The following is a 57,164-nucleotide window of genomic DNA, read 5'->3' as shown; positions in this document are numbered from 1 at the left end:
AAAGCTTTGATTCAACCCAGCGAATTCTGGACATACAACCCACTGATTTACACCAACGCTGTGCAGTGATGCTGGGTTCGGCCAATGAAGTACAACGAGTCAGTGATTATCACAAAGAATGACATTGATTGGCTTCACGATTAACTACCAAACCTAGCAACCACAATTAGTTGCCAAACTTGGCGAATTCACGCTCAGCATCGGCTTTGCGCTTGTATTCGCGTTGTTTGGCATCAATTTCTGCAAGCAAGTAATAGTTGTCTTTCGCGTAACGCTTGGCAATTTCAGCCTGTTCAATCGCGGGCAAATAGGCTTGGCGTGCATTGTAGGACTGAGCCAAGGCCATGTGATGTTCCGCTGGTTTTCTCAAGGCCAAGGCACTTTGGGCTAGCAAATCAAACACCTCCGGTACCGAGCGATAGGCCTGGGAAAGCTCTTTCAGGTATGCATCTGACTCGGCAAATAACCCCAAACGCTGCAGGCCCTCGGCATACATCAGACGGACTGACATTTCACTTTTAAATTCATTTCGCAAGGCTGTCAGTTGCCCAAGCGTGGCCTTTTCCTGCGCATTCAAGGCCGAGCGGTCACGTACAGGACGCCGGTCCATGGGTGCCGAGGCCAAGGGCAAGCTTACATCCATAGCCATTCGCATGCGTTGACTTTGAAGCAGCAAGGGAACCTCGGTTTTCTTGACCACAGATTGCCCAGATTTGAACAACTCGATGGCCTTTTCACTGGCTGCCAGGGCCTCCTGCTTACGCCCCATCGAATTCAACACGAGTGAGCGACCATAAGTTAAAGCAACTGGATCTTTGATGCCCTCTTGCTCGTTGGGTGATTCGAAAGTTCGCAAACGATCAGCCAACTGCTGATTACTTCGTTCTGCAAACACGATGGACTTCACCCGTATAAGCTCAAATTCCAGGCTTGACTGGTTTTGATTTCGATTTGAGCTGCTTTCCAGGCCAGCCCGGTTACGAATATCAGCAATTCGCTCGGTGGTTAGCGGATGAGTGCGCAAATAAGAAGGCGCATTGTTTTCGTATAGACGGGATGCTGTTTGCAAACGCCCAAAAAAATCAACCATGCCCTGGGTATCAAAACCCGCTTGCTGAAGGGTTAAAAATCCAACCCGATCTGCTTCCCGCTCCGCGTCACGAGAAAAAGACAATTGCTGATCGATGGAGTAGCCTGCACCGGCCGCCATGAGGCCGGAAGCCGCCTGGGGATTAGAACCAGCAACCAGTAATGCTGCAATCATGGCGGCAGTGGCCACAAGGCTGGTTTGCTTTTGCTGCCCAAACCGGCGGGCAATGTGGCGTTGGGTTACGTGCCCCACTTCGTGAGCCAACACAGAGGCCAATTCAGATTCTGTTTGAGAGGCTGCGATTAGTCCAGTATGCACACCAATATAGCCGCCGGGCATGGCAAATGCATTCACTGATTTGTCGGTGACCAGAAAAAACTCAAAATTGGACGGAGATTCCGATGCAGCTTGAACAATCTTGTTGCCCAATCGACTGATGTAAGCCGTGATCTCAAGATCAGTGTTTACCGCTCCAAAAGCCCGGTAATCCTTCATGATTAACGCGCCCAACCGGCGCTCGTCCTGAACAGAAAGCTCAGCCCCGCCGGCATCACCCAGGCTAGGCAAGTTATTCAAGCCGTCCGCATGCGCGATCGGCGACAACATGGAAGACAGCAGCAGGGTACTGCACAGCACACTCGCAACACTTTTCCTAAAATCAAGACGCATCATGGGCTTTTTACGGTGGTAGTGTGGGTATGATAGCGCGATGAAAAACAAGTTCAATCAACTTCCGGTTTGCAGCAAGGTTTCCTTGGGTAAATTTAGGTAAACGCCTTGAAGTTGATTGATTAGTCAGCAGGGGATTACAACAATGAACGGACTTACGCACTTTGACCAGGAAGGCAATGCACACATGGTCGATGTGGGCGGGAAAAGTGAAACCGAACGCAAAGCGGTGGCCACTGGCACCATACAGCTGGGGAACGAGGCCTACCAGGTTTTAAAGGCCGGAACGGCCAAAAAAGGCGATGTATTGGGAGTAGCAAGGATCGCAGCCATTCAAGGTGCAAAACGTACGTCTGATCTTATTCCTCTTTGTCACCCGCTACCCCTGACAAGGTTGGCAGTTGAATTTGAACTGAACGATGAACTCTGCGAGGTTCATTGCACCTGCACCGCACAAACCGTGGGCAAAACCGGCGTGGAAATGGAAGCCCTGACCGGTGTTCAGGTAGGGCTTCTCACCATTTACGACATGCTGAAAGCGATCGACAAAGGCATGGTGATGACTCAAACCAAACTCGTTGAAAAACGCGGTGGCAAGAGTGATTTCACTCGGTAAACTTTAGTTAACGTTGTTGTTACGACAGGCCGCGGGAAGATAGCGCCGGAACTCCGGAGTAACGTTGGTCACGCAACGCCATTCACCCACTGGCTGCAACGGGTCTGTGTGCCTTGCACCACCCGTGAAGGGAATAAGCGCAATGAAATTGTTGGCAACGATACCGGCAGCGACCGTGTTGGCTTGAAAAGTAACCTGAATTCTACCGTTTGCCCCCACAAGCAATTGACGTGCGTACTGACTTTGCGCAGCCACGTTGGACTGACACCCCGCATCACCAGCGTTGGCTGGCCATGCGTTTGTTGTGGCTGTGTATTCAATAATACCTGCCTTGCAAGACTGGGCAATATTCATTAACTCGGTAACCTTTGCACGGTTCAAGTAATCTTGAAACGCAGGGATGGCAATGGCCGACAGCACGCCAATAATTGCAATGCCAATCATCAGCTCGATCAGGGTGAAGCCCTTAGAAACCTGACTTCGGGTAAAAGCTCTGGGATTATTCATCGTCGCATTCCTCGCATCGAAAAGTGGTGTTGAGAAACCATTCTTCGGTGTTCGGCCTGCGTGAAGTACCCCCGCTAGGGTTAAAAAGAAAAACCCCACCATTCTGAGTGAATGGTGGGGTTTTTATGGACCGCGACGAATTACGCCCCGATCGCCTTCTTCAGCAATTGGCCCATCACGGACGGGTCTTTGGTCACGGTAATACCGCACTCTTCCATAATGGCCAGCTTCTCCTGAGCTGTACCTTTACCGCCAGAGATGATGGCGCCAGCATGGCCCATGCGCTTTCCGGGGGGGGCTGTCACACCAGCAATGAAACCAACCACGGGCTTCTTCATGTTGTCTTTCACCCACAAGGCTGCCTCTTCCTCGTCGCTGCCACCAATTTCACCAATCATGACCACTGCATCGGTGTCGGGATCATCATTGAACATTCGCATCACGTCGATGTGCTTCAATCCATTCACTGGATCGCCACCAATGCCCACCGCAGTAGACTGCCCCAAGCCCAACTCACTCAACTGACCCACTGCTTCATAGGTCAGGGTACCGGACCGAGATACAACACCGATACGGCCCTTTTTGTGAATATGACCGGGCATGATTCCGATCTTGATTTCATCGGGTGTAATGACGCCTGGGCAATTTGGCCCCACAACGATGGTTTTACGTCCTTCCCTACGCATGCGATCACGCACTTCGATCATGTCACGAACGGGAATGCCTTCGGTGATACAAATCACCAAATCCAGATCAGCCTCAACGGCTTCCCAGATGGCAGCCGCAGCGAAGGGAGGCGGAACGTAAATGACAGATGCGTTGGCACCAGTCTGTTTTTTGGCATCGGCCACGGTGCCATAAATGGGCACACCCTCGAAATCTTCGCCAGCTTTTTTGGGGTTCACACCCGCAACAAAACAGTTCTTGCCGTTGGCGTATTCACGGCACATACGCGTGTGGAACTGACCAGTTTTACCAGTAATACCTTGGGTAATTACCTTGGTGTCTTTGTTAATGAGAATAGACATTGTGAAAATCCTTTTTCGTGTTGAATGGCTGTCAAATGTGGAGCACCAGGCGATTAAGCGCCTTTCGTCGCAGCCACCACTTTTTGTGCAGCCTCGCCCATGGTGTTCGCTGCAATAATTGGCAAACCAGATTCAGCCAAAATTTTCTTGCCCAAGTCTTCGTTAGTACCTTTCATGCGCACAACCAAGGGAACCGACAAACCCACCGCTTTCGATGCAGCAACCACGCCATCTGCAATCACGTCGCAACGCATGATGCCGCCGAAGATATTTACCAAAATGGCTTTCAGGTTGGGGTTTTTCAACATAATTTTGAAAGCTTCAGTCACTTTCTCAGTGGTGGCACCGCCGCCCACATCCAGGAAGTTGGCAGGCTCGCCACCAAACAACTTGATGGTGTCCATGGTGGCCATGGCCAAACCAGCACCGTTCACCAGGCAACCAATATTTCCATCCAGACTGATATAGCTCAGATCGAACTTGCTGGCTTCAATTTCAGCAGGGTCTTCTTCGGCCAGATCGCGCAAGGCGACGATTTCGGGATGACGATGCAAGGCATTGGAATCGAAGTTCAGCTTCGCATCCAGTGCGATGATGTCGCCAGAGCCAGTCAGGATCAGTGGGTTGATTTCGGCCAGGCTGGCGTCAGTTTCCCAAAATGCCTTGTACAAACCCTGAAATGCCACTCGCGCTTTGGCAACGGAACCTGCTGGGATACCAATTTTTACCGCCAGATCGTCCGCTTCGGCGTCGGTTAGGCCTGCAACCGGATCTACGTACACCTTGTGAATCAATTCAGGCGTGTGTTCCGCCACCTCTTCAATTTCCATGCCGCCTTCACTAGATGCCATGACGCAAACACGCTGCGTAACACGGTCAACCACCATGCCAACGTAGTATTCTTTTTTGATGTCGGCACCCTCTTCAACCAGCAAGCGGCTGACTTTCTGGCCTTCTGGGCCTGTTTGATGGGTGATCAACTGCATGCCCAGAATTTGGCTAGCATACGTTTTTACATCGTCCATGCTCTTTGCCACTTTCACGCCACCGCCTTTGCCGCGACCACCTGCGTGAATTTGCGCCTTCACCACCCAAACCGGGCCGCCCAGTTTTTCTGCGGCAGCAATCGCCTCGTCGATTGAAAAACAGGGATAGCCGGTAGGAACAGCTACACCATACTTCTTCAGAATTTCCTTGCCTTGATACTCGTGAATCTTCATTTGAATTCCTTGCTGGGAAAGTTAATGCAAATCGGCTAGGCGCAACAAGGCGACCAAACTGACAACATTGTAAAGTGGAGAGTGTTTTTTTCGCGTGACAGCGCAAGCGGGTTCTCGGACGTAAAGCCGAGGCAAGGATGAGGCATGCCGGGCATGCTATGAAGGTTTTTATCCATCTCTTTCTTTGCTTCTTGTGTCGTTGAATAACGCTTCGTTATTTAACTAGACTATCACTTCTATGGAAACACATAAGCCGGAGTGGATCATATCACGCATTGGATTTGAACTCAGCTAGAATGCGCCGCCAGGCGCGTTCAATGTTGCCAAATTCAAACCCACGGGCTGAAAGAGCCCGATAAACCTTGGATTTTAAAACCAACAATTGAGCTTGATCAACAGCAGACTCCACGCCTAAAACGCTCTCCAGGCTTGAAAACTGCCTGCGCTTGATCCAGTCGAAGGCCCGGTCTTCTTCAGTACTCAAAATTTGGGGTTCTGAATCATCGTTCGAAAGCGATTTAACGCCTGCCAAACCGTGTTGCCCCAACTCAGCGGCAATCGCACGGTCCCCAAATGTGGGCGCACGCCTGCGAAACAGACTTAGTTTGAAACGCTCATCGGATTGAAATTGATGTGAAGTTGCCCATTCAATGGCGTCCTCTACCTCAGTGGGTTCATAACCACGCTGCAGTAACTTGGCGCGAAGTTCAGTTTGACTGTGTTCCCTGCGGGCCAGGAGTGCCACAACTTTCGATTTTGCGGACGCCACAGGTTTGCTCGAACCTGTGGCACTTCCAAATGAACGCCTGTTTGACTTACCTGGCAACTTATTCGGCGTCTTCGACTTCATTCTTTTTCTTGGTCACCGGCGCTGCGGCTGCTTCTTCAAGCAAGCGCACCCCCAGCTTTTCGCGGATCTTATTCTCGATTTCAGCCGCCATCACTGGGTTGGCTTTCAAAAAGTCGCGGGCGTTGTCTTTGCCTTGACCGATTTTTTCACCGTTGTAGGAATACCAGGCACCCGCTTTGTCGACAAATCCGTGCAACACGCCCAGGTCAACAACTTCACCTTCTCGTGACGTTCCCTGACCGTAAAGAATATCGAACTCCGCCTGTTTGAAGGGAGGACTCACCTTGTTTTTTACGACCTTGACCCGGGTTTCGCTGCCAATTACTTCCTCACCCTTTTTGATAGAGCCGATTCGACGAATATCCAGGCGAACAGAGGAATAAAACTTCAGGGCATTACCGCCAGTCGTAGTCTCGGGGCTGCCGAACATGACGCCAATTTTCATTCGAATTTGGTTAATGAAAATAACCAGACAATTGGTACGCTTGATGTTCGCAGTTAATTTACGCAAGGCTTGGCTCATTAGTCGGGCTTGAAGACCTGGCAAGGAGTCGCCCATGTCGCCTTCGATTTCAGCCTTGGGTGTCAGCGCTGCCACGGAGTCAACAATCACCAAATCAACTGAGCCTGACCGAACCAGGGCATCCACGATCTCGAGTGCCTGTTCACCTGTGTCAGGCTGGGAAATCAACAAATCGGGCAAATTAACGCCCAATTTGGCGGCGTATTGAACATCGAGCGCGTGTTCAGCATCGATAAAAGCACAGGTGCCGCCCAGTTTTTGCATTTCAGCAATGACTTGCAAGGTCAATGTGGTTTTACCGGAGGATTCAGGGCCGTAGATTTCTACAACCCGACCGCGTGGAAGACCGCCGATGCCCAAAGCAATGTCGAGCCCCAAGGAACCGGTGGATACAGACTGGATGTCGTCGATGATCTCGTTTTCACCAAAACGCATGATACTGCCCTTGCCAAACTGCTTTTCAATTTGGCTAAGCGCAGCGGCCAAGGCTTTGACTTTTTCCGAGGATTGGTTTTTGGTTCTGAGATCTTCCATGGTCTGCCTTCAACTGAATTGGGTTTCGATTTCCGAATTATTGCACAGTTTTTACTGTAAATCTATACAGCCTTTTTGAGTGATACTTTTGACAGAATGGTTAACCCGGCTTGTACCGCCTGTTGACGAACGGCGTCGCGATCACCTTCAAAAACATGGTGAAAAGCCTCGATCGACTTGTGTCGAACCGCCAAACCAAACCACACAGTGCCAACTGGCTTACCCGCCGAGCCACCTCCAGGGCCGGCGATACCAGACACTGACAAACAACAGTCCACACCCAAGGCAATCATTCCGCCATTGGCCATTTCTTTGACACATTCTTCACTGACTGCGCCGTGTTGTTCCAAAGTCGACTCACGCACATAGACCGACTTCATTTTTACTTTGTTTGAATAGGTGATCAACCCGCCCTCAAACCAGTCACTGGAGCCCGGAAGGCTGGTCAATGCTGAACCAAGCCCACCCCCAGTGCAGGATTCGACTACACCGAGCTTGCCAGCCGATGCATTGAATGTGTCCGCAATTTGCAGCAAGAGTGCTTGGTCAAGAGTGGTCAAAGTTGAATTCACTTCAAAAAGTACAAATATACGGCCAGCATTAACAAAGTCATGAAAGCCGCGACGATGTCATCGAACATTACACCAAAACCATTTTTCCAATGTCGATCGAACCAGCGAATGGGCGGAGGTTTCACCATATCAAAAAATCTGAACAGTGCCACGCAGGCCAATTGCTCCGTGGGGCTGGAAAAATGATTAGAAGCCACAAACAACACCAGCCAGATCGCAACGATTTCATCCCAGACGATACCCCCGTGATCGATAATTCCCAATGCTTTTCCTGTGATTTGGCAAGCCCAGGCACCTGCGATGAAGGCACCACCAATTACCCAAGCCCATTGACCAGCAGCCAAGTAGGGGTCCAGCCACACATACAAAAGCCAACCCATCAATGTGCCAAAGGTTCCGGGCAAAACCCACGCCAAACCACTACCAAACCCCAATGCCAACAAGTGCGCCGGATGGGCCAGCATAAACCGCCAGTCAGGTCGAGAACGGTGGATTGAGCTCAATTCTGGGTCTCGGCAAAATGGTTGTAAGAACGGGCAGATACTCGAGTACGATCCGCGTTTGGCGATTGAAGCCAAATGCCGCTTCCGGGCTCAATGAAACCCACACAATGCAGACCTCCCCCAAAGGATTGTATTGCATCGTGGTAGTTCGGGTGGGCTGTCCAACACAATTCAAAATCATCGCCACCCTTCAGAGTTTGAGTCACCAAAATTTTCAACAATTCAGCCGCATCGGCACGTTGGCAGATCTCTGGCCAACGTTCTCGCCACAATGATTCTAGGGACGACTGGACGAGTACCGCAGACACGTCGCTTGCTTTGGAAATATGGGCCAAATCGCCACTCAAACCATCGGACAGATCAAGGCACGCGCTGGCAAATCCATGTAGTCGTACCCCAAGCTCAAGGCGTGGAAGCGGCGTGCCAAGCTGAATTACTGCGCTCTGGCGGAGATGTTCCGGCATGGCATCCAGCAGAACCTGAACCTGATGCAATTCGCTACCCTGACAACATTCCGCCAAGCGGTCTCGTCTTTGGTATTCAAGCAAAAGCCCCAAACGGGCGAGCCCTGGTGTGCCACTCAGCCAGACTTCTTCGCCGATTTTTGCGTGCGCCCGGTTGAATCCACGGTGTGTAATCGGGGCCTGTCCAAACACGGTGATTGACAGAGTTTTCGATGGATTGGGGCCAGCTGAAGTGGTATCACCACCTACCAATGGGCAGTTAAACCGGGTAGCAACATCAAGCAAACCAGCAGAAAAATCGGCAAGCCAACTTTCATTGATTTCGGGCAAACTCAAATTCAGCGTAAAACCAAGAGGACTCGCCCCGCTGGCAGCGAGATCGGAGAGGTTACAGGCTAAGGCTTTCCAACCAGTCGCATGAGGCGAGTCATCTGAAAAAAAATGAACACCCTCCACTAAGGTGTCGGTGGAAGTGTATAGATGGTGGCCAGGTAAAAGTTGGAGGGTGGCACAGTCGTCTCCGATACCAACCAGCACCGTGTTGGCATTGGCCCGTGCAAGCCTGCCAAAAGGAGTTTTGAAATAGCGATGAATTAGGTCGAATTCCAAAACGCCTCTTGAATATTAGCTAGACTGACTGTTCGCCTGCGCCTTGATTTCGGAATCGCGCGCCTGGGCGGCTACCTTGTCGAGCACGCCATTAACGAACTTGAATGCGTCAGTGCCCCCGAAAGTTTTGGTCAACTCAACAGCCTCGTTGATCACCACTCGATAGGGAATTTCAGCGTGCGTATTCATTTCATGACTGGCCAGTACAAGCACGGCTTTCTCCACCGGGCTGAGCTCGCCCCATGGGCGATCAATGAACGGCTGAATTTGATGCATCAAGTCTTCCAAGTGGTGCACCGAACCGTGCAACAGCGACTCGTAATGCTCGCGATCGGCCTTGTCAAAACCAGGCGCATCACGAATGTGCGCATCGACTTCACCGACTTCTGTGGGATTTAAAAACCATTGATACAAGCCCTGCAAAGCCAACTCACGCGATCGTCGACGAGCGTTGCGCGTGTGGCCTTGCCTCTTGCCCGAATCAGGCTTGCTGGCTTCACTCATCGTCTTCTTCCTCGTCATCAACGCCGGGCAGGTTGTCGTCCAGCGTCATCATTAAATTGCCCATTTCCACGGCGCAGCGGGCGGCATCAACCCCCTTGTCTTCAATTCGCTCGATCGCCTGATCCTCGGTGTAGGTTGTCAACACCATGTTCACCACGGGAACATCGTGCGCCAAGGCCACGCTTGAAATGCCGCGGGCACTTTCCCCACATACGATTTCAAAATGATAGGTGTCACCCTTGATTACGGCACCCAAGGCAATCAAAGCATCAAACTCACCAGAAAACGCCAGACGCTGCAATGCGATTGGAATTTCCATTGCGCCGGGCACGGTGATGTGCAAGATATCTTCGTTCAGCACACCCAAGCGCAGCAATTCGCTGCAACAGGCGGCCCAAAGACCATTGGTAATTTCTTCGTTGAAGCGGGCCTGAACCACACCCACGCGAATGCCATCGCCATTCAAATTAGCAGGCACACTTCCTGGACTGTTGCTCATTTCGTTTCTCCGTTGACATAACCTGACACTTCCAAATCAAACCCGGTCATGCTTGGCATTTTCCGTGGTCGGGACAGCAATTTCATTTTGTTGACACCCAGATCACGCAGAATTTGCGCTCCGATACCGTAAGTGCGCAAGTCAGGGTTTGATCCTGCTCCTTTTCGCGCGGTTATGCCGCGCTGCTCGATGTCATCCAGCGAGGCAAACTGCCCCAACAAGCGATCAGAAGACACATCGCAGTTCAGAAGCACAATTACACCTGCCCCCTCTTCCACCACTTTCTTCATGGCCGCTGGGATGGAGAAGGAGTGTTCGGACAAATTCACTTCAAGAAAATCGATCAACGAAGTAGGTTCGTGCACACGCACCAAAGCCTCGGTGTCTGGATTCAGTTGACCATACACCAACGCAAAGTGTGCGCTGCCTGTAGGTTTGTCACGGAAGGAAATACACTTGAATTGACCCTGTACTGTGTCAATAACACGTTCGTGCATACGCTCGATCAGCGACTCTTTGGTACTGCGGTACTGAATGAGGTCCGCAATGGTGCCAATCTTCAGGTTGTGTTCTTTGGCGAATTCCACCAGATCGGGCAAACGGGCCATGGTGCCGTCGTCTTTCATGATCTCGCAAATAACCGAGGCCGGGCTAAGGCCAGCCATGGCAGCCAGGTCGCAACCCGCTTCAGTGTGCCCGGCGCGCATGAGGACTCCGCCATTCACTGCCGTCAGAGGAAAAATATGACCGGGCTGTACCAAGTCTTCTGGCTTGGAGTTCTTGTTAACCGCCACACGAATGGTGTGGGAGCGATCTGCTGCAGATATGCCAGTCGACACACCTTCTGCGGCTTCGATGGAGACCGTGAAATTGGTACCGTGAGAGGAGCCATTGGCTGCCACCATGGGGCGCAAGCCCAGCTCGCGACAACGAGCTTCGGTCAATGTCAGACAAATGAGGCCACGGCCATACTTGGCCATGAAATTGATGGCCTCTGGCGTAACAAAGTCGGCGGCCAACACAAGGTCTCCCTCGTTTTCACGGTCTTCCTCGTCGACGAGAATAACCATGCGGCCTGCACGCATTTCTTCAACGATTTCGTTGACTGGACTAATTGACATGGCTTTTAAATTTTACAGATTGATTGAATGGGCTCTATTGTAAGCCCTCAGGCGCCATTCACGCACGCACAGCAGTAGAAGGACCACTCCCCAAATTGAAAACCACAGGCGATCGCCCCACTTTGCGAAAAAGGTTTGACCCAACCGGCCTTCGACTTGCCCCGACCACACCAAGGCCTGCCCGGGCTCAACGCGCTGGGTCCACTGGCCGTGCTCGTTCACAATACCGGACACTCCCGTATTGGTGACACGCAAGCCAGGCTTGCGGTGTTCAGCCGACCGGGTGCGGCCCATTTGAGCATGCTGATCAAGAGCCCAGGACTGACCAAACCAGGCAAGATTGCTCAAATTCACAAACATGGACGGTTCTTGGGTGGAATTGGCGACCAATCCTGCAAACTCACCACTAAAAATATCTTCGTAACACACTGTGGAAGCCAAGGCATTGCCGCGGACCATGAAAGGCTTTAGAGGACCTGACCCGGAGGTGAACTCGCCCATGGGCATATTCAACATGGCCACAAACCATTTGAAGCCAAGTGGAATAAATTCACCGAATGGCACCAAATGCCTTTTGTCATGGCGTGTTTCTGGCACCTCAAGCGCTTCCAAGGCCTCGTTACCTTGAAACATGACAATGGAATTGAAATATTGAGAACCCTCTTGAATGGCCGACCCCATGATCACGGCAGTTTCGCCCGGCGTTGCAAAGTCGCGAAATGTGGTTCTCCATTCAACCGGGGTGTCGGTCCACACCAATGGATTCACCGTTTCGGGAAACACAAGCAAACCGCCCCCCTGCTGGGACAGCTGTTGCTTGGCCACATCGCCCAAGGCGAAGGCTTTTTGCATGTTCGAGACAATCAGATCAGGATCAAACTTGATGCTTTGATCGACATTGGTTTGCACCCCGACCACGGTCAGAGGACTTGCACTTCGGGTTTTCACAGGTACCTGCACCAGCACCAGCAAGCCACCCAACACAGCAGCAGCTGCAAACACCTTGCTGGGTCGGCGATTCATTACAAAAGACAGAACAAGATGAGCAAACAGCATCAATACAAACAAACTGCCGTAGCTGCCTAACCAAGGCAACAAGTTGGTAAATGGGGAATCGACCAAAGCGTCGCCTAGTCCCAGCCAGGCAAAACCGGTCATGAATGTGCCACGAGCCCATTCAAAAAACGTCCAAAGGGCAGCCCAAAGCAATGCGTTAAATGTTGTGCCAAGTAGCGACTGCTCGCGCAGAACCGAAAAACGACAGTAAATCCACAAGGCCAAGGCAGGAAAAAGTGCCAAATAAAGCGTAAAGGCGGCAATGGCCGCCCAAGCCAGCATGGAAGGCAAACCACCATAGGTGTGCAGGCTAATGTGCAACCATGAAACACCAAAGCCGTAGGCCGACCAACCAAATGCCAGGCCGGTCAGCCAAGGGCGGCTGGTTTTCCGGGCCACAAAAGGCAACACTGCGAGCAGCACCAAGCCAAGCCACCACAGGGAAAGTGGGGCGAATGACAACACCCAAGGCGCCCCCAAAAACGCGCCTGCCAAAAAGGAGTACATCAAGTGGGCCTGTCGTAGTCGGAGTTCTCGGTGAATGAATTGGTATTGGTGTTATCGGGTGCAGGTTCAATTTTCTGAACCCGAAGCAGGTGCACTTGCCGAGCGTCTGCACGCAATACTTCAAAGCGAAAAGGTGGCAATTCAACCACATCGCCACGCGCGGGCAGGCGCGCCAGTTGGTCGGTCAGCAATCCGCCCAAGGTATCTGCATGCTCATTTGAAAACTCGGTTCCAAATGTTTCATTGAACTGTTCAATCGTGGTTAACGCTTTGACGCGATATAGGCCCAACTGATCTCCGCCGAGGCTCACGATATTGTCGGCTTCTTCATCAAAGTCATACTCGTCTTCAATGTCGCCCACAATTTGCTCAAGCACGTCTTCGATGGTCAGCAAGCCAGCTACTCCACCATATTCATCAACCACAAGGGCGATGTGATTTCGGTTCAGGCGAAAATCATGCAGCAATACATTCAAGCGTTTGCTTTCAGGAATAAAGACCGCCGGGCGCAACATGTCTCGTAAATTGACTTCTGAGTCGGCATGTATGCGAAGCAGGTCCTTGGCCAGCAAGACACCGATTACGTTGTCACGTTCGCCCTCGTACACCGGGAAACGTGAATGCGCCTTTTCAACTGCAAAAGCCACAATTTGGTCGATAGAATCTTCAGCGTTGATCGCATCCATCTGCGCCCGGGGCACCATGATGTCTCCCGCAGACAGGTCGCTAACCTGCATGACACCCTCAATCATTGAGAGCGCATCAGCGTCCAGTAGATTTCTTTCATGGGCCTGTTGTAGCACTTCCAACAGTTGCTCCCTGTCCTCAGGCTCGCGAAGCAACAACGAAGACAAACGTTCTAGCAGGCCCCGTTCTTTTTTACTGGGGACCTGCGACGGACTCGGTTCTGACATACGGGAGGATAAACCTCTGCAAACAATAACGGCTCAAGGATAACCGAAAAAAATGACGGATATCAGGCAGCCGTGATCGGCACCTGTCCGCGCAAGGAATTGGGATAAGCCTCCACAATGTCTAATTCAACGATTTGCCCCACCATGCGAGCATTTCCTGCAAAGTTAACCACCCGGTTGTTCTCGGTCCGCCCTGCCAACTCGGCGGGGTCTTTTCTGGATGGACCTTCAACCAACACCTTTTGACGTGTACCCACCATGGACTTGCTGATGCTGGTGGCGTGGTCTTGAATTGTTTTTTGGAGGCGCGCCAAACGCTTGAGTTTGGTCACTTGGTCAACACCGTCCTCAAGATCCGCCGCAGGCGTTCCGGGGCGTGGGCTGTATACGAAGGAAAACGAAGTGTCGAAACCCACGGCATTGATCAGGTCCATGGTTTTCTCGAAATCGGCCTCGGATTCACCTGGGAATCCCACGATGAAATCAGAAGACATTGAAATATTTGGGCGAATTTCACGCAGTTTGCGAATGATCGACTTGTATTCCAGTGCGGTATATCCGCGCTTCATTGCTGAAAGTATTCGGTCCGAACCCGCCTGAACAGGCAAATGTAGATGATCCACCAGTTTGGGCAACCTGGCATATGCCTGAATAAGGCGCGGACCAAACTCCTTGGGGTGCGAGGTGGTAAAGCGAATCCGCTCAATACCTGGCACTTCCGAGACATATTCAAGCAACAGCGCAAAATCTGCAATTTCGCTGGTATCGCCCATCTTCCCGCGATAGGCATTCACGTTTTGCCCCAGCAAATTGATTTCCCGCACACCCTGGTCTGCGAGATCAGCGATTTCTACCAGAACATCATCAAACGGACGGGAAATTTCCTCACCGCGCGTGTAGGGCACCACACAGAAACTGCAATACTTGCTGCAACCTTCCATGATGGATACAAATGCAGTGGCACCAGTGTTCTTGGCCAAGGGTAAATTATCGAACTTTTCAATTTCAGGAAAAGAAATGTCCACTTGGGGCCGGTGTGTGTCTCGGCGCTGCTTGATCAGTTGCGGCAATCGGTGCAGCGTTTGAGGACCAAACACCACATCCACATACGGGGCACGGTCAACAATCGCCTTGCCTTCCTGGCTGGCCACGCAACCGCCCACGCCAATAATCAGGTTGGGGTTGGATTTTTTCAGGTGTTTGACACGACCCAAATCGCTAAACACTTTTTCCTGTGCTTTTTCACGCACCGAACAAGTGTTGAACAAAATAATATCTGCGTCATCCGGGGTGTCTGTTCGCTCCAGACCGTCTGAGCTACCCAGTACATCGGCCATTTTGTCGGAGTCGTACTCATTCATCTGGCAGCCAAAGGTTTTGATGAAGAGCTTTTTCTTGGTAGTCATGGTTTGCCTAAAAGGTGCCACCATGAAGCAGACCCGTTTCAGAACTGAAACAGGAGCCAACACGGGGACGTTGTAATTCGTTGCGCGTTGATGCGGATTTTACTTGCATCCCTTGTTAAAATGAAGACTTCGTTGAAAAAACACAGGATTGGTGCGTAGTAATGCCAAATCAACCTCCTCGCTTTTCTGGCCTGCCTGGCTTTCCAAACCTGCCCAAGCTGCCTTCTCTGGACGCCGTAATTGGTGAAGTCGACAAGGCATTGAAAACACTGGCTGCAACGCCCGTGGCGCAGCGGCCTAACCCTGCCGGGCAAAATTTACCCGCGGAACAACTAAGCGACTCGGAGAAAGAACAGGTGATTGGCCTGATGCGAGTCAACCACGTGGGGGAAATTTGCGCGCAGGCGCTTTATCAAGCCCAGGCACTGGCCAGCAAAGACCCCGAAAAGAAGGCGTTGTTTGACCAAGCCGCCAAAGAAGAGGCCGACCACCTGGCCTGGACCCAAGAGCGACTCGACCAACTGGGTGCTCGCCCCAGCCTGTTAAATCCATTCTGGTATGGGGGCGCATTCGCTTTGGGTTTTGTTGCGGGCACCTTGGGCGACAAGGTTAGCCTCGGATTCATGGCGGAAACAGAGAAGCAGGTTGAAAAGCACCTGAACGACCACTTGGGCAAGCTGCCTGCTGGCGATCAACAGTCCAGGGCGATTCTGGAACAAATGCGCCAAGACGAGATTGAGCACGGACAAACGGCGATCGACCAGGGAGCCAACAACCTGCCCATGCCCGTGAAACTGGCCATGACCGCCATGTCGAAGGTCATGACCACACTTGCACAGAAAATTTAATCTTCAATAATTTCGTGGGTGAACACCAACTCAGCCGTTTTGCCCAGCATGGCAGACGCTGAGCAGTATTTCTCATGAGACAACTTAATGGCTCGGTCGACGAGATTGGGCTTTAATCCCCGGCCAATCACCTGAAAGTGGAAGTTGATTTTGGTGAAAACCTTCGGGGCTTCTTCAGCACGCTCCGCACTCATTTTGACCTTGCAGTCGCGAATATCCTGACCGCTTTTGCGCAGAATCAACACCACGTCATAGGCCGTACATGCGCCAGTGCCTGCCAACACGACCTCCATTGGACGCGGAGCCAGGTTATTACCACCACCGTCTGGGGCACCATCCATACACAACATATGCCCACTGCCTGTTGTGGCCACAAATGACATACCGGGCAACCCGGACCAGCTAACTTCGGCTTCCATAAAGCTCCTTATTTATGATTAATCACTCATTATGCATTGCACAATATTTACTGAAAAGAAGTTGAAAAACTGCTCTATTTTATAAAACTGAGTTAACAAATAACCAGTCAGTCACTAGCAATATTTTCAACCAATTGTTTTTATTGGATTTTTTTAATCCACTTTTGAAATATGGAATAAGTTGCTTATTTCGGACAACAAAAACAGACTCTTGCGCCGCAGCAGAAAAATCTCTAGAATTCAAATTGTAGTCACTTGAATGAACCACGAACCAAAAATCGCAGAGCTTCTTTCAAGTGCAAAGTTGTCTCCTCCACCCTCCTCCTTTGGTGGATTAAACCCAAGCACCTCACAGTGCTTGGGTTTTTTTTATGCAACATCCAAAAAAGTTTAACCGAAAGCAAAAAACTTTGCTAAAATCGCGGGTTACCTGTTGGGAGAGCCCCTCGGCTACAGACCTGCATAGTAATTGTGGGCTGTATGTACAAGTGGGGAGACAGGTAAAAAGCACTTTTTTATCTTTAAGGAAAAATCATGAAAACCTACTCAGCGAAACCCGGTGAGGTTAAACAAGAGTGGTTTGTGATCGACGGCACCGACAAGGTGTTGGGACGTGTAGCCAGTGAAGTTGCACGCCGCCTCCGTGGTAAACACAAACCTGAATTCACACCGCACATCGACACAGGCGACTTCATTGTTGTTGTAAATGCCGGTAAATTGCGCGTTACAGGTACGAAAGGCCTGAACAAGAAGTATTTCCGCCACTCTGGTTACCCCGGCGGTATTTACGAAACGAACTTTGACAAGATGCAAGAACGCTTCCCTGGCCGCGCGCTGGAGAAAGCTGTGAAAGGCATGTTGCCAAAAGGTCCTCTGGGCTACGCGATGATCAAGAAATTGAAGATCTACGCTGAAGCAGAGCACCCGCATTCCGCACAACAACCCAAGCCACTTGAAATCTGAGGTGAACCATGATTGGTGAATACAATTACGGAACCGGTCGCCGCAAAAGCTCAGTGGCCCGTGTTTTTATCAAGAAAGGTACTGGCCAGTTCATCGTGAACGGCAAGCCTTTGACTGAATACTTCGCTCGCGAAACAGGCCAGATGGTTGCACGTCAACCTTTGGTACTGACCGAGAACGTAGAAACTTTTGACATCAAGGTAAACGTACGCGGCGGCGGCGAAACTGGCCAGGCTGGCGCAGTCCGTCACGGCTTGACCCGTGCCTTGATCGACTTCGACGCAGAACTGAAGCCAACCCTGTCCAAAGCAGGCTTGGTGACACGTGATGCACGTGAAGTTGAACGTAAGAAAGTGGGTCTGCGTGGCGCCCGTCGCCGCAAGCAGTTCTCCAAGCGATAAACCAGCGCCAAGCTGTCATATCGTTTACACCCAGCAGCCCTCCCAGCTGGGTTACAATCGAAAGCCGCACAAATGTGCGGCTTTTTTTCTTTTCAGCACAAGGATTAGTCATGATCAAGGTAGGCATTGTCGGCGGAACCGGTTACACAGGGTCTGAACTTCTTCGCCTGTTGGCCCTGCACCCGCAGGCAGAACTGAAAGCAATCACATCACGTGGCGAAGTTGGCCAGCCAGTAGCAGACATGTTCCCGGCTCTGCGCAAACGCGTGAATATCGCTTTCACCGAACCTACCTTCGAATCCCTGAAAGAATGCGATGTGGTGTTTTTTGCCACCCCTCATGGTGTAGCCATGGCCCAGTCCGCTGAACTGGTGAATGCGGGCATAAGGGTGATTGATTTAGGCGCAGACTTCCGCCTGAAAGACACCGCCGAATTCGAAAAATGGTATGGCATGCCACATTCAGAGCCCGAGCTACTAGGAAATGCCTGCTATGGCTTGGTTGAGTCAGCACGCACCGAACTGAAAAAAGCGAAGTTGGTGGGTTTGGCCGGTTGCTACCCCACGGCTGTGCAATTGGCGCTAAAACCCTTGATCAGCGGTGCAAATCCGTTAATTGACGAGAGCAGCATTGTGGCGGACTGCAAATCGGGGGTCTCCGGCGCGGGTCGCAAGGCGGCAGTCGGCTCCCTGTTTTCAGAGGCGGCCGAAAGTTTCAAAGCCTATGGTGTGAGCGGCCATCGCCACTTGCCAGAAATTGAACAAGGTCTTGAGTTGATCTCGGGGCGCAAAACCCAAATTACCTTCACACCTCACCTGGTACCCATGGTTCGTGGCATTTTGGCGACCACTTATGTCAGGTTGAACGAGCTGGGTAAGAACACCGACATTCAGGCCTTGTATGAACAACACTACGCCAACGAATATTTCGTCGATGTGATGCCCAAAGGTTCACTGCCTGAGACCAAATCTGTGCGGGGCTCCAACTTTGTACGAATTGCACTGCATCGCCCACAGGGCCGCGACACACTGGTGATAGTTTCGGTGATCGACAACCTGGTGAAGGGAGCCGCAGGGCAAGCTGTACAAGCCATGAATGTGATGTTCGACCTGCCGGAGCACATGGGGCTGGAGCAGTTGCCACTGGCACCTTAATTACAAGGATTTTGCGGTTTGAACCCCAAAAAAACTCACCATTCACGCCGAACTCTATTGCCGGGGGTGCAACGCTCATCTCGATTTGCGTTTGCCTATGGCCTGCTGCTTGGCTTGTCAATTCTGGGTGCCTGTGCGGCCTATGCCATGTGGGGCCCTGAAGACAACGCCATTCAAAAGCTGTTTTCCACCCAGGAGATTGAGGTTCTAAACGACCAGTTGACCGAACTTCAAACCAAAACCGTTGAGCTTCAAGATGAAATCTCCCGCACCAATGAATTGGTGAAGCTCGACAAAGAAGCGCGCAGCAAACTTAACCTGCTGATCACCAACCTGGAATCAGAGAATGCAAAACTGAAGGAAGACCTGGCATTTTTCGAAGGATTTATTCCAGGCAGCCTGCAGGGTGCTATTTCATTAAAGCGACTGCAAGTGAACAAAGACACTGTTCCGGATCAATACCGCTACAAAGCACTCGTGATTCAAGGTAGCCAACGCCCCGAAGTGACACTGAATGTGCAGGTTTTGATTAAAGTGTTGAACAAAGGGGAATCCAGTGTCATAGTTTTACCGAACGCTGAATCGTCCGAAGACCCCCAGTTCAAAATCAAACTGACCCGTTTTTCCAGGGTGTCGGGCATGTTTTCCCTTCCCGAGGGCAGCAGGTTGCAAAGCGTCGAAATGAGAATTCTGGAGGCCGGCGCTATTCGCGCTCAGTCCACCATCAAACTTTGAAGGGGTTTTAAACGCATGTTCTCTAAAAAAAATACCAAGCGGCTGCTGCCAATCCAAAGTCTGGTTGGTGTGGACATGATTCTAAGAGGCGACTTGCGCTTCAAAGGCGGCCTGCGCATTGATGGCGAAGTAGACGGTAACGTGATTGCAGACGAAAGCGCACAATCGCTGCTGGTGATTTCAGAAACCGGCAAGGTACGTGGCAGCGTGCGTGTTGGGCATGTTGTGGTCAGCGGCTTGATTGAAGGTCCGATTGAAGCCAACCAGCTTCTGGAGCTACACCCTTCCGCAAATGTCTCGGGTGACGTAAGATATAGGGCATTGGAGATGCATCCAGGTGCGGTCGTAGACGGTACCTTGCACCATGAGAGCGAAGAAGTCGTGCCAGGCAAGCTGGCTTTGGCTTCCAGCAAGTAATTCCAGCAAAAAGGCAGGACAAGATGGACGTAACTACAGAACAACCCAGTGTATTGGTTTTCACTGATTCAGCCGCAGCCAAAGTGCGCGACCTGATCAATGAAGAAGGCAACCCCAACCTGAAACTGCGCGTATTCGTGCAAGGTGGTGGCTGCTCTGGCTTCCAGTACGGCTTCACTTTCGATGAAGATGTGAATGAAGACGACACGGCGCTGGACAAAGGTGGCGTGACTTTGCTGATCGATTCCATGAGCTACCAGTACCTGACTGGTGCCGAAATTGATTACAAAGAAGACATCAACGGTGCGCAGTTTGTGATCAAGAACCCAAACGCGACAACCACTTGCGGTTGTGGCTCATCGTTCTCTGTCTAAAACAGGCACGGTATAAACAAAACCCACCTTCGGGTGGGTTTTTTATTGGCTCAACAATTACACACAATTGTCCCCACTACTTCTTTTTCCCGACTTTGCAATTATCGCGCTGGGCTACTTACTGCGCCGCTTCTGGATGGCACCTGCCGCTTGGGTCACCATAGAGAAACTGGTTTACTTTGTGCTGTTTCCCTGTCTACTTTTTTTCTCAGTAGTCTCAAGCAATTTTGATGTGAACACCGTTGGAGCCTTCGCCTTGGGTGGGCCTGCGGTGATCTTCACGGCATTTGTGCTGGGGTGGCTCGGTTTGCTGGTCAGCAATATGGGACGCGTGGACTTTGCTTCTGGCCTGCAAACCGCTTACCGGTTTAACTCCTACATTGGCCTGGCATTGGCCAGTCGCTTGGGCGGCCAATCGGCTGTTGCCAACATCGCTATTTTGCTGGCGCTGGGAGTGCCGCTGTGCAATGTGTTGGCAGTAGGCACAATGAGCAAAGGCGGCCGATTGGGCGCGTTTGTAGACATTCTGAAAAACCCATTGATTATCGGAACCTGCCTGGGGATTGCAGCGAAGTTGATGGATGTACAGGTGCCTGAACCAGTCATGCTGACACTGGAACGTTTGGCGCAAGCAGCGGTGTCGCTGGGCCTGCTTGCTGTGGGAGCAGGCTTGGTATTCTCTGGTTTGAAAGGTAATTGGCCAGTGTCAATTTGGTGGTTGTTTGTGAAACTGTTGGTGTCACCTTTGGTGGCTGTTCTGTACGCACACTTCACGGGGCTTGCGCAAGAACAGACCATGGTGCTGCTGGTGTTTTCAGCAATTCCATCTGCGTCGAGTGCCTATATTCTGGCAGCGCGTATGGGCGGAAATGCACCACTTGTGGCGTGCCTTATTTCCATGTCAACGGTGGGAGCCGCTGTAACCTTGCCTTTGGTGTTTGCGATGGCACAGCGTTTTCCCTTGTAATAACGCTCGTTTATTTGGCCCACTCGGCTTGGGTTCCGACCTCTGCGGCTTTGTTAATAGCTCAATCGGCTTGGGTGCCGGTTTAAGCCAACTTGGCAGTGAGCCGTCAAGGCAGCAAAGCCTCAATCTGCTTTTGAATCCAGGGCTTCACCGATTCAAGCCAATTCGCTTGCAATGGGTCAACCACCTCTTTGTTCGCAGTCGAGCGCAGCCAGGTAATTTGCCGCTTGGCCAATTGGCGAGTGGCAGCAACGCCGCGGTCTATCATTTGCTGCCGTGTGCACTGGCCGTGCAAATGTTCCCACACTTGCCGATAGCCCACACAGCGCATGGAAGGCATGCTTTCGTCCAACACGTACTTGTGGCGAAGCTCGATGACCTCCTCAACCAGACCTTGGGCCAGCATGTTCTGAAAACGCGACTCAATTCGCTTGTGTAACACAGCCCGGTCAGAGGGCTCTATGGCCAAGGTAGGAATTTGCAAATCTGCCTGCTGATCCCGCAAATGAAAATTAGACAGCGGTTGACCGGTAATTAGAAAAACCTCAAGTGCGCGCTGCAACCGCTGGGAGTCATTGGGTTTTAAGCGCTGGGCGGTAACCGGGTCTACCTCGGCCAGCCGGGCGTGAATTGCGGGCCACCCCTGCTCTGCAGCCTGTTGTTCAATTGTTTGGCGAATTTCAGGATTGGCAGCGGGAAGATCGTCCATGCCACTGACCAGCGTTTTGTAGTACATCATGGTGCCCCCCAAAATCACAGGTACTTTGCCTCGCGCCCGGATATCCTCAATCAACCTGTGGCATTGAATCACAAATTCAGCGGCGCTGAACGCGTCGCTGGGTGTGATGATGTCAATCAAATGATGAGGCACCGAAGCCAGTTCTTGAGGGGTTGGCTTGGCAGTGCCGATATTCATGTCCAGAAACACCAGTGCTGAGTCCAGACTAATAATTTCGATGGGGAATCCTTGATCAGCCATCCACAGCCCCAAAGCTGATTTGCCCGAGGCCGTAGGACCTAGCACAGCCAAGGCTGGAATAGAACCGATGCTGGAGTTGACCACCCTGCCCCCTTACTGGCCGCGCAAAAACCATTTGTCCATTTCAGACAAACTGAAATGGCGCCATGTGGGCCTACCGTGGTTGCATTGGTCCGACCGCTCTGTACGTTCCATTGAACGCAACAGTGCATTCATTTCCGGCACAGTGAGTTTTCTGTTTGCACGCACTGCGGTGTGGCAGGCCAACCCAGCGAGCCATTCGTTGCGCTGGCGCTCGAGCACATGGGCCACACCGTATTGGTGCAAATCTTCAAGCCACTGTTGAAGTAATGCGGACAGGTCTTGCCCCGCCAACATGGTGGGCACGGCACGTACTGCGATTTCCTGGGTGGAAATCAGGCTCAATCGAAAACCCAACTTTTCCCAAAGATGCTGACCGTGGTCTACTTCACTGGCCAGGCGTGGATCGATTTGTACCAACAGGGGTACCAGCAACTCTTGGGATGAAATAGTTTGCTGATTGTCCAGTGCATTCTTGAATTGTTCGTACAGCACCCGCTCATGGGCGGCATGCATGTCAACCACCACCATGCCATCAGGGCGCAAAGCGAGTATGTAAATACCGTGCACCTGCGCAATGGCCTGTCCCAGATATTCTGCTTCATCGGCCGCCTGGCTGGGTTGCGTATTACCCGGCATTTTCGGTTGCGCAGTGATGTTGGCAGGTCGTGGTGCTGACTGTGCCGGCGCCAAAGGTCGGTAGGCTTGAATGTAATCTGCAAGCTCCTCGCGCAGAAAAGGAAGTGCGGCACTTTTTGCCTGAACCTGAATCGCAGGCGAGGAATCACTGGATGCCCGCCATACATTGCCACTTCCACTGGTTGTGGCAGACGGTGTCGCGATGACGGGTGCTGAAACACCAACACTTGAGGGGGAATCGCTGAGCGGAACTACGGCTCGGGAAGGCGCCAGGCAGGCCTGAATAGATTGACGTACCCATTGATGTACAGCCCGCGCATTTCTGAACCGCACCTCGGTTTTTGCGGGGTGCACATTCACATCTACCTCGTTGGCCGGCAAATTCAGAAACAACACAAATGCCGGAAACTTGTCGCCATGGAGTACATCTTCGTAAGCGGACCGCACAGCATGGCCGATCAGTTTGTCTTTTACAAAGCGGCCATTGACGTAGAAAAACTGCATGTCGCCTTTGCCGCGAGCGGCATCGGGCAAACCCACAGCACCATGCAATTGCATGTCAGCAGTTTGAACATCAATCGGCTTAGAGGCACCATTGGCCATGGTTTCGAGAATGCTGAACACTCGAGCGCTCCAGCTACTTTCCTGAAAACGGCTTTGTAATTTGCCATCGCGATACACCAGCCAAGTAACCGAAGGGTTGGCCAAAGCCATGCGTTTGACCACATCCAGACACTGAAAAAACTCAGTTTGCTCGGTTTTCAGAAATTTTCGACGTGCTGGTGTGCTGAAGTAAAGCGATTGCACATCCACTGTAGTACCCGGGCTTGCTGGTGAAGGCTCTACAAGCCACCGCCCGCTCTGATTGCTGATGCTGTATGCGCTTTCCTGACCTTTGGGGTAACTGCTCAGCGTAAATTGACTGACTGAAGCGATGGAGGCCAAGGCCTCACCGCGAAAGCCCAGACTCAGCACACTTTCAAGCTCGCTTAGCGATTGAATTTTTGAGGTGGCGTGGCGTGTAACTGCCAACTCGAGTTCGTCTTTGGGTATGCCTTTGCCGTTGTCTTGAATACAAATTCGTTGAATACCGCCGCCATCAATTCGTACCGTAATTTCAGACGCGCCGGCGTCCAAAGCGTTTTCAAGCAGTTCTTTGACAACCGAAGCAGGACGATCAACCACTTCACCAGCGGCAATTTGGCTGATCAACACATCGGGCAACAGGGATATCGGGCGGTGGCTCATCCGCCCATTATAAGTGGCAGCACACCCGGTTTAAGTCAGAGGAGTGCGGGCAACAGGGGGGTTCTTGGCAAAGTAATTGGCAATACCTTTGGCAATTGCTTCCGCCAGTTCTTGCTGATGGGCCGGATTGGCCAGTTTTTTCTCCTCATCCGGATTACTGATGAAGGCGGTTTCGATCAGAATGGATGGAATATCGGGCGCTTTCAGCACGGCGAAACCAGCCTGCTCTACACGCGGCTTGTGCAGGCGGTTTACCTTGCCCAAATTGCCGAGTACCGCGTCGCCCAGCTTCAAGCTGTCGTTGATTTGGGCAGTGGTGGATAAATCGAGCAGAACACGGGCCAGTTGCGAATCGGTGCCTTTAATGTTCACACCACCGATCAAATCAGAGGCATTTTCCTTGTTGGCAATCCATTTTGCTGCAGTGCTTGAGGCACCACGCTCGGACAAAACATAGACCGACGATCCGCCCGCGGTGGGTCGAATAAAGGCATCCGCATGCACAGACACAAACAGATCGGCATTTACACTTCTCGCCTTCTGAACCCGGGTATTCAAGGGTACAAAAAAGTCGCCATTGCGGGTCAACATGGCCCGCATGCCGGGCATTTTGTCGATTTCTGCCTTTAGTTTTTTACTAATCGCCAACACCACATTTTTTTCATAGGTGCCACCTTTGCCCACGGCGCCTGGGTCTTCACCGCCATGGCCCGGGTCAATTGCAACCGTGATGATTCGCCGCAGTTCTGGTACTGACTTCTTTTCAACTGGTGCATTTGGCTGAGCCTTGGCCATTTCTGTTTTGCCGGTGCCTTTTTCTGGCGCCACACCTTCCAGCTTTAAAGTACCGTTGGTTTCTGACTCGGCCAAACGCAGAGCACGGGAAATTTCGTCCTCCCGCATGGCGGGATCTTCAGCCTTTTGCAGCAGAGCCAGCAAGGGATCAGCCGGATTCTTGGGGTAAAAATCAACGACAAATCGATTCTTGTACTCGGCAATTGGATCAATCGTGAAAATCTCGGGCTTGACTTCAGCCTTTAGATCGAACACCAACCGCACCGTGTTCGCATCGTATTGCCCAACACGAATTTGTTGAACGTAGGGATCGTCCGGATGCAGGCGGCTGGTCAGGTCTTTGAGGGTGTTGTCGAGTCGCATGTCAAGCAAATCGATGACCATGCGCCAAGGATTTTCAATCAGGAAGTGTTTGTACTTGATGGCCCCGGCGTGCTCAAGCGTAACCCGGGTGTATTCATCAGCAGGCCACAGGCGCACATCGACAAACTTCACCTGGTCAGCCGCAAATGCACCCACCGGGATCAGTTTCAGAAGCATTCCTGCTCCAACGGTTTTCAACAAATCGCGACGCGAATTCATAGGCTATTGTTGTTCGTTCAGTTTTTCTACCAAATGCTGCCCGCTTACCGACAGGGCTTTCACCTCGATGCCTCGCCCAGTTGTTTCATGGCTCGGCAGCTGGTGATAACTCAGATAAATTTCGAGATCAGCGGGTGGAAGCAGGCCGCCCGCTTTTTCCGGCCATTCGACCAAGCAAATGGCAGTTTCCTCAAAATAATCACGAAATCCAGATTCTTCCCATTCATTCTGATCGAAGAATCGATAAAAATCAAAGTGATACACAGAATAATTCGAGAAATTGTAAGGTTCTACCAACGCATAGCTTGGACTTTTAACTGCACCCTGCACGCCCAAAGCCCGCAAAAACGCACGCACCAATGCTGTTTTACCTGCGCCCAAAGGGCCGGAAAGGTAGATGCGAAGCGGTGCTTGCGCAAGTTTGGCCAGCTTTTCCCCTACACTGTGGGTTGCGGCGTCATCGGGTAAATGGCAGGTATAAGTTTTCATGCAGGCTCATCAAGAACAAGAGAACTGGGCATTGTTACAACGTGTGGCCAAAGCGCAGGGGTTGGGCTGCATGGGTGTCAGCGACACCCACTTGCAAGCCTGTGAACCACATTTGCAAGCTTGGCTTAATCAGGGCATGCACGGCGAGATGGCCTACATGGAGCGCCACGGACTGAAACGCCTGAATACAGACACCCTGTTTCCCGGTGCGATTCGAATCGTATCACTGCGCGTGCCGTATGTGCCTGAAACAACGCTGAACCAGCCCGATGCGGCGACATTCACCGAGAAAACCCTGAGTGAAATCGAGGCCCGTGACACACCGTATGTCAGTTTGTATGCCCGGGGACGCGATTACCACAAAGTGATACGCCAGCGCCTCAAACGATTTGCAGATGCAGTGAATTCAGAGGTGGCCGGATTCGGATTTCGTGTAGCAGTGGACAGTGCTCCCACAGCCGAAGTGGAGATTGCCCGCAAGGCGGGTTTGGGCTGGCGTGGTAAACACACCTTGTTGATTCATCCCGATGAGGGTTCGCTGTTTTTTCTGGGTGAAGTGTTTACGAACATGCCCCTGCCCCTGAGCGGCGAATTTGGAAAAAATCACTGCGGTACCTGCAACAGTTGCATGACAGCCTGCCCCACCCAGGCCATTGTGAAACCCTATCAAGTTGATGCACGACTGTGCATCTCGTACCTGACCATTGAACACGACAGCGAGATACCCCTGGAACTGCGCCCGCTCGTGGGCACCCGAATTTATGGTTGTGACGACTGCCAATTGGCATGCCCATGGAACAAGTTCGCCAAGCCTGCGCAGTATGCCGACTTCAACCCACGCGCCGAGTTTGAAAAACCCGACTGGTTCGACATGATGCGCTGGACTGAGGATGAATTTTTAAAGCGGACCGAAGGCAGCGCCATCCGCCGTATTGGCTACAAGCGGTTTAGAAGAAATTTGGCAGTGGCTGCGGGTAATAGCGTTGGAGTGATGGGCATTCGAGAAGCGCTTCTCGGCATGCGGAAAACAGCCGATGCATTCCTGATGGAGCACATCGACTGGGCTTTATCCAGACTTGATTAATCTCAAAAAGTCAGTGCGCTGGCCGAACAATGGTATGCGCTTCACCTTCTACACGCGGCCGAACCACACCCACCTGGTAAACCTTCTCGCCCGCTGCGCTTAACAAATCCATGGCAGCCTTGGCCTGTTCAGCAGGCAAAACCACAATCATGCCGATACCGCAGTTGAACACGCGATTCATTTCATCAAACGGCACCTGACCGTTTTCCTGTAGCCATTTGAACAGTTCTGTTTCTGGCCATGTGCCACGGTTCAGTTCGGCCACCAGGTTATCGGGCAACACACGTGGAATATTTTCAACCAAGCCACCGCCCGTGATGTGTGCCAAGGCGTGCACGGAGACCTTCTTGATTAGTTCCAAAACTGGCTTCACGTACATGCGCGTGGGTGCCATGATGGCTTCACGCAGGGGCATACCATCGCAAAGCTGATTCAAGTCAGGCTGGGCACGTTCCAGAATTTTTCGCACCAGTGAAAATCCGTTGGAGTGAATACCGTTTGAAGCCAGACCCAAAATGACGTCGCCGGCCTTCACTTTACTGGCATCCAGAATTTCAGACTTTTCAACAATACCCACGGCGAAACCAGCCAGATCGTATTCGCCATCGGGGTACATGCCGGGCATTTCGGCGGTTTCACCACCGATCAGCGCGCAACCGGCCTGTTCGCATCCGTATGCAATGCCGCCCACCACACTCGCTGCTGTTTTTACGTCGAGTTTGCCGCAGGCAAAGTAATCAAGAAAATAAAGGGGCTCGGCACCTTGGACCAAGATATCGTTGGCACTCATGGCCACCAGGTCAATACCCACTGTGTTGTGAATGTTCCACTCAAAGGCAAGGCGCAACTTGGTACCTACGCCGTCGGTGCCTGAAACCAGCACGGGCTCTTTGTAGCCTTTAGGCACTTCGAACATGGCACCAAAACCACCAATACCAGCCAGCACGCCTGGGCGCATGGTGCGTTTGGCCAAGGGTTTGATTGCGTCAACCAGATCATCACCGGCTTGCATGTCAACGCCGGCGTCTTTGTAGGTCAAGGGAGAATTCATTAAAATTCGGTCCGAAAAATTGTGGAGCTGGGTTGCTTGCTTCAGGTTTGTGGCCGCAAGCGCGAGTCGGTGTATTTTAACCGAGACGGGGCGTAAAAAGTGTTATTCGAGGGTATTATTGGGGGCTGCTCGATTCCCCCCGCTTTGGCAATGCCCATGCAACAGTTGCTTCTCGATGTGTTCACGCCCCCCAGGCCGACACTGTCCAACTTTCTGATTGGGCAGAATGGGCAGCTTGTGCATGAATTGCGGGAACTGATTAACATGAAGGGAACCAGTCCGTTCGTTTACATCTACGGACCTTCAGGTTGCGGCAAAAGTCATTTGTTGCGGGGCGTGGCCGGCCAATTGGGCGTGAATGTGCTGGAAGGTGGTAATCGTTTTGTTTTCAGGCCCACTGAACAAGCCTTGGTCATTGACAACATCGACCGCCTGACCCCGTATTCGCAAGTGCAATTGTTCAATGCTTTCAATTCAAGCATGGCCGAGAACAAACCCGGTAAAATTGTGTTGGCGGGTGAGCTCCCTACCATCGAGCTGAAGTTGCGAGACGATTTGCGCACACGCATCGAAGCTGGTTTGTGTCTGCGCGTACAACCCTTGAGCGATCAGGAAAAACATGAAGCACTGCAAGCTACGGCTCAATCGCGAGGTTTGCAACTGAGCGAGGAAGTCATTGAGTACGCACTTCGCTATTTTCAGCGTGACATGGGTTCGCTAATGGCGGTGATGGACGGGCTGGATCGCTTTTCCCTTGAACAACAAAAACCAGTGAGCGTGAATTTACTGCGCCATTGGATGAAACGACGAGAAAGTCTGGTAATTCGAGAATATGAAACTCGCACTGTTTGACCTGGACAACACCCTGTTGCCCATTGACTCCGACCATGGATGGTCGCAATTCCTGATCAACAAAGGCGTTTTGGACCGGGCCGAGTTTGAAGCGAGAAACGATCAGTTTTTTGCAGACTACAAGGCTGGCACGCTGAACATCGACGAGTTTCTGGATTTTCAGTTGCGCCCGCTGCGCGACAACAAACGGACACAACTGGCAATTTGGCACAATCAGTTCATGGCGGAGGTGATTCGACCCAACATGAAACCAAGCGCCATTGCGCTGGTAAAACATCATCAGGCCGACAATGCAGTGTGCGTTATCATTACTGCCACCAACAGCTTTATTACCCAACCCATTGCACAGGCGTTTGGTATTGAGGCCCTGATTGCAACCGAACCTGAACTGGTCAATGGCGAATACACGGGCAAGGTCACTGGTGTGCCCAGTTTCAGGGAAGGCAAGGTGACCAGGCTAAACGACTGGCTAGCGGCGAAAAACTGGACTCTGAGCAGTTTCGAGAGCAGTCACTTTTACAGCGACTCCATCAACGACCTGCCTCTTCTGGAATGCGTCAGCCACCCGGTTGCCGCAAACCCCGACCACAAACTGGCTGAAATTGCACAAACACGCGGCTGGCCCGTACTTGAGTTGTTCAAATGATCAAGAAACTGTTTAAACGGATGTTTTCCAAGCCGGCTACGCTAGGGCGTGAAACCCCGGGACCAGCAGCCCACTTGAACATGGGAACACCCAAGAAAGTGAAAGCCAGCTACGGCGTACACAAACCCAAAGTATGGGGTGTGGCCGAGCATAAAATTGATCGCCGCCTGGTTAGCCACAATGCGATCCGCGTGTGCGAAACCTTGCAAAGCAAGGGTTACAAAGCCTTTGTTGTAGGTGGCGCTGTGCGTGATCTGCTTTTGGGCATGCGCCCAAAAGACTTCGACGTGGCCACTGACGCAAGCCCTGAACAAACCCAACGGCTGTTTCGCCGCGCACGGGTTATTGGCAGGCGATTTCAAATTGTGCATGTGATGTTTGGCCCTGAAACCATCGAAACGTCGACCTTCCGAGCCTTGGCCAGTGCCAGCAACGAAAAAGATGAACATGGCAGGGTGCTGCGCGACAATGAATTCGGGCGGCAAGACGAAGATGCGTCGCGACGGGACTTTACCGTGAACGCCATGTACTACGACCCCAGCACAGAAACCGTGTGGGACTACCACCACGGCATGGAAGACCTGCGTGCACGAGTGCTGCGTATGATTGGGGAGCCCAGCCTGCGCTACCGCGAAGACCCCGTGCGTATGCTGCGTGTAGTGCGTTTTGCGGCGAAACTCAATTTCGAAATTGAACCCGCCACCTACGCGCCGATTGCGGAGTTGTCTGACTTGCTGCGCAATGTACCCGCCTCGCGCCTGTTTGATGAGATGCTGAAACTGCTGATGAGCGGCTCTGCCATGGCCTGCCTGAAAGGTTTAAGGAAGGCGGGTTTGCATCACGGTGTATTTCCCCTGCTCGATGCAATTCTGGAACATGAACGGGGTGAACCCTTTTTGACGGAGGCTTTGGCCCGCACCGACAAACGTGTCAAAGAAGGCAAGCCACTTAGCCCCGGTTTTCTGTTTGCCTGCCTGTTGTGGCATTTGGTGCTGGAAAACTGGGAGAAAAAACTTGAACAGGGGGAACTGAAATTCCCGGCCCTTTTCGCTGCAATGGACGATGTGCTGGCCGAACAGGCCGAGCGTACAGCTATTCCCCGTCGCCTGACTGGTGACATGCGTGAAATTTGGGCATTTCAACCGCGTTTCGAAAAACGCGCAGGCAAAGCACCGTTTCGCATGCTGGAGCAGCAAAAATTCCGGGCGTCACTGGACTTCTATGAATTGCGTGCAATGGTGGGCGACATAGACGCCGATGTTGAATTGGCTGAATGGTGGCGGGAGTTTAGCGATGGCGATGTGAATAACCGCCAGAATATGCTGGACGCGCTGCGTGGAACACCCGCGGGTACTGATGGAGCAGCCAAGAAAAAACGACGTCGCAGAAAACCCAAATCAGGCACAAGTGCACAAGGTGCAAGCCCTGCGGGACAGGAGCAACAAGGCGAGTGAGCGCCGAGGTGAGTCTTCAATTGAACCCTACGCTGAGCCACACCCTGTGCTACCTGGGTTTGGGTGGCAACTTGGGGCATCCCATGGCCTTGTTCGATGAAGTAATTGACTATTTCCGAGCCCATTCTTGCGCCAAGGCGGTGCGGGAATCTCTGCGATTTGAGAGCGCCCCGGTGGATGCCACAGGCCCGAACTACGTGAACTCCGTGCTGGAATTGATGTGGCAAGGCAATGCCGAACAACTATTACATACATGTATGGCCATTGAGTCACAATTGGGGCGGGTTCGTACCACGCGCAATGCCCCACGCCCCATCGACGTGGATGTGCTCTTGTTTGGCCAGCAAACCGTTAATACCTCACAACTTAAAGTGCCTCACCCCCGCATGCACTTGCGGCGTTTTGTGCTGGATCCGTTGCTGCAGTTAAACCCGGAAATCGAGATTCCCGGCCTGGGCCCGGCGAAAAATCATTTGCCGGGCACGCTGGATCAGATCGTCAAGGCAATTTGAACTTTTTTTCCAATACCAGCTTCACCCCTGCGCTACACTGAGGCCGCGCGCAAGCCACCCACCGGAGAGTAAAACTTGTTGTCAGAAAAGTATCGCCACATCGTGATTGAAGGCCCAATTGGCGTGGGGAAAACCTCGCTGGCCCGACTGATCGCCCAGCGATTTCAGGCAGAGCTGTTGCTCGAGAAGCCTGAAGACAATCCGTTTCTTGAGAAGTTTTATCAAGAACCTGCACGTTATGCCCTGCCCACCCAATTATTTTTTTTGTTTCAGCGCATTGGGCAACTGAGGGATTTAACCCAGCGGGACTTTTTCGAAAACATGGTGGTCAGTGACTTTCTGCTGGAAAAAGACCGAATGTTTGCCAGCCTGACGCTGGACGAAGAAGAACTGAAGCTTTACCAGCAAATTTACCAGCACCAAAGCCCTCAAACCAGCGTGCCTGATTTGGTCATTTACCTGCAAGCCTCGCCACAGGCACTGATTGAACGGGTGCAAAAACGCGCAACGCCCTATGAGGTGAACATTACCGAGGCGTACCTGTCTCAGTTAAGCGATGCGTATAGCCGGTTTTTTTACCACTACGACGACGCACCCTTGTTGATTGTGAACACCGAGCATTTAAACCCGGTTGACCATTCCGAAGACTTTGATTTGTTGCTGAATCAGATTGACGGAATGAAAGGTCGACGCGAGTTTTTCAATTGGTCTGAGTAACACACACCCTACACGAGAGCACACCATGAGCGCACAACCCCAAGCCGCTGCCAGCAGCACACGCAAGGCTGTTACCTTGCCCGCTCTGCTTGAGATGAAAAAAAATCAGGAAAAAATTGCCATGTTGACCTGCTACGACGCTTGCTTTGCCAGCGTACTCGATGCAAGTGGCGTGGATATTCTGCTGATTGGCGACTCGTTGGGCATGGTACTGGCCGGAATGCCCAGTACCCTGCCTGTGACCATGGAAATGATGGAATACCACACACGCTGTGTAGCCGCTGGCAACAAGAATGCATTTGTGGTGGCAGACATGCCCTTTGGCAGCTACCAGGAAAGCGCAGAGCAGGCCTACCGCAATGCCGCGAAGCTGATGGCAGCGGGCGCGAATATGGTGAAACTGGAGGGCACAGCATGGTTGGCCCCAACGGTTGAATACTTGACCACAAGAGACATTCCTGTGTGTGCACACCTGGGGTTGACACCGCAATCGGTCAGTGCACTGGGGGGTTATCGCGTGCAGGGCCGTGACGCAAAAGCCGCAAAGACACTGAAAACCAACGCCAAGGCAATGCAAGAGGCTGGCGCACAAATGGTGCTGTTTGAACTGATTCCGGGCAAACTTGCAGCGGATATTTCGAAAAGCCTGACTGTGCCAACCATCGGCATTGGTGCCGGGGTTGATTGTGACGGACAAGTTTTGGTGCTACACGACATGTTGAATGTTTTTCCGGGCAAAAAACCGAAGTTTGTGCGCAATTTCATGGATAATCAGCCCTCGATTCAAGCTGCCGTGCAGGCCTATGTGTCTGCAGTGAAAGACAAATCCTTTCCTACAGCAGAACACACATTCTGAGTATTTGATGAGACAGATTTCTTCAATTTCCGAGCTGCGCGATCAACTGCGTGGTCAAAACCGGGTGGCTTTTGTACCCACAATGGGCAATTTGCATGAGGGCCACATGTCCCTGATGCGCATTGCCGCCAAACACGGTGACCCCGTGGTAGCGAGCGTGTTTGTGAACCGTTTGCAGTTTGGCCCGAATGAAGATTTCGACAAATACCCGCGCACCATGCAAGAGGACGCAGAAAAACTGGAAAGAGAACAGGTGTATGTGATGTTCGCACCCACCGAGCGTGACCTGTACCCCGAACCCCAGGATTACCGCGTAAAACCGCCCGATGACCTGGGCGGCACGCTGGAAGGGGAATTTCGCCCAGGCTTTTTTGAAGGTGTCAGCACTGTAGTCACCAAGCTGTTTAATTGCGTACAACCCAAAGTGGCGGTATTTGGCAAGAAGGACTACCAGCAACTGATGATTATTCGGCGCTTGGTCGCCCAACTGGCCATGCCCATTGAAATTATTGCGGCTCCAACCGTGCGGGCCGAGGACGGCTTGGCGCTTTCGTCACGCAACCGTTACCTGAACGAGCAAGACCGTGCCGAAGCACCGTTTTTGTATCAACTTTTGAATGATCTCTCGAATCAGGTAAAATCGGGTCGCCCGAATTTGGACCAGTTGGTACAATTGGAGCGCAATTGCGCCGACATGCTGGCAAGCCGTGGCTGGAAGCCCGATTATTTTGAGGTACGCAGGCAATCAGACCTGCAGCGCCCCACCGATGAAAACCTGTCCGATCAAACGCCGCTGGTTATTCTTGCAGCGGCCAAGCTGGGTCAAACCCGCCTGATCGACAATCTGGAGATTGACTAATGCATCGTGAGATGTTGCTCGGAAAAATTCACCGAGCCAAAGTAACCCACTGCGAACTGCACTACGAAGGTTCTTGCGCGATTGATGAAAATCTTCTCGAAGCGTCGGGCATTATTGAATTTCAGCGCATCGACATTTACGTGATCGACAATGGCGAGCGTTTTTCAACTTATGCCATCAAGGGTGAGCGCGGAAGCGGCATGATTTCACTGAATGGTGCGGCTGCACGCCGTGCTCAAAAGGGTGACTTGGTGATTATTGCGGCCTATGGCACGCTGGATGACCAAGAATGCAAAACATTCCAGCCCAAGCTGGTGTTTGTGGACGACAACAATGTGATTGCCGAGCAGCGCGGGCACATTCCAACCCAACAAATGTAATTAAGCCAAGCCAGCGTTTAACCCAGGCAGGCAAATCAGGCGGAAGCGCGTTTCAAGCGGTCGTTGACCGCTTCCCATTCCTGATTTTGCCCTGGCCTTTCGAACAACAATTGTTTGCAGGCCAATTCGTCAGCCTGTCTCAATGTCGCGTACAGTGCTTTGGCTACCTCTGCTGGTTTGTCACTCAAAGCTTCAACCAACACTTCCCCGAACTTTTCTCGCAGTGCGTCGGCTTGCGCCAAGAATTCATCGGTCCAGCCCACACACAAGGTTTTATTCTGCAACTGCAGAGCAGCCAATTCACTGGCCTGCAATACCCAAACTTTGGCATCCGGGCTGTAGTGCTTTTCAAGCGCCCCTGAAACCCGTGGGTTGGCATGTGGGGTTTTCGAAACCTCAACATGACTTTTCACGGGTACGCCCAGCACCGCCTCTATTTGTGCAGCAGTAATGGCACCCGGCCGAAGTATGGCGGGTTGCTCTTCAAGCAGTGAGACGATGGTGGATTCAATGCCCACTTCGGGCATATCGCCATCAAGAATGAACGGAATTCGATCGCCAAGCTCGGCAAGTACATGGCTTGCGCGTGTGGGGCTGACTTTGCCAAACCGGTTGGCGGAAGGCGCAGCCACTGGCACCCCAGTGGCCTTTAACAGCTTGATTGCAACCGGGTGGGAGGGGCAACGAATACCCACAGAATTCTGCCCGCCAGTCACTTCAAATGGCATGCGCTCACCTTTGGGGACCACCAAGGTAAGTGGACCAGGCCAAAAGGCATTCATCAACTTTTGCATGGTGGGGGTAAGCTCAGCCACCCAGCCGACCAAATTTGCGCCGGGAGCCACATGGGCTATCAGCGGGTGTTCAGTAGGCCGGCCCTTGGCTTTGAATATACCTTGAATGGCATCAAGCCTGGAAACGGCGGCGCCCAGGCCAAACACGGTCTCTGTTGGAAAAGCGACCAAGTGTCCGTTCTGAAGTGCTTGGGCACAACGCTGAATATTCGCATCACTGGCGGCCAACAGTTCGGCATGCATGTGAGGCATGCCGGAATCAGTCGTCGTCATCGCCAATGCCCAGAATATCCCGAACTTCTTGGGCAACCGCCAGGGCACGGTCAAGGGTTTCGGCAATCACCGTGATGTGGCCCATCTTGCGCCCAACCCTAGCCTGCTCTTTGCCATACAGGTGAAGTTTCACCTCGGGAATAGCCAATACTTTTTCCCAGGCAGGTTCGCGCGTGCTGCCGTCTTCGCCGTACCAAAGGTCACCCAACAAATTCACCATCACAGCCGGGCTGTGCTGGCGAGTGTCGCCCAAGGGCAAACCGGCAAGCACACGGGCCTGTTGTTCGAATTGACAGGTGACACAAGCGTCAATGGAGTAATGACCACTGTTGTGGGGGCGCGGTGCAATTTCATTGACCACCAGGCCCAGATCATCGACAACAAAAAACTCGACACACAGCACCCCCACGTAATCAAGGGCGCCGGCGATGGAAATGGCGTTGGCGCGGGCTTGAGCAGCCATGGCATCATCAATGCGGGCAGGCACAATGGTGGTGGCCAGAATACCTTTGCGGTGGTGATTTTCAGCCACAGGAAAGGTGGCACATTCACCTTTGTGGTCACGCGCCACAATCACCGACATTTCCTTTTGCAGGTTGAGACGCTTTTCAAGCACACATTCCACTTCATTCAGATCGGCGAACGCCTTGCGTACCTCATCCAGCGTTTTCACACGAACCTGGCCCTTGCCGTCATAACCCAAACGGGCTGTTTTTACGATACCTGGCAGCAAATGCTCAAGATCATCGGTGATGTCAGTTGTGCTGCGTAGGGCCGCATGAGGTGCAACAGGCACGCCACAACCTGTGATGTAGGCTTTTTCTTCAATGCGGTTTTGCGCCACACCCACCGAGAAGGCCGACGGGCTGACTGGAATGCTTTTGGAAAGTGTATCCAGCGCCAAAGCAGGTACGTTTTCGAATTCGGTGGTGACACCCACGCAACGTTGGGCCAGGCGCGCCAGGCCTTGATCGTCCATGTAATCGGCAAGCACCTGGTCGTCAGCGACTGAACCAGCAGGGCCGTTGGCGACCGGGTCGAGCACCAGCACTCGATAACCCATGCTTTGTGCGGCCATGCAGAACATGCGGCCCAATTGGCCACCGCCCAACAGACCCAGCCACTGGCCGGGTTTGGCTGTTTTGAATTCGATCTTGCTCATGTGTTTGGCTTAAAAATCAACGCAAAGGGGGCAGTTCCATTTCACGGGCCACATTGGACTGGCTCACGCGAAAATCCTGCAATTTCTGGTTTAGTTCAGTGTTGGTCAAGGCCAAAATGGCAACGGCACCCAGAGCGGCATTGGCTGCACCCGCCTCGCCAATGGCAAAGGTGTGCACCGGAATTCCCTTGGGCATTTGAACAATGGACAACAGGGAATCTTCTCCGCGCAGGTACTTGGAAGGTACAGGTACGCCCATGACCGGAACAATGGTTTTCGCTGCCAGCATGCCGGGCAGATGCGCCGCACCGCCAGCACCGGCAATGATCACCTGAATGCCACGGGTGGCCGCAGTTTCTGCGTAGGCAAACATTTCATCAGGCATTCGGTGCGCGGAAACCACACGGGCTTCATAGTCCACGCCAAAGTCGCGCAATACCTGCACGGCGTTTTTCATCACTTCCCAATCGGAAGACGAACCCATGACCACGCCCACTTTGGGATGGTCAGAGGTGTGCAGGTGTGTGGCTTCGTTCATGTGCTTATCCAATCCAAAGGCGGCCAGTCAAAATTTCATAGGCTTGACGATATTTGGCCGCTGTTTTGTCGATGATGTCTTGTGGCAGTGTAGGCGCTGGTGCCTTTTTGTTCCAGCCCGGTACGCTTTCCAGATAATCGCGTACAAACTGTTTGTCGTAAGAAGGTGGGGAAATGCCCACCTGGTACTGATCTGCAGGCCAAAAACGGGAGGAATCGGCAGTCAACACCTCATCCATCAAGGTCAAGGTGCCGTTTTCATCCAGCCCGAACTCAAACTTGGTGTCTGCAATAATAATGCCCTGGCGCGCCGCGTAGTCACTGGCCTTGGTGTATAAAGCGATGGACACATCGCGAATTTGCTTGGCGAGATCCCTGCCAACCACGTCGCTCATGGTGTCGAAATCAATATTCTCATCGTGCTCACCCATTGCTGCTTTGGTGGCTGGCGTGAAAATAGGCTCGTCCAATTTGGCAGCCATTTGCATGCCTGGGGGCAATTTGATGCCGCACACTGCGCCAGTGGCCTGGTAGTCTTTCCAGCCAGAACCGATCAGGTAACCACGCACCACTGCTTCGATAGGCAGGGCCTTCAGCTTTTTGACCACCATGGAGCGGCCCTTGATCTGCGGCGCTTCTTCGGCAGACACCACAGTTTCAGGGGAAATTCCAGTCAGGTGATTGGGTACCACATCGGCCAGAATATCGAACCAGAACTGGGCCATTTGGGTCAGCACCATGCCCTTCTCGGGAATGGGTTGATCCAGAATGACATCGAAAGCAGACAGGCGGTCGCTGGCCACAATCAACATTTTGTCGTCGCCAACAGAAAAATTTTCCCTTACCTTTCCACGGTGCAACAAAGGCAGGGAAGTCAGCTTGGTTTCAAACACAGTACTCATTCAAATGGCCTCGTGGGATTCAGGCTTTAAAAATAAAACACGCGGGGCACAGCCCGCGTGAGCTTCTACAGGCGCTATTTCTCGCTTACTGAACGATCTGTGCGAGTTCGCCCTTGGCATATTTCTGTGCAATTTCGCTCATGGGAATTGGCTTGATCTTTGCCCCCTGCCCTTCACAACCAAACTCCATGTAACGCTGTTTGCAAATTTGCTTGGCAGCTTCACGCGCAGGCTTAAGCCACTCACGGGCATCGAATTTATCAGGATTCTCGAACAGGAACTTGCGAACCGCACCAGTCATGGCCAGGCGAATGTCGGTGTCAATGTTGATTTTGCGCACGCCATACTTGATAGCTTCCTGAATTTCTTCCACGGGCACGCCGTAGGTTTCTTTCATTTTGCCGCCGTACTGGTTGATGATGGCCAGCAATTCTGCGGGCACGGACGATGAGCCGTGCATCACCAAATGCGTATTGGGAATTCGAGCATGAATTTCTTTGACACGCGAAATGGCAAGAATATCGCCGGTGGGCTTGCGGCTGAATTTGTAAGCGCCGTGGCTGGTACCGATGGCGATTGCCAGCGCATCCAGTTGAGTGCCTTTCACAAACACTGCTGCCTCTTCAGGGTCGGTCAGCATCTGGCTGTGGTCCAGCTTCACATCCGCACCAATGCCATCCTCTTCACCGGCTTCACCAGTTTCCAGATTACCGAGACAACCGAGTTCACCTTCTACGGTCACACCAACCTTGTGGGCCATTTCTACAACTTTGCGGGTTACTTCAAGGTTGTAATCAAATGAGGCTGGCGTTTTTCCATCTTCCATCAGCGAGCCGTCCATCATGACGGAGCCAAAACCCAGATCGATAGCACCCTGACACACCTTGGGGCTGGTACCGTGATCCTGATGCATGACCAAGGGAATATGCGGAAAGGCTTCCACAGCCGCTTGAATGAGGTGCTTGATGAATGGCTCGCCTGCGTACTTGCGGGCACCCGCGCTGGCTTGAAGAATAACAGGCGCACCCACTTCATCAGCGGCGGCCATAACAGCCTGAACCTGTTCCAGATTGTTCACGTTGAAGGCGGGGATGCCATAGCCGTTTTCAGCGGCATGGTCCAGCAGTTGGCGCATGGATACGAGAGGCATTTCAAAGTCTCCGAAAAATAAAATTAGTCAAATAACTGGTTAATTCAGCAGGCCAATGTGTTCGCCAACGCGAACTATTTTCATGGTGTTGGTTCCACCCGATTTACCAATTGGCTCACCGATGGTGATCACGATCAAGTCACCCAACTCAACCACTTTGGCATCCAGCAAAGCCTGCTCCGATTTCGCCAGCAACACTTCACGGTCCTCTGTTTCGTACTGCATCATGACCGTGCGCACATCGCGATACATTGACAAGCGACGGCGGGTTTTTTCCTCGGGTGTGAGTGCAAAAATTGGAACGCCACTGTTCAACCGCGACATCCACAATGCTGTTGACCCGGACTGGGTCAGTGCGGCAATCGCCTTCACCTCAAGGTGGTGCGCAGTAAACAAAGCAGCCATGGCAATCGACTGGTCAACACGCTTGAATTTGCGGTTCAGGAAATCAGTGTCCAGGCTGATGGTGGCTGACTTTTCTGCCTCAACGCACACTCGGGCCATGGCCACGATGGTTTCCACAGGAAACTTGCCCGCAGCGGTTTCGGCCGACAACATTACAGCATCGGTTCCATCGAGCACTGCATTGGCCACGTCCGACACTTCAGCGCGAGTGGGCACAGGGCTTTCAATCATGCTTTCCATCATTTGCGTGGCCGTAATGGTCAACTTGTTGGCTTCCCGGGCTGCGCGAATCAGGCGCTTTTGGGCTGCAGGTACAGCGGCATCACCAATCTCAACTGCCAAATCACCACGCGCCACCATCAAACCGTCGCAAGAGCGAATCAAGTCATCCAGATTCTCCAAAGCCTCGCAACGCTCAATCTTGGCGATCATCATGGCGTGGCCACCTGCTGCGCGAGTCAGTTCTCGAGCCATGTACATGTCTGCGCCGCTTTTTGGAAAGCTGACCGCAATGTAGTCTGCCTCGAAGGCCACCGCGGTGCGAATGTCCTCCATGTCTTTGGATGTCAGCGCAGGCGCAGAAAGGCCACCGCCCAATTTGTTGATGCCCTTTCGGTTTTTAAGCACACCACCCACTTCAGTTTCGCATTGGATTTGACTAGGGGTTACTTTTTTGACCTTAAGTACAATTTTGCCGTCATCGAGCAACAGGGTGTCCCCTGTTTTCACATCATTCACCAGCTCGGGATAATCCAACCCAACGCGCTCATCATCGCCTGAGTCACACTTGGCTTCCAGCACAAAGGGCTGACCATTGACGAGGTTGGTGGACCCATTTGCAAACACACCAATTCGAATTTTAGGCCCTTGTAAATCGGCCATCACAGCGATGTCTCGCTTCAAACGGGCTGCGATTTCACGCACTGTTTTGACCCGGTCAATGTGCTCTTGGGCTGTGCCATGAGAGAAGTTGACCCGCACCACATTCATGCCCGCGGCGATCATTCGCTCAAGAACTGCGGGATCAGTGGATGCCGGCCCCAAAGTGGCCACGATTTTGGTTTGACGGGGTACGTACACGTTGGGCACCAATTTGCTCCCTGAGTTGGCCATCAAGCCGCTCTCTGTTGAAGAATTTCCACGGCTGGCAGGGTTTTACCCTCCAGAAATTCAAGGAATGCACCGCCACCGGTGGAAATATAACTGACCTGATCACCGATGTTGTACTTGGAAATCGCAGCCAAGGTATCGCCGCCACCCGCAATCGAAAAGGCCTTGGAATTTGCAATGGCCATGGCCAGGCGCTCAGTGCCTTTGCCAAACTGGTCGAACTCGAACACTCCCACAGGGCCGTTCCACACAATGGTGCCTGCTTTGTCCAAAATGGCAGCCAGTTCCTCGGCTGTGTTAGGGCCAATATCGAAAATCATGTCATCTGCGGCCACATCAGCCACCTTTTTACTGGTGGCATAAGCTGTCGGGGAAAACTCTTTGCCCACCACCACATCACTGGGAATTGGCACGGCAGCGCCACGGGCTTTCATGTTGTCGATAATTGTTTTGGCCTCATTGACCAGGTCGTGTTCAGCCAGCGACTTTCCGATGGGCAAACCCAGCGCAGCCATAAATGTGTTGGCAATACCGCCGCCCACAATCAATTGGTCTACTTTGTTGGCCAAGCTGTTCAGAATGGTCAGTTTGGTTGATACCTTAGAACCCGCCACAATGGCCACCATTGGGCGCTTGGGTGCTGAAAGTGCTGCACCCAAGGCGTCCAGCTCAGCCGCCAGAAGCGGACCTGCACATGCCACTGGCGCATATTGGGCTGCGCCGTGCGTAGTGGCCTCCGCGCGGTGGGCGGTACCAAAGGCATCATTAACATAGATGTCACAGAGCGCAGCAATTTTTTGTGCCAGTTCAGGGTTGTTCTTTTTCTCGCCTTTGTTGAATCGGCAATTTTCCAGCAGCAATACTTCACCTGCTTTCACGTCCACGCCATTCACCCAGTCTTTCACCAGACGCACAGGGCGACCCAACAATTCACCCAGGCGCGCCGCCACAGGCGCCAAACTCAGCTTCTCGTCGTACTCACCCTCGGTAGGACGACCGAAATGGCTGGTCAACAGCAAAGCAGCATTGTTGCTCAAACAGTATTCAATGCCCGGCAAGGAGGCACGAATGCGGGTGTCTTCCGTGATGTTGCCATTTGCATCCACTGGCACGTTAAAATCGACGCGGATCAACACGCGTTTGTTGGATACGTTTTGGTCGGTCAGGCGCAGGAAACGCAACATTGCTGTTCAACTCTCAAGGAAGGTTATTGGAAACAATCCGGAATTATAACGCCCCCAGCCCACTTTTCCTCGGGGTTGCCTACTCCTTTGTGATTGGAATATTGGCAATTGCAGGGCAAGTTTTTATACCCGACTTTTCCCGGCAAGGGCTTGATTTAATTGACTCATTCTTCATTTACGTTCTGGTAGCTCAGTTTACCCATTTAGGCTGGGTTCACCTAAGCCTGAACCTGGCAGGTTTGGCGATTGTAGCCTGGGGATTTTCGAACCACCGCAGCCACAGAGAATGGCTGTGGGTACAGCTACTTTCCCTGCTGTGGCTCGCTTTTTATTTAAGCTGGCTTGAGCCTGTTCAATGGTATTGCGGTTTAAGCGGCGCCCTGCATTTTCAATTCGCAGCCTGCCTTCTGCTTGCGCTGCACAGAACCCAAAACAAACTTGCCCTTGCCTGGCCGTTGTGGGTGCTTGCTGCCGGGCTTATTGCAAAACTGATACTTGAATGGAATTCAGGCCCCACCACCGATTCTCTGATGGGAGGCCCGATTGCTTTCGAGGCGCACAGGGGAGGTGCCTTGGGTGGTGTTTTGTTTGGACTGGCTATGATTGGGCGGTCATTGAGGTTGAAGCAGAACCCAACTTCCTGAACAGCCCAGCCAGTAAAGTGAAGAGCAACAAACCTGGCAAGGTAGTCGCACCCCCGCCACCGCCGCCGCCACCTGCAGAAACTGCCGAGCTGGAGCCAGAACCATTGTCGGTGGTGGGCGTGGTAGTGCCGCCGGAGCTGGCGTTGGCTACCGACGAGGGCGAGCTTCCATCATCACCACTGGCCACGACTCGCAGGGCGGTAAAACTGCTGTGAGCCTCACCAACAGAATCGGTTACGGTGAGCTGAAACACCAGGTCAGAACTTGATGTTGGAGCTGGCAAGTCCACGTCGGCCGAGGTTTGGGTGCCACTCATTAGCTGCTCACCCGACACCTGCGTCCAGGAGTACGATGCGATACTGCGCCCTGCCGTCACACTGCTGGCCGAACCGCGCAAGCGAACCGGGTTCAAGCCAGTGGCGCTTTCCTGGTATCCACTGGTGCCCAAGCCGTTGGCTGAAGCGGAGGCGTTAGCGACAGGGCGCGTGCCTTTCACAGCAGATACCGCTGCAAAGGCATCCAGCATGCCAGTGCCACACAATGCGGTGGTGCAATTGCAACTGCCTGAACCCTGATTGGCCGTGCAAGTGCTGCTTCTGGGGCTTAGAAAACCTGAAGTGCTGCCCAAAATTTGGCTACGCAATTGGGCGGTGGTGAGCGCAGGGTTGATTGCACGCATTAACCCGGCCGTGGCCGCCACCAAAGGCGCAGCAAACGAGGTTCCGGTTTTGCTGACCAAACTGGCCGAAGCCGGTGTGGTAGTACCTGAATTGCCCAAGCCCACCAAGCCATTGCTAAAACCGCCAGGCGCCATCAGGCTTACTGCCGTACCAATTGCGCTGTAACTGGCGCGGCTGCCATCGCGGTCTAAAGCCCCCACTGAAAGAACGTTGTTGCAATTGGCCGGCGAGTCAACCGAACCACCGCTGTTCCCCGCGGCAGCTACCACCAAAGTACCCGCTGCATTCACCCGATCCACCACTGTTTGCTCAAACGAAGTACAAGTAGTGGGACTCCCCAGGCTCAGGTTGATTACATCGGCTGGGTTAGGATTGCGCGGAATTCCGGGTACATCAAGGCCGGCAGACCACAGCATGGCGTCCAGTACATCTGACAGCAAGCCACCACATTTTCCCAGCACACGAACCGGCAACACCTTCACATTCCAGTCGGCTCCGGCCACGTCAGAGTCGCTGTGGGTATTCGCAGCGATTTGACCAGCCACAAAAGTGCCATGCCAGCTTGAATTCTTGACACTACAGCCCGAGAATGCCGAGGTTTGCGCATCAGCACTGCTGATCCAGTTACCGGGGTCTGCTGCATTGGCATCGCGACCGTTGCCGTCATTGGCCGTGGGTACGTCAGAGACAAAGTCGTAACCACTGAGCAATCGCCCCATCAAATCCGGGGTTTCGAAAACCACACCTGTGTCCAGCACAGCCACCACCACATCCGCACTACCTCGTACGATATCCCAAGCCTGATCAAACTTGGCACCCGCTGTGTTGAACGTTGAACGAAGGGCCCACTGGTTGGCAAAGGTTGGATCATTGGGCGTTGCAAAGGCGCGCACTGGACGATCTTCAATGGCAAATTCAACTTCGGGATCACTGACCAGCCGGTTCAGCATGGATTGCTGATCACCTGCACGCACGCTGCTGCCCCAACGCATCACATGAGTACCCACCGAACCCGCACGCAACCAAGTCGCATCCACATTGTTTCTCGCCATGACATCAGCAAGAAACTCACCTTCTTTTTCAAGGCGACGCAGGGACGGAGCGTTGCTCAACTCAACCGAGTTCTTCAATTTGACGATGAATTGAGCACCGCCACTTTGAGCATGGGCAGGTGCAATCAATACAATCCAAAGCATGAACAAAACGCTGGTGACCAGCACACGCAGAGGCGTCAGTTTTTGCTTTTTGGGTCGGAAGGTCAACATGGCAGTACTCGCTTATCACAATGGGTTCAGGTTACCCAGCGAGGTGTGCAATCAATTTGTTGAATAGAAAGCAGAACGGAGCCTACTTCTCAGCCACCTCGCCGAAGCCCGACGAATACCGCTTTAACGGCATGAAACAAGGCTTTTCGCATGACCAATAGGGGTAGGGAGACCCACAAAAGGGGGAGGTTTTTTTGAGGAATACAAGGCGAAAAAAAACCGGACTCAAGGCCCGGTTTTTTAATTCACTAAACGCTTGGAAATTACTTGGCGTTCATCAGCGCAACTGTGGTGTCCAACATGCGGTTGGAGAAGCCCCACTCGTTGTCATACCAGCTGGATACCTTCACCAGCTTGCCGCTGACTTTGGTCAAGGTGGCATCAAATGCGCTGGAAGCCGGGTTGTGGTTGAAGTCGATGGACACCAACGGTGCCTCGTTGTACTCCAACACGCCCTTCAACGGGCCTTCTGCCGCAGCCTTCAAAATGCTGTTCACTTCTTCAACGGTGGTGTCGCGCTTGGCAATGAACGACAAATCAACCATGGACACATTGATGGTGGGCACGCGAACTGCGTAACCATCAAGCTTGCCGTTCAATTCCGGCAATACCAAACCAACCGCAGCGGCCGCACCGGTTTTGGTGGGGATCATGCTCATGGTGGCAGAGCGCGCGCGGCGCAGGTCTTCATGGTAAACATCGGTCAACACCTGATCGTTGGTGTAGGCATGAATGGTGGTCATCAAGCCTGTTTCCAGACCAATCGCATCGTTCAATGGCTTGACCAATGGGGCCAAACAGTTGGTGGTGCAAGAGGCATTGGAAATCACGGTGTCGGTGCTTTTCAATACATTGTGGTTAACACCAAATACGACTGTGGCGTCAACGTCTTTACCGCCAGGCGCGGAAATAATCACTTTCTTGGCACCGCCTTTCAGGTGGGCAGATGCTTTTTCCTTAGAGGTGAAAAAACCGGTGCATTCCATCACCACGTCCACACCCAACTCACCCCAGGGCAGTTCGGCTGGGTTGCGGTTGGCCAGAACCTTGATTTTGTCGCCATTCACAACCATGTAATCGCCATCCACGCTCACGGTACCGGGGAAACGGCCGTGGGCTGTGTCGTACTGGGTCAGGTGGGCGTTGGTTTTGGGGTCACCCAAATCATTGATCGCCACGATTTGAATGTCGTGTTTTTTACCACCTTCATAGTGGGCACGCAGTACGTTTCGGCCGATGCGGCCATAGCCGTTAATCGCTACGCGAATGGTCATGACAAATCTCCTTGAAAGTAAATCAGTTATTTCTGTACCAAAGCCAATGCGGCCTCGGTGAATTTCTCGGTGGTCAGCCCGAAGTGCTTGAACAAGGCGCCTGCTGGTGCTGATTCACCAAACGTGCTCATACCCAGCACCGTGCCTTTCACCCCAGCCTGCGCAATGTACTTGTACCAGCTGTCGGTCATACCCGCTTCGATGACTGCGATTGGGGCTGTTCCAAGCACTTCGGCCTTGTAGGCTGCTGCTTGACGATCAAATACATTGGTTGAAGGCATGGACACCACACGCGCTGTGATACCTTTCTCAGCCAAAGCTTTCTGCGTATTCATGGCGATTTCGATTTCCGAACCTGTGGCAATCAAGGTGACCTTGGCGTCGGCTGCATCGACCAATACATAACCACCTTTGGCGATCGAGTTCAATACCGATTCAGAGCGCGCCAGGAATGGCAGGTTTTGGCGGCTAAACAACAAGCTGCTGGGGCCGTCTTTGCGCATGACCGCACTATTCCAGGCAGCCATGGATTCAACTGAATCAGCGGGACGCCACACGTCCATGTTCGGCAGCAAACGCAAGGTTGCAGCATGCTCAACTGGCTGGTGAGTGGGGCCGTCTTCACCCAAACCGATTGAGTCGTGGGTAAACACAAAAATATTGCGCTTCTTCATCAATGCAGCCATGCGCAGCGCATTGCGGCTGTAATCCGAGAAGGTCAGGAAAGTAGCGCCAAAAGGAATGTAACCGCCATGAAGGGCCACACCGTTCAGGGCGGCGCTCATGCCGAACTCTCGTACACCCCAATTAATGTGGTTACCGGCTGTGAAGCCTTCCTTGTTGCGGCGAACAGCCACGCATTTGGGCCAGTTGGTCAGATTAGAACCAGTGAGGTCAGCAGAGCCGCCCAGCAATTCAGGCAATTCAGCAGCCAACAGCGTAATTGCATTTTGGCTGGCTTTGCGGGTGGCAATTGTTTCACCCTTGGCGGCCACTTCAGCCAGCAAACGGGCAGCAGTCTGTTCAAACTGGGCAGGCAAATCACCCGCCATCCGGCGCTTGAACTCTGCGGCCTTGGCCGGAAATTTGGCGCTGTAAGCCTCAAATAGTTTGTCCCAGGCCGACTGGCGTGCAGCGCCTTCAACCTGCGCGTCCCAGGCGTTGTAAACCTCGGCGGGAATCTCGAAAGGCGCATGCTCCCAGCCAATGGCGGCACGGGTAGCGGCAATTTCAGCCTCGCCCAGTGGGGCGCCATGCACTTTGTCAGTGCCAGCCAAATTGGGCGAACCTTCACCAATATTTGTTTTGCAGCAAATCAGGGTTGGGCCCTTGTCCAAGGCAGCGTTTTGTTTGGCTTGGGCAATTGCGGCATCCACGGCGTCTACATCATGGCCGTTCACATTCGGAATCACGTTCCAGCCGTAGGCTTCAAAACGCTTGGGCGTGTTGTCGGCAAACCAGTGCTCTACTTCACCGTCAATGGAAATGCCATTGTCGTCATACATCACGATGAGCTTGGACAGGCCCAAGGTACCGGCCAGCGAACAGGCCTCGTGAGAAATACCTTCCATCAGGCAACCATCGCCCAGGAACACGTAGGTGTTGTGGTCAACGACAGGGAAACCCGCTTCATTGAATTCAGCAGCCAACAGCTTCTCGGCCAAAGCCAAACCAACCGCGTTCGCAATACCCTGCCCCAATGGGCCGGTGGTGGTTTCAACTCCGGGGGTAATGTCAACCTCAGGGTGGCCTGGTGTTTTAGAATGCAGCTGACGGAAATTTTTCAGTTCCTCAATCGGCAGGTCATAGCCGGTCAGGTGCAGCAGCGCGTAAATCAGCATGGAACCGTGACCGTTGGACAACACGAAGCGATCACGATCAGCCCACAACGGGTTCTGAGGATTGTGCTTCAAGTGACGGGCCCACAAGGCCACAGCGATTTCGGCCATGCCCATTGGCATGCCAGGGTGCCCGGATTTGGCGGCTTGAACTGCATCCATGGCGAGCGCGCGAATCGCGTTGGCCATGTTCTTTGACGAAGAGGACATAGGTATGGGGATTGAGGGTTATGCCTGTGGCAAAGTTGGAAAAAAATGAATTTTATCAAAGCTATTCCAATAAAGCGCCCCTTCGCGGACAAACCATTGAATAAAGACAGGGAAACATGAAACACGACAAAGGCAAGCGCTTACCACGCTTCTTGCTAGAACACTGCAATAGCGTGGGCCAAGTGCTTGATCTGTCAGACGACTTGATGCACTACGCCTCCCGGGTTTTGCGCCTGCGAGAAGGAGAGGCGCTGCGCGTATGGAACGGAAAGGGCTGTGAGTACCACGCCACAATTCACTATGCGTCGAAAAAACTGGCTCAAATTCAGGTCGGCGAGCAACTGGCCTTGCGAAACACCGAGCTAAATCGACCAGTGCACGTGCTTCAGGCATTGCCAGAAGGCGACAAAATGGATTGGGTACTCGAAAAATGCACAGAATTGGGCGTAGCTGGCTTTCACCCGGTTCAAGCCCAGCGCAGCGTGGTTAAACTGGAAGGGGAACGGGCGAACAAGCGGCAAGCCCACTGGGAACGGGTCGTGTTGGCAGCAAGCCTGCAAAGTGAACGGGGGCAAATGGCCCAGGTTGAACCGGTCCGAACGCTTTCCGCTGCACTTGAACACGTCGCGCTCACATGGCCCAACGCCCATGTACTTTGGTTTACACCGCAGGCTGAACTGGCATTGAGAAAGTGGACGCCCCAAGCAAGCCCAGGGGAACCTTTGATCATTTGCGTAGGGCCTGAGGGTGGATGGTCACCTGAAGAGACTGATGCTGCCACGCAACTTGGCGCCTTGCCCCTGAATTTTTCGCAGCGCGTGTTGCGAACTGAAACATTTGCAGTCGCCTGTACAGCGCAGCTGACAGCCCTGCTAAACCTTGAAGCACACTGAACAACGAGAGAAACGGACATGAGCAGTACCCAAAGCAAAACAATGAACCATCAATTCAAGTTCAAAAACCCCAGCCTGTTGCAAACCAATCCGTTTGTTTACGGCAGCTTTCATGAATGCGAAACCGACTTCGAAGTGGACAATCCGTCCACCGGGCAAACCATTGCGCAGGTTGGCAATACGTCCATTGCGCTGACCCATGACGCAATTCTGTGCGCGGAAAAAGCACTGAGCAGCTGGCGCAACACCACCGCCAAAAGTCGGGCGCAGATCTTGCGCAAGTGGTTTGACCTGATTATTGACAACGCCGACGACCTGGCTTTCTTGATGACCCTGGAACAAGGCAAACCACTTGCTGAGGCCAAAGGCGAGGTCATTTACGGCGCAAGCTTCGTGGAGTGGTTTGCTGAACAAGCCAAACGCATTGAAGGCAGCGTGCTGGAATCGCCCCAATTGGGTCGCGAATTGTTGGTGCTTAAACAGGGTATCGGCGTGTGCGCTGCCATTACACCCTGGAATTTTCCGATCGCAATGATTACCCGCAAAGTAGCACCTGCGCTGGCTGCGGGCTGCACCGTGGTTATCAAACCTGCAGAACAAACCCCGCTCAGCGCGCTGGCGCTGGCCGAACTGTCCCGCCAGGCGGGTATCCCCGCGGGCGTGCTGAACGTGATCACTGGCGACTCCAGCCGTTCTGTCGAGATCGGCAAAGTGTTGTGCGAAAGTGAGGTGGTCCGCAAACTGACCTTCACCGGCAGCACCGAGGTGGGCCGCATCCTGATGCAACAATGTGCGCCAACCATCAAGAAATTAAGCCTTGAACTGGGCGGCCATGCGCCATTTATTGTTTTTGAAGACGCAGATCTGGACAAGGCAGTGGAAGGCTTGGTGGCCTCCAAGTTTCGCAATGCTGGCCAAACCTGCGTGTGCACCAACCGTATTTATGTTCAACGCAGCGTGCAACAGGCTTTTGCCGAGAAACTGCTTGCCAAAGTGGCCAAACTGGAAGTGGGCGATGGCCTGAAAACCAAAGCCAGCATTGGCCCCATGATCGACGAGCAGGCAGTCGTCAAAGTTCAAAAGCATGTGGACGATGCCCTGAGCAAAGGCGCCAAACTTCTTCATGGCGGCAAGCCTCACGAACTGGGTGGCCGTTTTTTCCAGCCAACCCTGATCGACAACGCCGACCATCGCATGCTGGTGGCTCAGGAAGAAACATTTGGGCCACTTGCTGCCATTTTTCCGTTTGACACCGAAGAACAGGCCGTCAATTACGCCAACAATACGCCCTACGGCCTTGCCGCCTACTTCTATACCGAGAACTCGGCACGCACGTTCCGCGTAAGTCGCGCACTGGAATACGGCATGGTGGGAATCAATGTGGGCGTTTTCTCCAACGAGGTGGGTCCTTTTGGCGGGGTTAAGCAGTCAGGACTGGGTCGGGAAGGCTCGGTGTGGGGCATTGAGGAATTCCTGGAAATGAAGTACCTGTGCATTGGCACGCTCTAAGCTCGACAGCCCCGGTAACCATTACAATACGGGGCAATCAATGACCAAAAAATTGAATCAAGAAGGACACAGGCGCACATGCAAAAGAAACCGCTGACGTTTCAACAGGCCATTCTGACCCTGCAAAACTATTGGGACCAACAAGGTTGCGCCCTGTTGCAACCCTTCGACATGGAAGTGGGCGCTGGCACCAGCCACACCGCCACTTTTTTGCGCGCCTTGGGCCCTGAACCCTGGAATGCCGCCTACGTTCAGCCCTCGCGCCGTCCCAAAGACGGCCGCTACGGTGAAAACCCCAACCGCATGCAGCACTACTACCAGTTTCAGGTTGTGTTGAAGCCATCGCCAGAAAACATCATTGACCTGTACCTGGGCAGTCTGGAAGCCCTTGGCATTGACACCCAACAAAACGACATTCGGTTTGTGGAAGACAACTGGGAAAACCCAACCCTGGGTGCCTGGGGTTTGGGCTGGGAAGTGTGGTTGAATGGCATGGAAGTGACCCAGTTCACTTACTTTCAGCAAGTGGGCGGCCTGGACTGTTCGCCAATTTTGGGCGAAATCACCTATGGCATTGAACGCCTGACCATGTACCTGCAAGGCAAGGAAAATGTTTACGATTTGGTATGGACCGAGCGCGAAGAAAAAGGCGTCAAGAAAGTGCTCACCTACGGCGATGTATTCCACCAAAACGAAGTGGAGCAATCCACTTACAACTTTGAACACAGCAATGCAGACATGTTGTTCCGCCATTTTGGCGAGTACGAAACAGAGGCCAAACATTTGATCGAAGTTGGCCTGGCCTTGCCCGCGTACGAAATGATTCTGAAAGCTGCACACACGTTCAACCTGCTGGATGCCCGTGGTGCCATTTCCGTGACAGAGCGTGCGGCTTACATCGGCCGAATCCGCAATTTGTCGCGTGCAGTGGCACAGGCCTATTTCGATTCCCGCGAGAAGCTGGGCTTTCCCATGTGCAACACCCCCAACTCACAAGCCGCTTGATACACATGAATTCAACATTACTGGTAGAGCTGTTCACCGAAGAGCTCCCACCCAAAGCGTTACAAACACTGGGCAACGCGTTCGCCGAGCTGCTGAGCAAAACACTGCGCGATGAAGGCCACCTCGCGGACAACAGCGTGGTGGAAGCTTTTGCCAGCCCACGCCGACTGGCATGCCGCATCACCAACGTGGCTGCGGTCAGCCCTGAGAAAAAAATTCAGGAACGCCTTCTGCCTGTAAAAATTGGTCTGGATGCCAACGGACAGCCCACCCCACCCTTGCAGAAAAAACTGGATTCACTGGGACTGGGCGCCATTGCTGTGGATCAACTGGAAACCATCAGCGATGGCAAACAGGATGTGCTGCACATTTCGCGCACCCAGGCAGGCAAGGCGCTTGAAGATTCGCTGACCAAAGCCCTGGATACTGCCACCACCAAACTACCCATTCCCAAGGTGATGAGTTACCAGCGCCCAGATGGCAGCACGGTGCATTTTGTGCGCCCCGCCCACCGCCTGGTTTGCCTGCACGGTGACAAGGTAGTACCCGCGCAGGTATTGGGACTGGAGAGTGACCGAATTACACTGGGCCACCGCTTCCTGAGCCAGGGTGTACTGAACATTGCCAGCGCCGACAGCTACGAGACACAACTTGAAACCGAAGGCAAAGTCATCGCCAGTTTCGCGAAACGCAAAGCAGCCATTGTGAAATCACTGGCTGAACAAGCGGCTGGCGACAAGGTGGTACAACCCGAAGATTTGATCGACGAAGTGTGTGCACTGGTTGAATGGCCAGTGGTGTACGAAGCCGGCTTCGAAAAAGAATTTCTCGAAGTGCCGCAAGAGTGCCTGATTTTGACCATGCAGGCCAACCAGAAGTATTTCGCGATCACCGATCAAAACGGCAAGATGAAAAACCGCTTCTTGCTGGTTTCAAACCTGCTTACATCGACCCCGCAGTTGATCACAACTGGCAATGAACGCGTGTTGCGCGCGCGCCTGGCGGATGCCAAATTCTTCTTCGATCAAGACCGCAAAAAAACCCTGGAAAGCCGCCTGCCCGGCCTGGCCAATGTGGTGTACCACAACAAACTGGGCACCCAGAAAGACCGCAACGGTCGTTTGGTTGAGCTCGCCGCTGCCTTGGCACCCCTGTGTGGTGCCGATGTTGAACTGGCCAAACGCGCTGCCCTGCTTTGCAAGGCTGACCTGCTTACCGACATGGTGGGTGAATTCCCCGAGCTTCAAGGCAATATGGGCGAGCACTACGCGCACTACGACGGCGAACATGCGAATGTGGCACAGGCGATTGCAGACCATTACAGCCCCCGTTTTGCCGGTGACCAACTGCCACGCAACCCAGTTGGCTTGGCGGCAGCATTGGCCGACAAGCTTGAAACCATGGTAGGTATTTATGGCATCGGGCTGATTCCCACTGGCGACAAAGACCCGTTTGCCTTGCGCCGCCACGCCCTGGGTGTGATCCGCATGGTGATTGAGAAAAACCTGAAGCTGGATTTGATCGACGCATTGAACAAAGCCAGCAGCCTGTTCTCCGCATTCCCTGATTTCAAGCAAAGCGTAGAGGGCCTTGCCGGCTTTATCCAAGACCGCTTGCGCGGATACCTGAAAGACCAAGGCTACACCACCGCAGAAGTTGAATCAGTACTCAGTCAAAACCCGAGCCAGTTCGCCGACCTGCCCAAACGTCTCGAGGCCGTGCGCGCATTCTCGCAATTGCCTGAATCGCAAGCCCTGGCAGCGGCCAACAAGCGCATCACCAACATACTGAAAAAGACCGAAGTGGATTCTTCTGACGTGGATGCCAGCCTGTTACAGGTAGACGCTGAAAAGGCGCTGGCTGCGCAAGTCAAAGAAGTGGAGCCACATGCCACCCGGGCGTTCGAACAGGGTGATTATCAACAGGCCCTGTTGGTATTGGCCCCACTGAAAGCCAATGTAGACGCCTTCTTTGAAAACGTCATGGTCATGGACAACAACGAAGCGCTGAAGAATAATCGCTTGGCATTGTTGAAACACATGCATGGCTTGATGAACCGCGTGGCCGATATTTCACAATTGGCCGCTTAAAGTCAGAACACAGAGCAAGGACAGTTCATGAAACTTATCGTGCTGGATCGGGATGGCGTCATCAATGAAGACTCGGACGAGTACATCAAGTCCGTGGATGAATGGATTCCCATTCCCGGCAGCATGGAAGCGATTGCTCGCTTGAACCGTGGCGGATTTCGCGTGGTCGTCGCCACCAATCAAAGTGGAATATCGCGCGGCATGTTTGATCTTGAAACGCTTTCAGCCATGCACAAAAAAATGCATGAACTGGCTGGCGTTGCTGGCGGGCACATTGAAGGAATTTTCTTTTGCCCCCACGGGCCGGACGACAAATGCAATTGTCGCAAACCCAAACTAGGTCTGTTCCAAGAAATTCAGGCACGCACCGGCTTTAACCTTGAGGGTGTGCCCTGCGTGGGCGACTCACTCAGGGACCTGCAAGCAGGTGCAAGCATGGGTTGCAACACATTCCTGGTTAAAACCGGCAAAGGCAAAAAAACACTGGAAAAAAGCAAAGACGAATTGCCCAAAGGTACTTTGGTGTTCGACAATCTGACTGCAGTCGCCGAACATTTGGTACCCGACGACCCTTTCGCAAACAATCGATAACAACTAAAACTCGTTCGGAGGCCCGTGGTGAGATCCTTCATTGGTTCTATCCTGTTTTTTGTCTACGTGGTGGTGTACACACCCATTCACGCAACGCTGTTGCTCTTGGTCTCTCCCTTCATTTCCATCCGCAACAGGTATGTGTTTGCCTGCTGGTGGAATGCACTGAACATCAAAATGTTGCGATTGTTGTGCAATATCCAGTACAACATTGAAGGCATGGAGCACCTGCCCAACACAGGCGCCATCATCCTGGCCAAGCACCAGTCAGCTTGGGAAACATTTGGTATTCCCGCAAACCTGTTACCGCGCCAGCTCTGCCTGGTGTACAAAAAAGAATTGCAGTATGTGCCATTCTTCGGCTGGGCGTTGTGGGTGCTGCGCATGGTCCCAATCGACCGAAAAAATGGTGTTGAAGCATTCGAACAGGTAAAAACCATGGCCGGCAAGCGCATGAAAGAAGGCGCCTGGATGATGTTTTTCCCCGAGGGCACCCGCGTGCCTGTGGGCTACAAGCGCCGCTACAAAACTGGCGGCACCAGGCTGGCGGTTGCCACCGGCACACCGGTGGTACCCGTGGCTCACGATGCGGGTGAATACTGGAAACGCAAGGGATTTTTCAAAAAAGCAGGAACAGTCACCTTGCGTTTTGGTCCACCCATATCCCCCGAGGGCCATGATGCAGAAAGCCTGATGAAAGTGGTTGAAGACTGGATTGAGGGTGAAATGCACAAGATCAGCCCGCACCGCTACACCAGCGCCGAAACCCCTTTGGTGGGCAAAGGCGACAGCTAATTCATGCAACTTACGGCAGCACCTCACCCCACTGAAGTTCGCAGCATTGAACTGCCGTGGGGGCTGTGCAGCTATATCCTAAAGCGCAGTAAACGCCGGTCAGTCGGGTTTTTGATTGGTGATCAAGGTTTGCAAATTTCTGCACCCTTGCGCCTTTCAATTACCGAACTGAACTCGATTATTGCGGGCAAATCGTCATGGATTGAGCAGCGCCTGAAACAATGGGAAACACGCAGCCGACAAACCATTTCCCTGTCCAGCCTTCTGGATGAAGGCAAACCAATTCCAGTTCGAGGCGAAGCCTACCATCTGGAAACCCTGCCACCGCGAAGCAAGGCACTGTTGAACCCTTGGACAAAAAGCATTGCTTTGCCTGCCTGTGAAAGTTCTGCGCAACGCAACAAAGCCATTGAAAAAGTATTGAAGGCCCACGCCAAGGAAGTGTTTACACACATGGCCAGCAAGTTGCTTGAGCGACAGCCCGCAGCGCAGCGTTTGCCTAACTTTTCGATTCACTTGAGTAGCCCAAGTTCACGTTGGGGCAGCTGCAACAGCCAGCGCGAGGTTCGCCTGAACTGGCGCTTGGTTCACTACCCGCCGCAACTGATTGAGTACGTGATTGCACACGAGTTGGCACACCTTGTTGAAATGAATCACAGTGCGCGCTTTTGGGCCGTGGTTGAAAGCCTGATGCCCGATTACCAAACGCCGCACAAAACCCTGTCAAAAATGAATCCTGCCGAGGTACCTGTACTATGAGAATTCTTCACACCATGCTGCGCGTTGGCGACCTTCAACGGTCCATCGATTTTTACACCAAGGTCATGGGCATGAAAGTGATTCGAACCACTGAGCGTGCAGATCAAGGTTACTCACTGGCCTTTGTCGGATATGGCAGTGAGCAGGAAGGCGCTGTGCTTGAACTGACCTACAACCACGGCGTTGACAGCTACGATCTGGGCACGGCATACGGACACATTGCAATCGCAGTAGAAGATGCTTATACACAATGCGATCGCATTTTGGCAGCCGGTGGCAATGTCACTCGCGCCGCTGGTCCAGTGAAAGGCGGCAGCACCATAATCGCATTTGTAACAGATCCCGATGGCTACAAAATCGAATTGATTCAGACTACAAGCTAAGCCACACGGTACGTAAACAGGTCCCCTGCCTGCGAGCACAGGCAAGGCCTTGCGGACCACTTTGACAAACAGAAGTCAAGTAAAAAATTTCCATTTTTTTCCAGTTTTAGGGTCGAATAAAATCGCCCTGCCCGTTACAATGGGCTGCTCGAAATTTGCTTAAATTTTGTGCAACGTGCGCATCGCCCATTTAACACTTCCAAATAATCTGTTCCTTGCCCCAATGGCAGGCGTGACAGATCGCCCCTTCCGCCAGTTGTGCAAAAAACTGGGCGCGGGGCATGCTGTGTCGGAAATGGCCGCGAGTAACCCTGCTTTGTGGAAAACTGACAAAAGCACACGCAGGCTGAACCACTACGGTGAAACCAAACCCATCGCAGTTCAAATTGCAGGGGCCGACCCGGAAATGATGGCGCATGCAGCCGCCTACAACATTGAACGCGGCGCACAAATCATTGACATCAACATGGGCTGCCCCGCAAAAAAAGTGTGTGCGGTTGCGGCCGGTTCTGCATTGCTGCAAAACGAAAGTCTGGTCGAGCAAATTTTGAAAGCTGTGCATGCGGAATGCGAACAACGCGGCGTGCCACTGACCCTGAAATACCGCACAGGCTGGTCACCCGAACACAAGAATGCAATTCACATTGCGCAAATGGCTGAATCGATTGGCGTATCGCTTTTAACCCTTCATGGCCGCACTCGCGCCTGCGGTTACACCGGCGACGCAGAGTACGACACCATCAAGGCAGTGAAGCAGGCGGTCAGCATTCCAGTGATCGCGAACGGCGACATCACCAGCCCCGAGAAAGCAAAACATGTGCTGGATTACACCGGCGCAGATGGCCTGATGATTGGCCGGGCCGCACAAGGCAACCCCTGGATTTTTAGAGAAGTACTGCATTACCTGAAAACGGGTGAACACATCAATCCACCCACTCTGGAAGAAGCCCATGAAGTCATGATGCATCACCTGCGTGATCACCATGAATTTTATGGAGAGAAAACGGGCATGCTCAC

General features: G+C 52.8%; 60 protein-coding genes (2 of these 60 cut by a window edge). 29 read left to right on the top strand and 31 right to left on the bottom strand.

What is annotated here, in order from left to right; all coding sequences use genetic code 11:
* A protein-coding gene (locus B4N58_RS05690) for a class 1 fructose-bisphosphatase (protein WP_291746818.1) crosses the window boundary here: on the top strand, positions 1-122 show its 3' end. The gene continues 853 nt to the left of window position 1, outside the view; the window shows 122 of its 975 coding nt (coding positions 854-975); its start codon lies off the left edge, out of view; it ends in the stop codon at positions 120-122.
* Between the two features lie 44 nt (positions 123-166).
* Here B4N58_RS05690 and B4N58_RS05685 read toward each other — a convergent pair whose 3' ends face one another.
* The gene (locus B4N58_RS05685) at positions 167-1,762 is read right to left on the bottom strand and encodes a M48 family metallopeptidase (RefSeq protein ID WP_008252664.1); all 1,596 of its coding nucleotides are present in this window, start codon (positions 1,760-1,762) and stop codon (positions 167-169) included.
* A 142-nt stretch (positions 1,763-1,904) separates the two neighbouring features.
* On the opposite strand from B4N58_RS05685, the gene moaC reads away from it, so the two are divergent.
* Positions 1,905-2,375: a cyclic pyranopterin monophosphate synthase MoaC gene (moaC, locus tag B4N58_RS05680; protein WP_008252665.1), complete on the top strand. Its 471-nt coding sequence runs from the start codon at positions 1,905-1,907 to the stop codon at positions 2,373-2,375.
* Positions 2,376-2,378: 3 nt separating this feature from the next.
* Here moaC and B4N58_RS05675 read toward each other — a convergent pair whose 3' ends face one another.
* From B4N58_RS05675 to miaB, 14 genes are all read right to left on the bottom strand, one after another.
* The gene (locus B4N58_RS05675; protein ID WP_040513642.1) at positions 2,379-2,882 is read right to left on the bottom strand and encodes a pilin; all 504 of its coding nucleotides are present in this window, start codon (positions 2,880-2,882) and stop codon (positions 2,379-2,381) included.
* Between the two features lie 140 nt (positions 2,883-3,022).
* Positions 3,023-3,910: a succinate--CoA ligase subunit alpha gene (gene sucD / locus B4N58_RS05670; RefSeq protein ID WP_008252667.1), complete on the bottom strand. Its 888-nt coding sequence runs from the start codon at positions 3,908-3,910 to the stop codon at positions 3,023-3,025.
* A 53-nt stretch (positions 3,911-3,963) separates the two neighbouring features.
* Positions 3,964-5,130 (bottom strand): ADP-forming succinate--CoA ligase subunit beta, encoded by a 1,167-nt coding sequence (gene sucC / locus B4N58_RS05665; RefSeq protein WP_171100189.1) that lies wholly within the window; start codon positions 5,128-5,130, stop codon positions 3,964-3,966.
* 268 nt (positions 5,131-5,398) lie between these two features.
* Positions 5,399-5,899, bottom strand: coding sequence for a regulatory protein RecX (locus B4N58_RS05660; protein ID WP_008252670.1), 501 nt, complete (start codon positions 5,897-5,899; stop codon positions 5,399-5,401).
* A 58-nt stretch (positions 5,900-5,957) separates the two neighbouring features.
* Complete coding sequence (gene recA, locus B4N58_RS05655; RefSeq protein ID WP_008252672.1) at positions 5,958-7,037, bottom strand: recombinase RecA; 1,080 nt, start codon at positions 7,035-7,037, stop codon at positions 5,958-5,960.
* 62 nt (positions 7,038-7,099) lie between these two features.
* Positions 7,100-7,597, bottom strand: a complete 498-nt coding sequence (locus B4N58_RS05650; RefSeq protein WP_291746807.1) for a CinA family protein — start codon at positions 7,595-7,597, stop codon at positions 7,100-7,102.
* An 8-nt stretch (positions 7,598-7,605) separates the two neighbouring features.
* A complete protein-coding gene (locus tag B4N58_RS05645; protein ID WP_008252674.1) occupies positions 7,606-8,073 on the bottom strand; it encodes a phosphatidylglycerophosphatase A family protein in 468 nt (155 codons plus the stop codon).
* Between the two features lie 35 nt (positions 8,074-8,108).
* A complete protein-coding gene (gene thiL, locus B4N58_RS05640) occupies positions 8,109-9,185 on the bottom strand; it encodes a thiamine-phosphate kinase (protein WP_291746802.1) in 1,077 nt (358 codons plus the stop codon).
* Between the two features lie 15 nt (positions 9,186-9,200).
* On the bottom strand, positions 9,201-9,689 hold the full coding sequence (nusB, locus tag B4N58_RS05635) for a transcription antitermination factor NusB (protein WP_008252676.1): 489 nt from the start codon (positions 9,687-9,689) through the stop codon (positions 9,201-9,203).
* Positions 9,682-10,188 (bottom strand): 6,7-dimethyl-8-ribityllumazine synthase, encoded by a 507-nt coding sequence (gene ribH, locus B4N58_RS05630; protein WP_008252677.1) that lies wholly within the window; start codon positions 10,186-10,188, stop codon positions 9,682-9,684. Before ribH ends, nusB begins: the two co-directional genes overlap by 8 nt.
* Positions 10,185-11,309 carry a bifunctional 3,4-dihydroxy-2-butanone-4-phosphate synthase/GTP cyclohydrolase II gene (ribBA, locus tag B4N58_RS05625; RefSeq protein WP_008252678.1) on the bottom strand — a complete coding sequence of 375 codons (1,125 nt, stop codon included), beginning with the start codon at positions 11,307-11,309 and terminating at the stop codon, positions 10,185-10,187. The genes ribH and ribBA overlap by 4 nt, the downstream gene beginning before the upstream one ends.
* Positions 11,310-11,321: 12 nt before the next feature.
* Positions 11,322-12,872, bottom strand: coding sequence for an apolipoprotein N-acyltransferase (gene lnt / locus B4N58_RS05620; protein WP_291746748.1), 1,551 nt, complete (start codon positions 12,870-12,872; stop codon positions 11,322-11,324).
* Positions 12,872-13,786, bottom strand: coding sequence for an HlyC/CorC family transporter (locus B4N58_RS05615; RefSeq protein WP_008252680.1), 915 nt, complete (start codon positions 13,784-13,786; stop codon positions 12,872-12,874). Before B4N58_RS05615 ends, lnt begins: the two co-directional genes overlap by 1 nt.
* 62 nt (positions 13,787-13,848) lie before the next feature.
* Complete coding sequence (miaB, locus tag B4N58_RS05610) at positions 13,849-15,192, bottom strand: tRNA (N6-isopentenyl adenosine(37)-C2)-methylthiotransferase MiaB (protein ID WP_291746744.1); 1,344 nt, start codon at positions 15,190-15,192, stop codon at positions 13,849-13,851.
* Positions 15,193-15,353: 161 nt separating this feature from the next.
* Here miaB and coq7 point away from each other — a divergent pair, with 161 nt between their 5' ends.
* Positions 15,354-16,040 carry a 2-polyprenyl-3-methyl-6-methoxy-1,4-benzoquinone monooxygenase gene (gene coq7 / locus B4N58_RS05605; RefSeq protein ID WP_291746742.1) on the top strand — a complete coding sequence of 229 codons (687 nt, stop codon included), beginning with the start codon at positions 15,354-15,356 and terminating at the stop codon, positions 16,038-16,040.
* Here coq7 and B4N58_RS05600 read toward each other — a convergent pair.
* Entirely contained in the window at positions 16,037-16,459 is a 423-nt protein-coding gene (locus tag B4N58_RS05600) for an OsmC family protein (RefSeq protein ID WP_008251459.1), read from the bottom strand. The two genes, coq7 and B4N58_RS05600, sit on opposite strands and share 4 nt — an antisense overlap.
* A gap of 534 nt (positions 16,460-16,993) precedes the next feature.
* Between B4N58_RS05600 and rplM the strand changes: the two genes are divergently transcribed.
* From rplM to B4N58_RS05565, 7 genes are all read left to right on the top strand, one after another.
* On the top strand, positions 16,994-17,422 hold the full coding sequence (gene rplM, locus B4N58_RS05595; protein WP_008251461.1) for a 50S ribosomal protein L13: 429 nt from the start codon (positions 16,994-16,996) through the stop codon (positions 17,420-17,422).
* Between the two features lie 8 nt (positions 17,423-17,430).
* Complete coding sequence (gene rpsI / locus B4N58_RS05590; protein ID WP_105027036.1) at positions 17,431-17,823, top strand: 30S ribosomal protein S9; 393 nt, start codon at positions 17,431-17,433, stop codon at positions 17,821-17,823.
* 110 nt (positions 17,824-17,933) lie between these two features.
* Positions 17,934-18,977 (top strand): N-acetyl-gamma-glutamyl-phosphate reductase, encoded by a 1,044-nt coding sequence (gene argC, locus B4N58_RS05585; protein WP_008251465.1) that lies wholly within the window; start codon positions 17,934-17,936, stop codon positions 18,975-18,977.
* 18 nt (positions 18,978-18,995) lie between these two features.
* Positions 18,996-19,712, top strand: coding sequence for a DUF6776 family protein (locus B4N58_RS05580; protein ID WP_156799674.1), 717 nt, complete (start codon positions 18,996-18,998; stop codon positions 19,710-19,712).
* 15 nt (positions 19,713-19,727) lie between these two features.
* Positions 19,728-20,129, top strand: a complete 402-nt coding sequence (locus tag B4N58_RS05575; protein ID WP_008251469.1) for a bactofilin family protein — start codon at positions 19,728-19,730, stop codon at positions 20,127-20,129.
* A gap of 23 nt (positions 20,130-20,152) precedes the next feature.
* Complete coding sequence (erpA, locus tag B4N58_RS05570) at positions 20,153-20,503, top strand: iron-sulfur cluster insertion protein ErpA (protein WP_008251471.1); 351 nt, start codon at positions 20,153-20,155, stop codon at positions 20,501-20,503.
* A 232-nt stretch (positions 20,504-20,735) separates the two neighbouring features.
* Positions 20,736-21,470: an AEC family transporter gene (locus tag B4N58_RS05565; RefSeq protein ID WP_291746734.1), complete on the top strand. Its 735-nt coding sequence runs from the start codon at positions 20,736-20,738 to the stop codon at positions 21,468-21,470.
* Between the two features lie 106 nt (positions 21,471-21,576).
* On the opposite strand, the gene miaA is transcribed toward B4N58_RS05565, so the two are convergent.
* From miaA to tsaE, 4 genes are read right to left on the bottom strand one after another with little or no spacing between them, the layout of a single operon-like run.
* The gene (gene miaA / locus B4N58_RS05560; RefSeq protein ID WP_291746731.1) at positions 21,577-22,533 is read right to left on the bottom strand and encodes a tRNA (adenosine(37)-N6)-dimethylallyltransferase MiaA; all 957 of its coding nucleotides are present in this window, start codon (positions 22,531-22,533) and stop codon (positions 21,577-21,579) included.
* 9 nt (positions 22,534-22,542) lie between these two features.
* Positions 22,543-24,417: a DNA mismatch repair endonuclease MutL gene (mutL, locus tag B4N58_RS05555; RefSeq protein WP_291746728.1), complete on the bottom strand. Its 1,875-nt coding sequence runs from the start codon at positions 24,415-24,417 to the stop codon at positions 22,543-22,545.
* 30 nt (positions 24,418-24,447) lie between these two features.
* The gene (locus tag B4N58_RS05550) at positions 24,448-25,752 is read right to left on the bottom strand and encodes an N-acetylmuramoyl-L-alanine amidase (RefSeq protein WP_291746725.1); all 1,305 of its coding nucleotides are present in this window, start codon (positions 25,750-25,752) and stop codon (positions 24,448-24,450) included.
* A 45-nt stretch (positions 25,753-25,797) separates the two neighbouring features.
* The gene (gene tsaE / locus B4N58_RS05545; RefSeq protein ID WP_291746722.1) at positions 25,798-26,283 is read right to left on the bottom strand and encodes a tRNA (adenosine(37)-N6)-threonylcarbamoyltransferase complex ATPase subunit type 1 TsaE; all 486 of its coding nucleotides are present in this window, start codon (positions 26,281-26,283) and stop codon (positions 25,798-25,800) included.
* Here tsaE and queG point away from each other — a divergent pair.
* Positions 26,282-27,367, top strand: a complete 1,086-nt coding sequence (gene queG, locus B4N58_RS05540) for a tRNA epoxyqueuosine(34) reductase QueG (RefSeq protein ID WP_291746718.1) — start codon at positions 26,282-26,284, stop codon at positions 27,365-27,367. The two genes, tsaE and queG, sit on opposite strands and share 2 nt — an antisense overlap.
* Positions 27,368-27,377: 10 nt before the next feature.
* On the opposite strand, the gene purM is transcribed toward queG, so the two are convergent.
* Positions 27,378-28,418, bottom strand: a complete 1,041-nt coding sequence (gene purM / locus B4N58_RS05535) for a phosphoribosylformylglycinamidine cyclo-ligase (protein WP_291746714.1) — start codon at positions 28,416-28,418, stop codon at positions 27,378-27,380.
* Positions 28,419-28,574: 156 nt separating this feature from the next.
* Between purM and B4N58_RS05530 the strand changes: the two genes are divergently transcribed.
* From B4N58_RS05530 to panD, 8 genes are all read left to right on the top strand, one after another.
* On the top strand, positions 28,575-29,270 hold the full coding sequence (locus B4N58_RS05530; RefSeq protein WP_291746711.1) for an HdaA/DnaA family protein: 696 nt from the start codon (positions 28,575-28,577) through the stop codon (positions 29,268-29,270).
* Positions 29,251-29,916, top strand: a complete 666-nt coding sequence (locus tag B4N58_RS05525; RefSeq protein WP_291746709.1) for an HAD family hydrolase — start codon at positions 29,251-29,253, stop codon at positions 29,914-29,916. The genes B4N58_RS05530 and B4N58_RS05525 overlap by 20 nt, the downstream gene beginning before the upstream one ends.
* A complete protein-coding gene (pcnB, locus tag B4N58_RS05520; protein ID WP_291746706.1) occupies positions 29,913-31,370 on the top strand; it encodes a polynucleotide adenylyltransferase PcnB in 1,458 nt (485 codons plus the stop codon). Before B4N58_RS05525 ends, pcnB begins: the two co-directional genes overlap by 4 nt.
* Entirely contained in the window at positions 31,367-31,882 is a 516-nt protein-coding gene (folK, locus tag B4N58_RS05515; protein ID WP_291746703.1) for a 2-amino-4-hydroxy-6-hydroxymethyldihydropteridine diphosphokinase, read from the top strand. The genes pcnB and folK overlap by 4 nt, the downstream gene beginning before the upstream one ends.
* A 75-nt stretch (positions 31,883-31,957) precedes the next feature.
* Positions 31,958-32,599, top strand: coding sequence for a deoxynucleoside kinase (locus tag B4N58_RS05510; protein ID WP_040513349.1), 642 nt, complete (start codon positions 31,958-31,960; stop codon positions 32,597-32,599).
* 25 nt (positions 32,600-32,624) lie between these two features.
* Positions 32,625-33,455 carry a 3-methyl-2-oxobutanoate hydroxymethyltransferase gene (panB, locus tag B4N58_RS05505; protein WP_291746701.1) on the top strand — a complete coding sequence of 277 codons (831 nt, stop codon included), beginning with the start codon at positions 32,625-32,627 and terminating at the stop codon, positions 33,453-33,455.
* A 7-nt stretch (positions 33,456-33,462) separates the two neighbouring features.
* Entirely contained in the window at positions 33,463-34,314 is an 852-nt protein-coding gene (gene panC / locus B4N58_RS05500) for a pantoate--beta-alanine ligase (protein WP_291746698.1), read from the top strand.
* Positions 34,314-34,694, top strand: a complete 381-nt coding sequence (gene panD / locus B4N58_RS05495; protein WP_008251515.1) for an aspartate 1-decarboxylase — start codon at positions 34,314-34,316, stop codon at positions 34,692-34,694. Before panC ends, panD begins: the two co-directional genes overlap by 1 nt.
* A 35-nt stretch (positions 34,695-34,729) precedes the next feature.
* On the opposite strand, the gene B4N58_RS05490 is transcribed toward panD, so the two are convergent.
* The 7 genes from B4N58_RS05490 to B4N58_RS05460 form a co-directional block, all read right to left on the bottom strand.
* A complete protein-coding gene (locus tag B4N58_RS05490) occupies positions 34,730-35,761 on the bottom strand; it encodes an L-threonylcarbamoyladenylate synthase (RefSeq protein ID WP_291746695.1) in 1,032 nt (343 codons plus the stop codon).
* Entirely contained in the window at positions 35,748-36,923 is a 1,176-nt protein-coding gene (locus B4N58_RS05485; RefSeq protein WP_291739171.1) for a 5-(carboxyamino)imidazole ribonucleotide synthase, read from the bottom strand. Before B4N58_RS05485 ends, B4N58_RS05490 begins: the two co-directional genes overlap by 14 nt.
* 16 nt (positions 36,924-36,939) lie before the next feature.
* Entirely contained in the window at positions 36,940-37,461 is a 522-nt protein-coding gene (gene purE, locus B4N58_RS05480; protein ID WP_008251518.1) for a 5-(carboxyamino)imidazole ribonucleotide mutase, read from the bottom strand.
* 4 nt (positions 37,462-37,465) lie between these two features.
* A complete protein-coding gene (locus B4N58_RS05475; protein WP_291746692.1) occupies positions 37,466-38,362 on the bottom strand; it encodes a phosphoribosylaminoimidazolesuccinocarboxamide synthase in 897 nt (298 codons plus the stop codon).
* 85 nt (positions 38,363-38,447) lie between these two features.
* Entirely contained in the window at positions 38,448-39,512 is a 1,065-nt protein-coding gene (gene fba, locus B4N58_RS05470; RefSeq protein ID WP_008251521.1) for a class II fructose-bisphosphate aldolase, read from the bottom strand.
* Between the two features lie 39 nt (positions 39,513-39,551).
* Positions 39,552-41,030: a pyruvate kinase gene (pyk, locus tag B4N58_RS05465; RefSeq protein WP_008251539.1), complete on the bottom strand. Its 1,479-nt coding sequence runs from the start codon at positions 41,028-41,030 to the stop codon at positions 39,552-39,554.
* Positions 41,030-42,211: a phosphoglycerate kinase gene (locus tag B4N58_RS05460; RefSeq protein WP_008251541.1), complete on the bottom strand. Its 1,182-nt coding sequence runs from the start codon at positions 42,209-42,211 to the stop codon at positions 41,030-41,032. Before B4N58_RS05460 ends, pyk begins: the two co-directional genes overlap by 1 nt.
* An 89-nt stretch (positions 42,212-42,300) precedes the next feature.
* On the opposite strand from B4N58_RS05460, the gene B4N58_RS15655 reads away from it, so the two are divergent.
* Positions 42,301-42,855 (top strand): rhomboid family intramembrane serine protease, encoded by a 555-nt coding sequence (locus tag B4N58_RS15655; protein WP_295721191.1) that lies wholly within the window; start codon positions 42,301-42,303, stop codon positions 42,853-42,855.
* Here the strand turns inward: B4N58_RS15655 and B4N58_RS05455 are convergent.
* The 3 genes from B4N58_RS05455 to tkt form a co-directional block, all read right to left on the bottom strand.
* The gene (locus B4N58_RS05455; RefSeq protein WP_008251543.1) at positions 42,809-44,800 is read right to left on the bottom strand and encodes a S8 family peptidase; all 1,992 of its coding nucleotides are present in this window, start codon (positions 44,798-44,800) and stop codon (positions 42,809-42,811) included. The two genes, B4N58_RS15655 and B4N58_RS05455, sit on opposite strands and share 47 nt — an antisense overlap.
* Before the next feature lie 263 nt (positions 44,801-45,063).
* Entirely contained in the window at positions 45,064-46,074 is a 1,011-nt protein-coding gene (gene gap, locus B4N58_RS05450; RefSeq protein WP_008251545.1) for a type I glyceraldehyde-3-phosphate dehydrogenase, read from the bottom strand.
* Between the two features lie 26 nt (positions 46,075-46,100).
* A complete protein-coding gene (tkt, locus tag B4N58_RS05445) occupies positions 46,101-48,122 on the bottom strand; it encodes a transketolase (protein ID WP_291746687.1) in 2,022 nt (673 codons plus the stop codon).
* 116 nt (positions 48,123-48,238) lie between these two features.
* Between tkt and B4N58_RS05440 the strand changes: the two genes are divergently transcribed.
* From B4N58_RS05440 to dusB, 9 genes are all read left to right on the top strand, one after another.
* Positions 48,239-49,015 (top strand): 16S rRNA (uracil(1498)-N(3))-methyltransferase, encoded by a 777-nt coding sequence (locus tag B4N58_RS05440; protein ID WP_291746685.1) that lies wholly within the window; start codon positions 48,239-48,241, stop codon positions 49,013-49,015.
* An 18-nt stretch (positions 49,016-49,033) separates the two neighbouring features.
* The gene (locus tag B4N58_RS05435; RefSeq protein ID WP_008251552.1) at positions 49,034-50,524 is read left to right on the top strand and encodes an NAD-dependent succinate-semialdehyde dehydrogenase; all 1,491 of its coding nucleotides are present in this window, start codon (positions 49,034-49,036) and stop codon (positions 50,522-50,524) included.
* Positions 50,525-50,602: 78 nt separating this feature from the next.
* A complete protein-coding gene (gene glyQ / locus B4N58_RS05430) occupies positions 50,603-51,529 on the top strand; it encodes a glycine--tRNA ligase subunit alpha (protein ID WP_008251553.1) in 927 nt (308 codons plus the stop codon).
* A gap of 5 nt (positions 51,530-51,534) precedes the next feature.
* Complete coding sequence (glyS, locus tag B4N58_RS05425; RefSeq protein WP_291746680.1) at positions 51,535-53,619, top strand: glycine--tRNA ligase subunit beta; 2,085 nt, start codon at positions 51,535-51,537, stop codon at positions 53,617-53,619.
* A 27-nt stretch (positions 53,620-53,646) separates the two neighbouring features.
* Positions 53,647-54,210, top strand: a complete 564-nt coding sequence (gene gmhB, locus B4N58_RS05420) for a D-glycero-beta-D-manno-heptose 1,7-bisphosphate 7-phosphatase (protein WP_291746677.1) — start codon at positions 53,647-53,649, stop codon at positions 54,208-54,210.
* A 27-nt stretch (positions 54,211-54,237) separates the two neighbouring features.
* A complete protein-coding gene (locus B4N58_RS05415; RefSeq protein WP_040513369.1) occupies positions 54,238-55,005 on the top strand; it encodes a lysophospholipid acyltransferase family protein in 768 nt (255 codons plus the stop codon).
* 3 nt (positions 55,006-55,008) lie between these two features.
* On the top strand, positions 55,009-55,764 hold the full coding sequence (locus tag B4N58_RS05410; protein WP_291746674.1) for a M48 family metallopeptidase: 756 nt from the start codon (positions 55,009-55,011) through the stop codon (positions 55,762-55,764).
* The gene (gene gloA, locus B4N58_RS05405) at positions 55,761-56,147 is read left to right on the top strand and encodes a lactoylglutathione lyase (protein WP_291746671.1); all 387 of its coding nucleotides are present in this window, start codon (positions 55,761-55,763) and stop codon (positions 56,145-56,147) included. The genes B4N58_RS05410 and gloA overlap by 4 nt, the downstream gene beginning before the upstream one ends.
* A gap of 175 nt (positions 56,148-56,322) precedes the next feature.
* A protein-coding gene (dusB, locus tag B4N58_RS05400) for a tRNA dihydrouridine synthase DusB (RefSeq protein WP_083797186.1) crosses the window boundary here: on the top strand, positions 56,323-57,164 show its 5' portion. It continues 208 nt past the right edge of the window; 842 of the gene's 1,050 nt are visible here — the first part of the coding sequence; it begins with the start codon at positions 56,323-56,325; its stop codon lies off the right edge, out of view.

The sequence above is a fragment of the Limnobacter sp. UBA3528 genome (genome assembly GCF_002377005.1).
GTDB lineage: Bacteria > Pseudomonadota > Gammaproteobacteria > Burkholderiales > Burkholderiaceae_B > Limnobacter.
The sequence above is the reverse complement of the archived record's forward strand: the minus strand, read 5'-3'. Positions and strand labels throughout refer to the sequence as shown.

Bases quoted from the DNA above. Each gene is read 5' to 3' on its own strand.
- purM (WP_291746714.1), bottom strand. From the start codon at position 28,418: ATGAATTCTCCCTTGACCTACAAAGACGCCGGCGTTGACATGCAAGCC.
- B4N58_RS05615 (WP_008252680.1), bottom strand. From the start codon at position 13,786: ATGTCAGAACCGAGTCCGTCGCAGGTCCCCAGTAAAAAAGAACGGGGC.
- panB (WP_291746701.1), top strand. From the start codon at position 32,625: ATGAGCGCACAACCCCAAGCCGCTGCCAGCAGCACACGCAAGGCTGTT.
- lnt (WP_291746748.1), bottom strand. From the start codon at position 12,872: ATGTACTCCTTTTTGGCAGGCGCGTTTTTGGGGGCGCCTTGGGTGTTG.
- B4N58_RS05645 (WP_008252674.1), bottom strand. From the start codon at position 8,073: ATGCTGGCCCATCCGGCGCACTTGTTGGCATTGGGGTTTGGTAGTGGT.
- B4N58_RS05485 (WP_291739171.1), bottom strand. From the start codon at position 36,923: ATGAGCAAGATCGAATTCAAAACAGCCAAACCCGGCCAGTGGCTGGGT.
- B4N58_RS05685 (WP_008252664.1), bottom strand. From the start codon at position 1,762: ATGATGCGTCTTGATTTTAGGAAAAGTGTTGCGAGTGTGCTGTGCAGT.
- purE (WP_008251518.1), bottom strand. From the start codon at position 37,461: ATGAACGAAGCCACACACCTGCACACCTCTGACCATCCCAAAGTGGGC.
- B4N58_RS05440 (WP_291746685.1), top strand. From the start codon at position 48,239: ATGAAACACGACAAAGGCAAGCGCTTACCACGCTTCTTGCTAGAACAC.
- B4N58_RS05410 (WP_291746674.1), top strand. From the start codon at position 55,009: ATGCAACTTACGGCAGCACCTCACCCCACTGAAGTTCGCAGCATTGAA.
- mutL (WP_291746728.1), bottom strand. From the start codon at position 24,417: ATGAGCCACCGCCCGATATCCCTGTTGCCCGATGTGTTGATCAGCCAA.
- B4N58_RS05575 (WP_008251469.1), top strand. From the start codon at position 19,728: ATGTTCTCTAAAAAAAATACCAAGCGGCTGCTGCCAATCCAAAGTCTG.
- ribBA (WP_008252678.1), bottom strand. From the start codon at position 11,309: ATGTCAATTAGTCCAGTCAACGAAATCGTTGAAGAAATGCGTGCAGGC.
- sucC (WP_171100189.1), bottom strand. From the start codon at position 5,130: ATGAAGATTCACGAGTATCAAGGCAAGGAAATTCTGAAGAAGTATGGT.
- B4N58_RS05525 (WP_291746709.1), top strand. From the start codon at position 29,251: ATGAAACTCGCACTGTTTGACCTGGACAACACCCTGTTGCCCATTGAC.
- glyS (WP_291746680.1), top strand. From the start codon at position 51,535: ATGAATTCAACATTACTGGTAGAGCTGTTCACCGAAGAGCTCCCACCC.
- fba (WP_008251521.1), bottom strand. From the start codon at position 39,512: ATGCCTCTCGTATCCATGCGCCAACTGCTGGACCATGCCGCTGAAAAC.
- B4N58_RS05475 (WP_291746692.1), bottom strand. From the start codon at position 38,362: ATGAGTACTGTGTTTGAAACCAAGCTGACTTCCCTGCCTTTGTTGCAC.
- erpA (WP_008251471.1), top strand. From the start codon at position 20,153: ATGGACGTAACTACAGAACAACCCAGTGTATTGGTTTTCACTGATTCA.
- panC (WP_291746698.1), top strand. From the start codon at position 33,463: ATGAGACAGATTTCTTCAATTTCCGAGCTGCGCGATCAACTGCGTGGT.
- sucD (WP_008252667.1), bottom strand. From the start codon at position 3,910: ATGTCTATTCTCATTAACAAAGACACCAAGGTAATTACCCAAGGTATT.
- gap (WP_008251545.1), bottom strand. From the start codon at position 46,074: ATGACCATTCGCGTAGCGATTAACGGCTATGGCCGCATCGGCCGAAAC.
- gloA (WP_291746671.1), top strand. From the start codon at position 55,761: ATGAGAATTCTTCACACCATGCTGCGCGTTGGCGACCTTCAACGGTCC.
- tsaE (WP_291746722.1), bottom strand. From the start codon at position 26,283: ATGAAAACTTATACCTGCCATTTACCCGATGACGCCGCAACCCACAGT.
- B4N58_RS05550 (WP_291746725.1), bottom strand. From the start codon at position 25,752: ATGCTTCTGAAACTGATCCCGGTGGGTGCATTTGCGGCTGACCAGGTG.
- B4N58_RS05530 (WP_291746711.1), top strand. From the start codon at position 28,575: ATGCAACAGTTGCTTCTCGATGTGTTCACGCCCCCCAGGCCGACACTG.
- miaB (WP_291746744.1), bottom strand. From the start codon at position 15,192: ATGACTACCAAGAAAAAGCTCTTCATCAAAACCTTTGGCTGCCAGATG.
- argC (WP_008251465.1), top strand. From the start codon at position 17,934: ATGATCAAGGTAGGCATTGTCGGCGGAACCGGTTACACAGGGTCTGAA.
- rplM (WP_008251461.1), top strand. From the start codon at position 16,994: ATGAAAACCTACTCAGCGAAACCCGGTGAGGTTAAACAAGAGTGGTTT.
- B4N58_RS05435 (WP_008251552.1), top strand. From the start codon at position 49,034: ATGAGCAGTACCCAAAGCAAAACAATGAACCATCAATTCAAGTTCAAA.
- queG (WP_291746718.1), top strand. From the start codon at position 26,282: ATGCAGGCTCATCAAGAACAAGAGAACTGGGCATTGTTACAACGTGTG.
- rpsI (WP_105027036.1), top strand. From the start codon at position 17,431: ATGATTGGTGAATACAATTACGGAACCGGTCGCCGCAAAAGCTCAGTG.
- B4N58_RS05675 (WP_040513642.1), bottom strand. From the start codon at position 2,882: ATGAATAATCCCAGAGCTTTTACCCGAAGTCAGGTTTCTAAGGGCTTC.
- pcnB (WP_291746706.1), top strand. From the start codon at position 29,913: ATGATCAAGAAACTGTTTAAACGGATGTTTTCCAAGCCGGCTACGCTA.
- recA (WP_008252672.1), bottom strand. From the start codon at position 7,037: ATGGAAGATCTCAGAACCAAAAACCAATCCTCGGAAAAAGTCAAAGCC.
- B4N58_RS05460 (WP_008251541.1), bottom strand. From the start codon at position 42,211: ATGTTGCGTTTCCTGCGCCTGACCGACCAAAACGTATCCAACAAACGC.
- panD (WP_008251515.1), top strand. From the start codon at position 34,314: ATGCATCGTGAGATGTTGCTCGGAAAAATTCACCGAGCCAAAGTAACC.
- glyQ (WP_008251553.1), top strand. From the start codon at position 50,603: ATGCAAAAGAAACCGCTGACGTTTCAACAGGCCATTCTGACCCTGCAA.
- ribH (WP_008252677.1), bottom strand. From the start codon at position 10,188: ATGAGCAACAGTCCAGGAAGTGTGCCTGCTAATTTGAATGGCGATGGC.
- gmhB (WP_291746677.1), top strand. From the start codon at position 53,647: ATGAAACTTATCGTGCTGGATCGGGATGGCGTCATCAATGAAGACTCG.
- B4N58_RS05600 (WP_008251459.1), bottom strand. From the start codon at position 16,459: ATGGAAGCCGAAGTTAGCTGGTCCGGGTTGCCCGGTATGTCATTTGTG.
- tkt (WP_291746687.1), bottom strand. From the start codon at position 48,122: ATGTCCTCTTCGTCAAAGAACATGGCCAACGCGATTCGCGCGCTCGCC.
- B4N58_RS05490 (WP_291746695.1), bottom strand. From the start codon at position 35,761: ATGACGACGACTGATTCCGGCATGCCTCACATGCATGCCGAACTGTTG.
- nusB (WP_008252676.1), bottom strand. From the start codon at position 9,689: ATGAGTGAAGCCAGCAAGCCTGATTCGGGCAAGAGGCAAGGCCACACG.
- B4N58_RS05455 (WP_008251543.1), bottom strand. From the start codon at position 44,800: ATGTTGACCTTCCGACCCAAAAAGCAAAAACTGACGCCTCTGCGTGTG.
- moaC (WP_008252665.1), top strand. From the start codon at position 1,905: ATGAACGGACTTACGCACTTTGACCAGGAAGGCAATGCACACATGGTC.
- pyk (WP_008251539.1), bottom strand. From the start codon at position 41,030: ATGGCCAACTCAGGGAGCAAATTGGTGCCCAACGTGTACGTACCCCGT.
- coq7 (WP_291746742.1), top strand. From the start codon at position 15,354: ATGCCAAATCAACCTCCTCGCTTTTCTGGCCTGCCTGGCTTTCCAAAC.